General features: G+C 60.6%; 55 protein-coding genes, 1 tRNA gene, 8 pseudogenes and 1 other annotated feature (1 of these 65 cut by a window edge). Of the genes and pseudogenes, 30 read left to right on the forward strand and 34 right to left on the reverse strand.

Annotated elements, in window-relative coordinates:
- Positions 1-151, reverse strand: a pseudogene (locus tag ACXJKO_RS06860) (IS6 family transposase); the annotation flags it as partial.
- Between the two features lie 291 nt (positions 152-442).
- On the opposite strand from ACXJKO_RS06860, the gene ACXJKO_RS06865 reads away from it, so the two are divergent.
- The 3 genes from ACXJKO_RS06865 to ACXJKO_RS06875 all read left to right on the forward strand — a co-directional run bounded on the left by ACXJKO_RS06865 (position 443) and on the right by ACXJKO_RS06875 (position 4,480).
- Positions 443-1,456 (forward strand): ABC transporter substrate-binding protein, encoded by a 1,014-nt coding sequence (locus ACXJKO_RS06865; protein ID WP_457090346.1) that lies wholly within the window; start codon positions 443-445, stop codon positions 1,454-1,456.
- Positions 1,457-1,568: 112 nt separating this feature from the next.
- Positions 1,569-3,332, forward strand: a complete 1,764-nt coding sequence (locus ACXJKO_RS06870; protein WP_457090347.1) for a HAMP domain-containing protein — start codon at positions 1,569-1,571, stop codon at positions 3,330-3,332.
- A gap of 170 nt (positions 3,333-3,502) precedes the next feature.
- Positions 3,503-4,480 carry an ABC transporter substrate-binding protein gene (locus ACXJKO_RS06875; protein WP_457090348.1) on the forward strand — a complete coding sequence of 326 codons (978 nt, stop codon included), beginning with the start codon at positions 3,503-3,505 and terminating at the stop codon, positions 4,478-4,480.
- Positions 4,481-4,777: 297 nt separating this feature from the next.
- On the opposite strand, the gene ACXJKO_RS06880 is transcribed toward ACXJKO_RS06875, so the two are convergent.
- Positions 4,778-5,374 carry an IS5 family transposase gene (locus ACXJKO_RS06880; RefSeq protein ID WP_457090349.1) on the reverse strand — a complete coding sequence of 199 codons (597 nt, stop codon included), beginning with the start codon at positions 5,372-5,374 and terminating at the stop codon, positions 4,778-4,780.
- Here ACXJKO_RS06880 and ACXJKO_RS06885 point away from each other — a divergent pair.
- Positions 5,357-6,048, forward strand: a pseudogene (locus ACXJKO_RS06885) (IS6 family transposase). The gene ACXJKO_RS06880 and the pseudogene ACXJKO_RS06885 sit on opposite strands and share 18 nt — an antisense overlap.
- 91 nt (positions 6,049-6,139) lie before the next feature.
- Here ACXJKO_RS06885 and ACXJKO_RS06890 read toward each other — a convergent pair.
- From ACXJKO_RS06890 to ACXJKO_RS06940, 11 genes are all read right to left on the reverse strand, one after another.
- Positions 6,140-7,429: an MFS transporter gene (locus tag ACXJKO_RS06890; protein WP_457090350.1), complete on the reverse strand. Its 1,290-nt coding sequence runs from the start codon at positions 7,427-7,429 to the stop codon at positions 6,140-6,142.
- Positions 7,341-8,285, reverse strand: a complete 945-nt coding sequence (lhpI, locus tag ACXJKO_RS06895; RefSeq protein WP_457090351.1) for a bifunctional Delta(1)-pyrroline-2-carboxylate/Delta(1)-piperideine-2-carboxylate reductase — start codon at positions 8,283-8,285, stop codon at positions 7,341-7,343. The genes ACXJKO_RS06890 and lhpI overlap by 89 nt, the downstream gene beginning before the upstream one ends.
- A gap of 30 nt (positions 8,286-8,315) precedes the next feature.
- Positions 8,316-8,729: a Zn-ribbon domain-containing OB-fold protein gene (locus ACXJKO_RS06900; RefSeq protein ID WP_457090352.1), complete on the reverse strand. Its 414-nt coding sequence runs from the start codon at positions 8,727-8,729 to the stop codon at positions 8,316-8,318.
- On the reverse strand, positions 8,726-9,877 hold the full coding sequence (locus ACXJKO_RS06905) for a thiolase family protein (protein ID WP_457090353.1): 1,152 nt from the start codon (positions 9,875-9,877) through the stop codon (positions 8,726-8,728). The genes ACXJKO_RS06900 and ACXJKO_RS06905 overlap by 4 nt, the downstream gene beginning before the upstream one ends.
- Positions 9,878-9,884: 7 nt before the next feature.
- The gene (locus ACXJKO_RS06910) at positions 9,885-11,105 is read right to left on the reverse strand and encodes a CaiB/BaiF CoA transferase family protein (protein ID WP_457090354.1); all 1,221 of its coding nucleotides are present in this window, start codon (positions 11,103-11,105) and stop codon (positions 9,885-9,887) included.
- A gap of 58 nt (positions 11,106-11,163) precedes the next feature.
- Positions 11,164-11,973, reverse strand: coding sequence for an ABC transporter permease (locus ACXJKO_RS06915; RefSeq protein WP_457090355.1), 810 nt, complete (start codon positions 11,971-11,973; stop codon positions 11,164-11,166).
- Positions 11,970-12,824, reverse strand: coding sequence for an ABC transporter permease (locus ACXJKO_RS06920; RefSeq protein ID WP_457090356.1), 855 nt, complete (start codon positions 12,822-12,824; stop codon positions 11,970-11,972). The genes ACXJKO_RS06915 and ACXJKO_RS06920 overlap by 4 nt, the downstream gene beginning before the upstream one ends.
- A gap of 91 nt (positions 12,825-12,915) precedes the next feature.
- Positions 12,916-13,989: an ABC transporter ATP-binding protein gene (locus tag ACXJKO_RS06925; protein WP_457090357.1), complete on the reverse strand. Its 1,074-nt coding sequence runs from the start codon at positions 13,987-13,989 to the stop codon at positions 12,916-12,918.
- 32 nt (positions 13,990-14,021) lie between these two features.
- Positions 14,022-14,345, reverse strand: a complete 324-nt coding sequence (locus tag ACXJKO_RS06930; protein ID WP_457090358.1) for a DUF4387 domain-containing protein — start codon at positions 14,343-14,345, stop codon at positions 14,022-14,024.
- 1 nt (position 14,346) lies between these two features.
- Entirely contained in the window at positions 14,347-15,690 is a 1,344-nt protein-coding gene (locus ACXJKO_RS06935; protein ID WP_457090359.1) for an acyclic terpene utilization AtuA family protein, read from the reverse strand.
- Positions 15,691-15,854: 164 nt separating this feature from the next.
- A complete protein-coding gene (locus tag ACXJKO_RS06940; RefSeq protein WP_457090360.1) occupies positions 15,855-16,808 on the reverse strand; it encodes a LysR substrate-binding domain-containing protein in 954 nt (317 codons plus the stop codon).
- 107 nt (positions 16,809-16,915) lie between these two features.
- On the opposite strand from ACXJKO_RS06940, the gene ACXJKO_RS06945 reads away from it, so the two are divergent.
- Positions 16,916-17,962, forward strand: a complete 1,047-nt coding sequence (locus tag ACXJKO_RS06945) for an ABC transporter substrate-binding protein (RefSeq protein WP_457090361.1) — start codon at positions 16,916-16,918, stop codon at positions 17,960-17,962.
- Between the two features lie 185 nt (positions 17,963-18,147).
- Positions 18,148-18,303, forward strand: coding sequence for a DUF3616 domain-containing protein (locus ACXJKO_RS06950; protein WP_457090403.1), 156 nt, complete (start codon positions 18,148-18,150; stop codon positions 18,301-18,303).
- A 507-nt stretch (positions 18,304-18,810) separates the two neighbouring features.
- Here ACXJKO_RS06950 and ACXJKO_RS06955 read toward each other — a convergent pair.
- From ACXJKO_RS06955 to ACXJKO_RS06970, 4 genes are all read right to left on the reverse strand, one after another.
- Positions 18,811-18,883 (reverse strand) — tRNA-Lys (locus ACXJKO_RS06955).
- Between the two features lie 46 nt (positions 18,884-18,929).
- On the reverse strand, positions 18,930-19,139 hold the full coding sequence (locus tag ACXJKO_RS06960) for a hypothetical protein (RefSeq protein ID WP_457090362.1): 210 nt from the start codon (positions 19,137-19,139) through the stop codon (positions 18,930-18,932).
- A gap of 225 nt (positions 19,140-19,364) precedes the next feature.
- Entirely contained in the window at positions 19,365-20,630 is a 1,266-nt protein-coding gene (locus tag ACXJKO_RS06965) for an amidase (protein ID WP_457090363.1), read from the reverse strand.
- The gene (locus ACXJKO_RS06970; RefSeq protein ID WP_457090364.1) at positions 20,627-21,748 is read right to left on the reverse strand and encodes a M20 family metallopeptidase; all 1,122 of its coding nucleotides are present in this window, start codon (positions 21,746-21,748) and stop codon (positions 20,627-20,629) included. Before ACXJKO_RS06970 ends, ACXJKO_RS06965 begins: the two co-directional genes overlap by 4 nt.
- A 111-nt stretch (positions 21,749-21,859) precedes the next feature.
- Between ACXJKO_RS06970 and ACXJKO_RS06975 the strand changes: the two genes are divergently transcribed.
- Positions 21,860-22,084, forward strand: a complete 225-nt coding sequence (locus tag ACXJKO_RS06975; protein ID WP_457090365.1) for a hypothetical protein — start codon at positions 21,860-21,862, stop codon at positions 22,082-22,084.
- Positions 22,085-22,873: 789 nt separating this feature from the next.
- Here ACXJKO_RS06975 and repB read toward each other — a convergent pair.
- Positions 22,874-24,013, reverse strand: a complete 1,140-nt coding sequence (gene repB / locus ACXJKO_RS06980) for a plasmid partitioning protein RepB (RefSeq protein WP_457090366.1) — start codon at positions 24,011-24,013, stop codon at positions 22,874-22,876.
- Positions 24,013-25,251 (reverse strand): plasmid partitioning protein RepA, encoded by a 1,239-nt coding sequence (gene repA, locus ACXJKO_RS06985; protein WP_457090367.1) that lies wholly within the window; start codon positions 25,249-25,251, stop codon positions 24,013-24,015. The genes repB and repA overlap by 1 nt, the downstream gene beginning before the upstream one ends.
- Before the next feature lie 930 nt (positions 25,252-26,181).
- On the opposite strand from repA, the gene ACXJKO_RS06990 reads away from it, so the two are divergent.
- Both ACXJKO_RS06990 and ACXJKO_RS06995 read left to right on the forward strand, forming a co-directional pair.
- Positions 26,182-26,439 (forward strand): WGR domain-containing protein, encoded by a 258-nt coding sequence (locus tag ACXJKO_RS06990; protein WP_457090368.1) that lies wholly within the window; start codon positions 26,182-26,184, stop codon positions 26,437-26,439.
- Positions 26,440-26,566: 127 nt separating this feature from the next.
- A pseudogene (locus tag ACXJKO_RS06995) lies at positions 26,567-27,660 on the forward strand (P1 family peptidase).
- 86 nt (positions 27,661-27,746) lie between these two features.
- Here ACXJKO_RS06995 and ACXJKO_RS07000 read toward each other — a convergent pair.
- The 3 genes and pseudogenes from ACXJKO_RS07000 to ACXJKO_RS07010 all read right to left on the reverse strand — a co-directional run bounded on the left by ACXJKO_RS07000 (position 27,747) and on the right by ACXJKO_RS07010 (position 29,231).
- A pseudogene (locus tag ACXJKO_RS07000) lies at positions 27,747-28,624 on the reverse strand (recombinase family protein).
- A 44-nt stretch (positions 28,625-28,668) separates the two neighbouring features.
- Positions 28,669-29,037 (reverse strand): type II toxin-antitoxin system VapC family toxin, encoded by a 369-nt coding sequence (locus ACXJKO_RS07005; RefSeq protein WP_457090369.1) that lies wholly within the window; start codon positions 29,035-29,037, stop codon positions 28,669-28,671.
- Positions 29,034-29,231 (reverse strand): type II toxin-antitoxin system VapB family antitoxin, encoded by a 198-nt coding sequence (locus tag ACXJKO_RS07010; protein ID WP_457090370.1) that lies wholly within the window; start codon positions 29,229-29,231, stop codon positions 29,034-29,036. Before ACXJKO_RS07010 ends, ACXJKO_RS07005 begins: the two co-directional genes overlap by 4 nt.
- 516 nt (positions 29,232-29,747) lie before the next feature.
- Here ACXJKO_RS07010 and ACXJKO_RS07015 point away from each other — a divergent pair.
- The 3 genes from ACXJKO_RS07015 to ACXJKO_RS07025 all read left to right on the forward strand — a co-directional run bounded on the left by ACXJKO_RS07015 (position 29,748) and on the right by ACXJKO_RS07025 (position 33,913).
- Entirely contained in the window at positions 29,748-30,908 is a 1,161-nt protein-coding gene (locus ACXJKO_RS07015; RefSeq protein WP_457090371.1) for an RHE_PE00001 family protein, read from the forward strand.
- Between the two features lie 64 nt (positions 30,909-30,972).
- Positions 30,973-32,349 (forward strand): MFS transporter, encoded by a 1,377-nt coding sequence (locus ACXJKO_RS07020; protein WP_457090372.1) that lies wholly within the window; start codon positions 30,973-30,975, stop codon positions 32,347-32,349.
- A gap of 703 nt (positions 32,350-33,052) precedes the next feature.
- Positions 33,053-33,913, forward strand: coding sequence for a class I SAM-dependent methyltransferase (locus tag ACXJKO_RS07025; RefSeq protein ID WP_457090373.1), 861 nt, complete (start codon positions 33,053-33,055; stop codon positions 33,911-33,913).
- An 88-nt stretch (positions 33,914-34,001) separates the two neighbouring features.
- Here ACXJKO_RS07025 and ACXJKO_RS07030 read toward each other — a convergent pair whose 3' ends face one another.
- The 4 genes from ACXJKO_RS07030 to ACXJKO_RS07045 form a co-directional block, all read right to left on the reverse strand.
- A complete protein-coding gene (locus tag ACXJKO_RS07030; protein ID WP_457090374.1) occupies positions 34,002-35,822 on the reverse strand; it encodes a PHA/PHB synthase family protein in 1,821 nt (606 codons plus the stop codon).
- Positions 35,823-36,476: 654 nt separating this feature from the next.
- Positions 36,477-36,767 carry a hypothetical protein gene (locus tag ACXJKO_RS07035; protein WP_457090375.1) on the reverse strand — a complete coding sequence of 97 codons (291 nt, stop codon included), beginning with the start codon at positions 36,765-36,767 and terminating at the stop codon, positions 36,477-36,479.
- 304 nt (positions 36,768-37,071) lie between these two features.
- On the reverse strand, positions 37,072-37,725 hold the full coding sequence (locus tag ACXJKO_RS07040) for an OsmC family protein (RefSeq protein WP_457090376.1): 654 nt from the start codon (positions 37,723-37,725) through the stop codon (positions 37,072-37,074).
- A gap of 391 nt (positions 37,726-38,116) precedes the next feature.
- Positions 38,117-39,034 carry a complex I NDUFA9 subunit family protein gene (locus tag ACXJKO_RS07045; RefSeq protein ID WP_457090377.1) on the reverse strand — a complete coding sequence of 306 codons (918 nt, stop codon included), beginning with the start codon at positions 39,032-39,034 and terminating at the stop codon, positions 38,117-38,119.
- Between the two features lie 218 nt (positions 39,035-39,252).
- Here ACXJKO_RS07045 and ACXJKO_RS07050 point away from each other — a divergent pair, with 218 nt between their 5' ends.
- The 4 genes from ACXJKO_RS07050 to ACXJKO_RS07065 all read left to right on the forward strand — a co-directional run bounded on the left by ACXJKO_RS07050 (position 39,253) and on the right by ACXJKO_RS07065 (position 41,020).
- Positions 39,253-39,444, forward strand: coding sequence for a hypothetical protein (locus tag ACXJKO_RS07050; RefSeq protein ID WP_457090378.1), 192 nt, complete (start codon positions 39,253-39,255; stop codon positions 39,442-39,444).
- A 78-nt stretch (positions 39,445-39,522) separates the two neighbouring features.
- Positions 39,523-40,110 (forward strand): PRC-barrel domain-containing protein, encoded by a 588-nt coding sequence (locus tag ACXJKO_RS07055; RefSeq protein WP_457090379.1) that lies wholly within the window; start codon positions 39,523-39,525, stop codon positions 40,108-40,110.
- Positions 40,111-40,145: 35 nt separating this feature from the next.
- Positions 40,146-40,592, forward strand: a complete 447-nt coding sequence (locus ACXJKO_RS07060; protein WP_457090380.1) for a CBS domain-containing protein — start codon at positions 40,146-40,148, stop codon at positions 40,590-40,592.
- Between the two features lie 134 nt (positions 40,593-40,726).
- Entirely contained in the window at positions 40,727-41,020 is a 294-nt protein-coding gene (locus ACXJKO_RS07065) for a hypothetical protein (RefSeq protein ID WP_457090381.1), read from the forward strand.
- A 121-nt stretch (positions 41,021-41,141) separates the two neighbouring features.
- Here the strand turns inward: ACXJKO_RS07065 and ACXJKO_RS07070 are convergent, their stop codons facing one another.
- Positions 41,142-41,804 (reverse strand): NAD(P)/FAD-dependent oxidoreductase, encoded by a 663-nt coding sequence (locus ACXJKO_RS07070; protein WP_457090382.1) that lies wholly within the window; start codon positions 41,802-41,804, stop codon positions 41,142-41,144.
- Between the two features lie 28 nt (positions 41,805-41,832).
- Positions 41,833-42,174, reverse strand: coding sequence for a cupin domain-containing protein (locus ACXJKO_RS07075; protein WP_457090383.1), 342 nt, complete (start codon positions 42,172-42,174; stop codon positions 41,833-41,835).
- A gap of 420 nt (positions 42,175-42,594) precedes the next feature.
- Between ACXJKO_RS07075 and ACXJKO_RS07080 the strand changes: the two genes are divergently transcribed.
- The 10 genes and pseudogenes from ACXJKO_RS07080 to ACXJKO_RS07125 all read left to right on the forward strand — a co-directional run.
- Positions 42,595-43,092: a DUF2267 domain-containing protein gene (locus ACXJKO_RS07080; protein ID WP_457090384.1), complete on the forward strand. Its 498-nt coding sequence runs from the start codon at positions 42,595-42,597 to the stop codon at positions 43,090-43,092.
- Between the two features lie 90 nt (positions 43,093-43,182).
- Entirely contained in the window at positions 43,183-43,857 is a 675-nt protein-coding gene (locus ACXJKO_RS07085) for a dienelactone hydrolase family protein (RefSeq protein ID WP_457090385.1), read from the forward strand.
- Positions 43,858-43,859: 2 nt separating this feature from the next.
- Positions 43,860-44,537, forward strand: coding sequence for a phosphoribosyltransferase (locus ACXJKO_RS07090; protein WP_457090386.1), 678 nt, complete (start codon positions 43,860-43,862; stop codon positions 44,535-44,537).
- Positions 44,534-44,740 carry a DUF892 family protein gene (locus tag ACXJKO_RS07095; protein WP_457090387.1) on the forward strand — a complete coding sequence of 69 codons (207 nt, stop codon included), beginning with the start codon at positions 44,534-44,536 and terminating at the stop codon, positions 44,738-44,740. Before ACXJKO_RS07090 ends, ACXJKO_RS07095 begins: the two co-directional genes overlap by 4 nt.
- Positions 44,658-44,978, forward strand: a complete 321-nt coding sequence (locus ACXJKO_RS07100) for a YciE/YciF ferroxidase family protein (protein WP_457090388.1) — start codon at positions 44,658-44,660, stop codon at positions 44,976-44,978. The genes ACXJKO_RS07095 and ACXJKO_RS07100 overlap by 83 nt, the downstream gene beginning before the upstream one ends.
- Before the next feature lie 36 nt (positions 44,979-45,014).
- Positions 45,015-45,477: pseudogene (locus ACXJKO_RS07105) on the forward strand (YbhB/YbcL family Raf kinase inhibitor-like protein).
- 103 nt (positions 45,478-45,580) lie between these two features.
- A complete protein-coding gene (locus ACXJKO_RS07110) occupies positions 45,581-46,321 on the forward strand; it encodes a sigma-70 family RNA polymerase sigma factor (protein ID WP_457090389.1) in 741 nt (246 codons plus the stop codon).
- A 20-nt stretch (positions 46,322-46,341) separates the two neighbouring features.
- The gene (locus tag ACXJKO_RS07115; RefSeq protein WP_457090390.1) at positions 46,342-46,476 is read left to right on the forward strand and encodes a hypothetical protein; all 135 of its coding nucleotides are present in this window, start codon (positions 46,342-46,344) and stop codon (positions 46,474-46,476) included.
- A 15-nt stretch (positions 46,477-46,491) separates the two neighbouring features.
- Positions 46,492-46,638: an I78 family peptidase inhibitor gene (locus ACXJKO_RS07120; protein WP_457090404.1), complete on the forward strand. Its 147-nt coding sequence runs from the start codon at positions 46,492-46,494 to the stop codon at positions 46,636-46,638.
- 380 nt (positions 46,639-47,018) lie between these two features.
- Positions 47,019-47,288 (forward strand): annotated as a pseudogene (locus tag ACXJKO_RS07125) (DDE-type integrase/transposase/recombinase); the annotation flags it as partial.
- A 63-nt stretch (positions 47,289-47,351) separates the two neighbouring features.
- Here the strand turns inward: ACXJKO_RS07125 and ACXJKO_RS07130 are convergent.
- A complete protein-coding gene (locus tag ACXJKO_RS07130) occupies positions 47,352-47,660 on the reverse strand; it encodes a hypothetical protein (protein WP_457090391.1) in 309 nt (102 codons plus the stop codon).
- Between the two features lie 806 nt (positions 47,661-48,466).
- On the opposite strand from ACXJKO_RS07130, the gene ACXJKO_RS07135 reads away from it, so the two are divergent.
- Both ACXJKO_RS07135 and ACXJKO_RS07140 read left to right on the forward strand, forming a co-directional pair.
- Positions 48,467-49,045 (forward strand): DUF6894 family protein, encoded by a 579-nt coding sequence (locus ACXJKO_RS07135; protein WP_457090392.1) that lies wholly within the window; start codon positions 48,467-48,469, stop codon positions 49,043-49,045.
- A gap of 100 nt (positions 49,046-49,145) precedes the next feature.
- A complete protein-coding gene (locus ACXJKO_RS07140; RefSeq protein ID WP_457090393.1) occupies positions 49,146-49,316 on the forward strand; it encodes a hypothetical protein in 171 nt (56 codons plus the stop codon).
- A 118-nt stretch (positions 49,317-49,434) separates the two neighbouring features.
- On the opposite strand, the pseudogene ACXJKO_RS07145 reads toward ACXJKO_RS07140, so the two are convergent.
- Positions 49,435-49,620: pseudogene (locus tag ACXJKO_RS07145) on the reverse strand (IS6 family transposase); the annotation flags it as partial.
- A 136-nt stretch (positions 49,621-49,756) separates the two neighbouring features.
- Here ACXJKO_RS07145 and ACXJKO_RS07150 point away from each other — a divergent pair.
- Positions 49,757-52,489 (forward strand): UPF0182 family membrane protein, encoded by a 2,733-nt coding sequence (locus ACXJKO_RS07150; RefSeq protein WP_457090394.1) that lies wholly within the window; start codon positions 49,757-49,759, stop codon positions 52,487-52,489.
- A gap of 40 nt (positions 52,490-52,529) precedes the next feature.
- On the opposite strand, the gene ACXJKO_RS07155 is transcribed toward ACXJKO_RS07150, so the two are convergent.
- From ACXJKO_RS07155 to ACXJKO_RS07170, 4 genes and pseudogenes are all read right to left on the reverse strand, one after another.
- Complete coding sequence (locus tag ACXJKO_RS07155) at positions 52,530-52,910, reverse strand: hypothetical protein (RefSeq protein WP_457090395.1); 381 nt, start codon at positions 52,908-52,910, stop codon at positions 52,530-52,532.
- Between the two features lie 325 nt (positions 52,911-53,235).
- Positions 53,236-53,649, reverse strand: a complete 414-nt coding sequence (locus ACXJKO_RS07160) for a hypothetical protein (RefSeq protein ID WP_457090396.1) — start codon at positions 53,647-53,649, stop codon at positions 53,236-53,238.
- 42 nt (positions 53,650-53,691) lie between these two features.
- On the reverse strand, positions 53,692-53,964 hold the full coding sequence (locus ACXJKO_RS07165; RefSeq protein WP_457090397.1) for a hypothetical protein: 273 nt from the start codon (positions 53,962-53,964) through the stop codon (positions 53,692-53,694).
- 165 nt (positions 53,965-54,129) lie between these two features.
- Positions 54,130-55,301 (reverse strand): annotated as a pseudogene (locus ACXJKO_RS07170) (IS3 family transposase).
- Positions 54,957-55,074: a sequence feature (AL1L pseudoknot), on the reverse strand. It overlaps the preceding pseudogene by 118 nt.
- 38 nt (positions 55,302-55,339) lie before the next feature.
- On the opposite strand from ACXJKO_RS07170, the gene ACXJKO_RS07175 reads away from it, so the two are divergent.
- Positions 55,340-55,489: the 5' portion of an IS6 family transposase gene (locus ACXJKO_RS07175; protein ID WP_457090398.1), read on the forward strand. 438 nt of this gene lie beyond the right edge of the window; only the first 150 of its 588 coding nucleotides appear in the window; the start codon lies at positions 55,340-55,342; the stop codon falls past the right edge of the window.

The raw sequence follows: 55,489 nt of genomic DNA on the forward strand, positions 1-55,489 counted from the left end.
TCTCATGACTGAACAGGATGCCGCGGGCTGCGAGCATTTCCTCGACCATGCGCAGGCTCAGTGGAAACCGGAAGTACAGCCAGACGGCGTAGCTGATCACTTCAGGCGGGAAGCGGTGGTGAGCATAGCGGGAACGGCGGAGCGGTGTCATCCCTCACGTATGCCCCGATCCCGTCACCTTCGGGTTAATTTGACGGTGCCGATCGAACTGCTCGGCGAGTGAGAGCTTCGGAACACGGGAGGAAGCCGATGTGCCTCAACAATTTTACTTGCCTATGCTGCTCCTTGCGCGAATGCCCGATCATGCGTTTTCAACGACTGAGGAAGGCGACGCCCGGGGCCAAACCGGCCTTCAATTGCGTGATGTGACAACGCCTTCTTGGCTGTATACTCGGGCTTCATGCTCAACGCTCGTTGGGCTCCGGAACACGGGAGGAAGCCGATGTGCCTCAACCTGGTTCTCTGGTGCCGTCGCCGCGGTGATGGCACGCAGCGTAGCATCAGCATGAGGGTCCTGACTTGCCTGATTGCGCTCAGCTTCCCGGCATTGGCTGTTGCACAATCCCCTGTACCCCGCCCCCGCATTGGACTGCTCGCATGGAATGCCTGCGAGATGCCCGACCTGATCGCCGGTTTGACCGATCTGGGCCGCATCCCGGGTGAGAACATCACCATTGAATGCCGTTCAGCAGGGAAGCGGTATGAGGGATTCGCGACAGCTACGGCCGAACTGGTGCGGCTTCCGGTTGAGGTTATCGTCTCGGAATCCCAGCCGGCCGGCCACATGGCGAGATCGGTGACCACGACCGTTCCGATTGTCACGATCCTGAGCGGGGACCCGGTTGGTTCCGGATTGGTCCAGAGCCTGTCAAAGCCAGGCGGCAATCTGACCGGCTTGACCTATTATGCCACCGAGCTGACCGGCAAGCGCCTCGAGCTGCTGCAGGAGGCGGTTCCGGGGATCTCATCGGTTGGCGTGTTGGCGAACCCGGACGTCTCCTATCTTTCCTTCGAGGAGGACACGAAGCGAGCCGCGAAAGCCCTCGGCCTTGCATTGATTATTCGTCAGGTTCGCGAACCAGTCGAGTTGGCGGAAGCCATTCATCAGATGAAAGTGGATGGTGCCCAAGCGGTCTTCGTGCTGCCCGATCTGATGTTTGCGTCCGAGGCGAAACAGATCGCCGACTTGTCGCTGGCCGAGAAACTGCCTGTAATGGCCTGGGGCGGCTGGTTTACCGAACTGGGTGGACTCATGGCGTATTCTGCAGATTACAAGGCCCTTGTGCGCCGCCTCGCCATCTACGTGGACAAAATCCTGAAAGGTGGCCAGCCTGGCGATCTCCCGATCGAACAGCCGGCTCACTTTGAGGTGTCCCTCAATCTGCGTACCGCTCGCACCCTCGGCCTGAGGATCTCACCGGAGCTGCTCGCTCGTGCCGACAAGGTAATCGAGTGATGGTGATGCCGGTTGTCCAAGCATCACCTCTAAACCAGTGGCTCTCGGGGACCGAATTCCGGCGGACGGGCTACTGCCCGCCACCAGCGGGATAGATTGAGGTGCAAAGGCCATGATTAGGCGGCGCCTCCGGTTTCGTGGCCTCTTCCAGAAGTACTTCCTCGTGCTGTTCCTGGCTGTGGTTGTTCCACTTGCCGCCAATGGCATCAGCGAAGCTTGGTTTGGCTACCGGGATCAGCGGGCAAGACTCGACCAATTGCTTGGCGTTGAGGCGCGGTCGGCCACCTCAAAGATCCAGGGCTTCCTCGATGAGATCACCAACCAACTCGGTTGGCTCGTCCAGCTCCCCTGGACCGAGGAGCCGGACGAACGGCGACGGATCGATGCCCTGCGCCTGCTGCGGCAGGTACCGGCAATCGTCAGCCTGACCCTCGTCGATGGATCCGGGCGCGAGCGACTATACGTCTCGCGAATTGGCCTCAACCGGGCCGAGAGCCGCGCTGACCATTCCACTGAGCCGGCCGTGATCGGAGCGCGCTCGGCCCGTATTTTCTACGGCGAGGTCAGCTACTACCGCGGCTCGGAGCCCTACCTGACGGTCGCCCTTGCCGGCAACCGCCCGTCGGTCGGCGTGGTTGTGGCCGAGGTGAACCTCAAGCTGATCTGGGACGTGATCTCGGCCATCAAGGTTGGGGAGACCGGCTTCGCCTTTGTGCTGGACCGCCCAGGCCGGCTCGTGGCCCATCCGGACATCAGCCTTGTCCTGCGCGGAGCCGATGACGCCACGATGGCCCCATTCCGGGCAATCCGGGACGAGATTGTGCAAGCCGGCGCGGGGGTCGCAACCAGTTGGGATGCCCAGGGTAGTGCCGTTGCGGCCGCCGCACCGGTTGCTGGCCCGGATTGGACGGTCGTGGTCGAGCAGCCGCTCTCAGAGGCGTACAGGCCCATCTACGCTGCCCTGTGGCGGACCGGAGGTCTTCTTCTCATTGGCGCCGCCTTCGCAGGTCTGCTCGCCTACGCATTAGCCCGCCGGATGACAGCGCCGATCCGCCTGCTCAAGGACGGCACCGAGCGCATCGGTGCCGGACAATTCGACCACCGCATCGAAATCAAGACGGGTGACGAACTTCAGCGGCTGGCCGACAGCTTCAACGCCATGGCGGCCGGGCTGACCCTCTCGCAGGAGCGCCAGGAGCGCATTGCCAAGCTCAAGCGGTTCCTCGCACCACAGGTGGCCGAACTCGTCGACCGGATCGGCGACGACAGCGTGCTCGAAGGCCGCCGCACCGAGGTGGTGGCGGTGTTCTGCGACCTGCGGGGCTTCACCGCCTTCTCGGCAAGAGCCGCGCCCGAGGAGGTGATGGGTGTGCTCTCGGAGTACTACGAGGCGCTCGGCCAGATCATCACCAAATATGCGGCCACACTCACGAGCTTCTCAGGCGACGGCCTGATGGTGCTCGTCAATGCACCCGTGCCGGTCACGGAGCCGGCCCTGCGGGCCGTGGATCTGGCAGTAGAGATGCAGCAAAGCGTACAGGAGTTGATTGTTGGCTGGCGACACCGCAGTTACCGGATCGGGTTCGGCGTCGGTCTTGCCATGGGGGCGGCGACGGTCGGGCGGATCGGCTACGAGAGCAGATTCGACTACACGGCTATCGGCCGCGTCGTGAACCTCGCCGCCCGGCTGTGTGCCTCGGCAGAGGATCGGGAGATCCTGACGGATACGGCCGTCGCTGAGGCCGTGATGGGTCAACGCGCCGTGATCCCGTTCGGATCACGGCTCCTCAAAGGCTACGACGAGGAGCTCCCCGTCTTCGGCATCGTCTTCGAAGAGAGGCCTCACGCCGCCTCGTCCGGCGATCAACATGCGTGAGCGATCGCGGCCGGGTTCGGTCAAATTGGTTTCGTGATGGAGCCATTGCGGCTATGATGCCGCCAGGTGACCGAGGCCACAAAAGAATTCCAAGGTGACCCGATGATGGCGGTTGGAACCAGAGTCGATCTTTTGTTTCAAGCCCGCTTCCGCTCCAGGATGCTGGTCAGATGAGACGGCGTGATGTCCTGGGGTTGCTCGGTGCGGCGGTATGGCCCTACCAAGCACATGGGCAATCAGCGGCAACGCCGGTCATCGGGTATCTTGGCCCGGAGTCACCTGAGCCCTTTGCCAGTCGCCTCAAGGCTTTTCACGATGGTCTCGCCGAAAGCGGGTACGTCGAGGGTCGCAACGTGGCCATTGAGTATCGATGGGCGGAAGGCCAGTACAATCGATTGCCTGCGCTCGCGGCCGATCTGGCCAGTCGCAAGGTCGCCGTGATAGCCGCACCCGGCGGCGCCCCCGTAGCACTCGCGGCGAAGTTGGCGACGGCAACGATCACGATTGTCTTTGAGATGGGGGGCGACCCTGTCGCCCTCGGAGTAGTGGACAGTTTATCCCGGCCCGGGGGCAATCTCACAGGCGTGTCGAGCTTGAGCGTCGAGGTCTCGCGCAAGCGGCTGGAGTTCATGCACGAGTTGCTCCCAACCGCTTCTGCGTTTGCCGTTGCCATCAACCCAACCAGCCCGACAGCCAGTTCACAACTCAAAAACCTGAATGTGGCGGCTGACACCCTTGGGGTGCGGCTGCATCTCCTAAATGCCAGCACCGAACATGAGTTCGATGCTATGTTCTCAGCAGTCTCTCAGCTGCGGGCTGACGGCCTCGTGTTCAGCTCTGATCCCTATTTTGCATTCCGCAGTCAGCAGCTTGCTGGGCGGGCTGTTCGCTATGCCATTCCTGCGATTACCCAATCCCGCGACTTTCCCATTGCGGGCGGGCTGATGAGCTATGGAGGCGATTTTACGCAGTCGCACCGTCGCGCTGGTCTCTATGTCGGGCGAATTCTCAATGGCGAAAAGCCTTCTGATCTTCCGGTCCAGCTGGTCACCAAGGTCGAACTGTTCGTCAACCTGAACGCGGCCCATACCTTGGGCATCACCTTCCCGCCCTCACTGATCAGCGGCGCCGACATGGTGATCGAATGAAATTCGACGTATGGAAGAAGGATACGCCCATTGCCGATTCTGGCTCAGTTCAGGCAAAGAAACGCAGCCGTGCGGCAAACGATCTTTCCCCATTTGGCGGGACGCCGAGAGACCATGCGGCCCGGGAATCCCATTGGGATCTAGGATGCGCCTATCGTACACCTGAGGATGGGAGCGGGGGGTGAGCTTCACTTCTCAGCAGGCGAGGTCTGGCCTGTCACGTGCGTTTTCGCACGAGGGAGGCTGTGTTGCACGGATCGTGCTGGTAACCGCACTGAGCCCGGGCCAAGCCTTTACTTAAGCGATGCGGACGGTCTTCGGGCGTCCGAATTCAAGCATCCGGTTCAAGGTCTGAACTGCGATGGCGATCTCAGTGCCACGACGTCGGTTGGTCCGCGAGCGCAGTGCATCGCCGATCACTCGTTTAAGCCGGCTGATGGCAGTCTCTACCACAGCCCGACGCGTGTATCCGGACTGCTTCTGCCAGCCCATACGTCCATGCTCGGCGATGCTTTGGAGATGCCGGTCGCGCTGGGTTGGAGCGGTCGCCCCATCCTCGCTCAGCACTGCCGTTGATCGGGGTGGACCGATGACGTCAGCCTCAGGATGGCGCATGGCGACAGTATCGTAGACGTTGGCCTGATCGTAGGCTCCATCACCGATGAAAGATGCAAGCGGGATTGGGATCTGATCGAGCAGGGGCTCGACTTGCGAGCTATCGTCGACGTCATGGGTTGTCAGCTCTGATGCGAGGATTTGCCCGGTTCCAGCATCAACCCCGATGTGCAGCTTTCGCCAGTTCCGGCGCCGGAACTGGCGCAAACCCTTCAGTAACCGACTTCGGCCTACGCCTCCGGTCAGCTCCTGAGGTGCATGATGTTCAAAGGCCGTCATTTCGATCGTTCTGTGATCCTGCTCTGCGTCCGGTGGTATCTCGCCTACAGCCTAAGCCTGCGCGATCTTGAGGAGATGATGGCCGAGCGGGGTATCTTCGTCGACCACGCGACCGTCCACCGCTGGACCGTCCACTATGCCCCGCTTCTGTTGGAGCTGTTCAATCGGCGCAAGCGGCCGGTCACCGGCAAGTGGACGAGACGTATATCAAGGTGCGTGGTCAATGGCGGTATCTCTACCGCGCCGCCGACAGCAATGGAGACACGGTCGAGTTCTGGTTCAGTGAGCGGCGCAACCTCACTGCTGCCAAACGGTTCATTCGCAGAGCTTTCAAGCGGCATGGCCGGCCGGAGCGGGTCGTGATTGACGGCAGCCAGACCAACCGGGAGGCGATCCTATCCTGCGATACGACAGACCGGCTCCAGGATAGCTCAAAGCGCAAACTGAAGCCGATCCAAATCCGGCAAAGTGCTTACTTGAACAATCGCATCGAGCAGGATCATCGCGCCATCAAACGCCGTGTCCGGCCGATGCTTGGATTCAAGGCGATGGCATCCGCCCGGGGGATCCTGAGCGGTATCGAGATGGTTCACATGATGCGCAAACAGCAGGCGAGGTACGCCTGTAATCCGCAGCCGTCGGGCGCGCAGCAGTTTGACCGGCTCGCCGCATAAGCGTTTCAAAGAGTCTTAGCCTACCTTTTGGCCTCTTCAGAGTTTCCGACGCAACCGCCTATTCGAGGGCTACTTTACTCTGACCATCGCGTCAGAGGCGGCGTGGAAGGTAATGACAAAGGCTGGAGGCAAGCACCGTCAGCGCTCCCGCTGTAACGAAGACGGAAGACAGCGGAAGGACCATTAGCAGGATTGCAATAATGCCCGCTGGAGCGACCTGCGCCACGTCACGGTAGGTGTTGTAGATGGGTGTCAGCGCCATTCGCTGGTGTGGTCGGACGGCTCGTAGAAACGGCACGTTCCCCATTGCATCGATAGCGCTCATGGCAAACGCAGCGAATAATAACATCGCGACGCTTGCCTCAACCGAAGCTCCGGAGAGGAGGCCCGTTGCAATCGTTCCAATGCCGCTTGCTGCGTAGGCTCCGAGCAGCAGCCTCCGTATCCCAGTCCGTTGAGCAACCCACCTCCAGAACGGCGCCAGCACCAGCAATGCCGAACCGATCGAGATTATAAGTCCGCCCATTGACCCTCCCAGGCCGTGGCTGACAGCGAAAATCGGAGTGTAGACGATATATATGCACCACCACGACGCGCGTATCGCGGCGAGAAGCCAAGCCAAACGTAGCCGAGGTTGTGACAGAAACAGCCTGACCTCGGAATGCAACGCGCTCTTCAATGGCGCTGGCATTCGGGATTCGGAAACTGGCTTGAGCAGAATGATCGACACCGGCACTACGATGGCGCATGCGGCACTCAATGTCAGTGGGCTCCAGGCGCCGACATTCTCCGTTAGCCAGATACCCAGCCATGGTCCTAGACCATAAGCAATACCGGTGAGCAGGACACGGCGTGGCTCGAAAGCGGAAAGGCTCCGGCGCGGAACATATTGCAGGACATAAAGGCTCAGCACGGTCTCGAAGACGAGGACCATGAGAACATGGAGAGCCAGTCCCGCTGCAAGTCCAGGCAGTGTCTCGGTGGCGAGTGCCGCGGCAGAACCTATCCCGCCGATCGCGGCGGAAATGAAAACGGGCCAGCGGCCCAGTCGTAACAGAAGTTTCGGCAGGAATAGACTGACTGCGATCCCTATCAAGCTCGCAGCGAAGTAGAGCTCACTGACATGCTGCGCCGTTCCGAGGGTGTGGTAGGCCATGATCGGGATGAGCGCGATCACGGTGGTACGCGCCAAAACGGATAAGGCGGAAACGCAAACTAGTCCCCATTCGGGCGAAGCCGTAACAGACTTCTGGCGTCCAGACATTATTGCCCTGCGCTTTCCAGAGTGATTGTCAGTGCCCGGCACTGCGGACAAAGCACAACTCAGCTGCGACAAGATCCTCGAGTGAGCATCCGACAGACTTGAAAAGTGTGATTTCATCCAGCACTGAGCGCCCTGGGATATCACCCCGCGCCAGGTCGAAAAGATCACCCTGGATATCGTCCCTTTGCAGGGCTCCGCTGGCCATGGCCTGAACGATCTCTCCTGCTTCGGTCATAGCCCCTGCCCGAGTGTCCAGGAAGACACGTGCCCGACGGAGTGCTTCATCGTCGGCCTCCCGCATCGTCGGCGTGAACGCCCCGACAAGATCGAGGTGTGTGCCCGGCTGTAGCCAGGCACCGCGCACGAGCGGTTCGGTTGAAAGGGTGCCACATGAAACGATATGCGCCCTCCGCACTTCCTGCTCGAGATCGTTCGCGACGATCGCTTTGATCCCCTGCTCGGCCAATTGGCCAATCACGGCCTCGGCCTTGGTTCGATCGCGGCCCCAGATGGCAATTTCCTTGATCGGCCTCACCGCGGAGTGAGCCGCAGCGAGGTTCGGACTGAGCTTGCCCGTGCCGACAATGAGGAGCCGAGACGAATCCGGCCTCGAGAGGTAACTGGAGGCCAGAGCAGAGGCGGCAGCGGTGCGGCGGGCCGTCAGTTCGCTTCCGTCAAAAGTTGCGAGCAGCCGCCCATCCTTGGCGCTCATAAGCATGTAGAAGGATGTGACGGCCGGAAGCCCGAGGAGTACGTTGTCCGGGAAAACTGTTGCGGTCTTGAGGCCTATATTGCGGCCTTCACTCCATGCGGGCATCAGCAGCAGGGTCGCATCGCGGGCGTCCGGTACTGAGACCGTGTAGTGAGGCCGCGGAGGACTGTGGGCTCCGCGGCGGAATCCCTCCCGGAGAGCGTCAACCAGCGGCTGCCAGTCAAGATTTGCGATGATCTCGCTATTGGTGAAATGGCGCATGGTTTGGCTCTCGCAGGAACAGAAGGATGCTTAGGCTGCCAACCGGAATGTCGGCAATGGATATCGTGCAGCCTCGGGCATCGGCATGAGCTCGACGGCGCCGCCGCTCTCTACCGAGTTTGCGTCACTCGTGATGACGCGAGCCAGCATGTTGGCGCCTTCTTCGAGCGCAATCTCGGCCAGGATGATGGGCACCTCTTCATTGAAGGAAGGATGGTTGGGGCGCATGACGATGGAGAACGATACGATACGGCCGCGTCCCGATGCTTCCTTCCAAACGAGGTCGGTCGAGCCGGTATAGGGGCAGATCGGCCGAGGATAGAAGAACACAGGGCCGCCGGATTTGCTCTGCTGGAGCATCAGCCTGCCCTGGCGCCAAGCCTCGAGGAGCGGACGGTTGTCCTCGTCCTCAACGGGACGCGGATAATCTAGGGTTTCACTCATTGCACTGCCTCAAGGATGATGCTGCTTGCAGAAAGACCATGGCCGTAGCCTACCATTCCGTAGCCTGCGACGACGCCGCGCCGTGCATTCGCGACCTGCCTGTCGCCGCCTTCGCCACGCAACTGGCGCACAGCCTCGGTAACGCTCAGAAGCCCGCCGGCGATGCCGGCCTGACCGCACGAGAGCTGTCCGCCACCCGTGTTGAGCGGCAGCGTTCCGTCCCATGAGAAGGTGTTACTGGCCAGGAACTCGCTCACCTCGCCCTTCTTGCAGAACCCGAGATCCTCAAGCTGAATGGCGACCATGATCGGGTAATCGTCATAGGCCTGGACGAAACCCATGTCTTCCGGTCCATACCCGGCCTTCGCAAAGAGCTTATCGGCGAATGTCTCCCAGCCGCCCCGAAGCGGAGCGACCTCCATTGGAGGATGGTTGTGCCTCTCGAAACCCGAAAGGATGCGCACACCCTTGCCCGGCTGAGCACGGTCCAGGGTTGTCACCACGACAGCTTCCGCTCCAGCGCATGGCAGCACGCAGTCATAGAGACGGATCGGATCCGCGATGATGCGGGCGTTCAGGTAGTCCTCGATCGTCAACGGTCCGCGCAGGAGCGCATGCTCGTTGCGCTGTGCGCTTCGCCGCTGGTCGACCGAGATGCGTCCAAGATCTTCCCGGCGGGTGCCGTAGGTTTCCATGTGCTTGCGCTGGATGATCCCAAACAGGCCGTTCGCGCCGCCGAATCCCAGAGGCGTGCCATAGTTCCGCAGCCCACGACTGAAGTTGTCCATGAGCTTGAAGTGGCCGCCGACGTCATAATTGTCACCCGCGATGCACAATACGGTTGTCGCTTGGCCCGACTCGATAGCGTGCACAGCATTGATAATGCTTGCCACCGGACCGGCGCTCCCCGCAGTACCGAGATAGGCCCAGGACACGGAAAGTCCGAGCTGCTCGGCCGCAGTTACCGCGTTGTCGGGGTGCAACTCAAAAGAGYAGATGGCAAGGCCATCGACATCCTTGAAGGAAAGCCCGGCGGAGTCGAGCGCATTCTTCCCGGCCTCCGACAGAAACGAGAACAGCGTCCGTGTCGTCCGCTTTTCGTAGGCCGTCTGGCCATACCCCGCAATTCCGATACTACTGGTCGTCATATCAGCCTCAAATGATGTTAGCGCGCCGAAGCACTTCGATGTCGTCACGGGACAGGCCAAGCCAATTCCCGAACACCTCTTCGTTCGCCGCACCTGGGTCGCGGCCCGCCCAGCGAATGGACCCGGGCGTGTCGCTCAGCTTCGGCACAGGGGACGGCATGCGGATCGGGCCGAGATGCTCGTCGACGACGGTGCGGATAGACTCGCGCGCCGCGATATGTGCGTCCCCCAGAACATCCTCGATGTCGTTGATGCGTCCGGCGACGACCTTATGAGCCAGAAGTTTTTCCAACGCCTCATTTGTGTTCTGCGTGGCAAGCCACGCAGCAACCTCGGAATCGATCGCACTGCGATGCTCGACCCGATCCGCCATGGTTCCAAAGCGTGGATCGGTTTTGAGATCGGGACGGCACATGGCATCGACGAGGCCTTCGTATATGCGTTGCGACCCGCAACTGATTGCAATGCTTCCGCCATCGGCAGTCGGATACACGTTCCGCGGAACGTCTTCCTCCATCTGATTGCCGAGCAGTGGCTTCTTCTGGCCTGTCTGGTCATACCGCACGACGACCGACTCGATGATCCTCAGGAGCGGCTCGTAGAGCGCAACGTCAACGATCTGTCCGACACCCGTATGTTCGCGGCGATGAATGGCCGCAAGAGCGCCAAAGGCGCCAAAGACGCCGGCCATGTAGTCTCCCATCGGGAATGCCGACACCATCGGCCCCTTGTCCGGATGGCCCGTAAATGAGGCGAGACCGGAGAAGGCTTCGGCGACCGTCGCGTAGCCACCTTGACTCTTGTTCGGCCCCGTTTGTCCCCAGCCGCTCACCCGCACCCACACGATGCGAGGGAAGCGCTCACGCAGTTCGTCCGGTGACAGGCCCCAACGCTCAAGCGTTCCCGGACGGAAATTCTCGATGACGATGTCGCTCTCGCCGATCAGCTTCAAGGCCAAGTCACGTGCTTCAGAACGCGAGATGTCGAGCGTTATGACATGCTTGTTGCGTGCCATCGTCTTCCACCAGAGCGCGACGCCGTCCTTGTGGGGAGGCCACTCGCGCAAAGCATCGGGCTTGCCGGGTTTCTCGACCTTTACGACACGGGCGCCAAAGTCGGCCAGCATGGAACCGACGAAAGGACCCGCTAGCATCGAGCCAAGCTCGAGGACTTTCAGATCAGATAGCGCCCCTTCGGGCACAGATTCCGGGACTGTGTTCACTGTCATGATTGGCCTGCTGGATGCGGTGCGGGCACAATCCCGCACCAGGACGGAGACAAGTTCGCTATTTCTGATTGGCCGTCACCCGGTCGATCCCGACAAAGATGTCGAGGACGATAACAGCCACGATTGCGACGTATATGGTTGCGGCGGAAATAGCGGCCATCATCGGATCGACGGCATATTGGACGTAATTGAACAACTTAACCGGAAGGGGCATGAGGCTCGCGGTCGAGTTGAAGATGCTGAGCTCCACGTTGATCCAGGAGATGATCAGAGCAAAGAGTGCGCCAGCGACGATTCCAGGCTTGATGATCGGGAGCGTCACAAGGAAGAAGGTAGAGACGCCATTCCCGCCGAGATCCTGACTCGCCTCCTCCAGTGACTGGTCGAACCGCTCTAAGGACGCGAGAACGGTTCTCAGGATGTAGGGTACGATGATCACCACGTGCCCGACGAGCAATGCGAGATAGCTCCGCGCAAATCCAAGGGCGCTGGCATATTGCAGGAGAGCCGCCCCGACGACGATGGTCGGCAATATCAGAGGAGAAAGGAAGATCGTGCTGACGAGCTTCCGCCCTGGCAGGGTGCTCCGCGCGATGACCAGGGCGGCCGGGATACCAATGAGGGTCGCTATGGCGGTCGAGACAACGGCTATGGAGGCGCTCAGGCCGATCGATTCCAGATAGGATGTGTCGGCGAGGAACTGTTCGTACCAGCGCAGAGTAAACCCCACAGGCGGAAAGCTCAGATACTCGGTCTCGGTGAACGAGACCGCCACGATGATGATGAGCGGGAGCGTCAGAAAGATGAATCCAGCCCAGACAACTGCGATGAGAAGCAAGCGCCCGATGCGCTCAGAAAGGGTTGTCATGACTTAACCGCCTTTCTGGCTACGGGCTGCCGTTCGATGAAAAACAGGTAGAGTGCGATGAGAACGAGCGTGACGACGAGAAGTCCGACTGCAAGGGCCGCGCCGAAATTGAAGTCGAAGAGAGCGCCGTACTGCTCGAAGATCGACATTGCCATGACCACCGTCCGGCCGCCGCTCATGATGCTCGGCACCACGTACGCGCTGACCGCGAGAGTGAACACAATGAGCGATCCCGCGACAACGCCGGGGAGGCTGAGAGGGAATGTCACTCTCAGGAACGTTCCGAGTCGGCTTGTCCCCAGGTCCAAGGCCGCCTCGACCAGTGACTTGTCGATGGTTTGCAGAACACTTGCTACGGTCAGGACCATGAATGGGACGAGAATGTAAGTCAGACCGATGACGATGCTCAACTCGGTGAAGTGAAGGGGAATTGGGCGGTCCGCGAGGCCGAGGGTCACGAGAGTTGAGTTCACGAGGCCCTGTCGCCCCAACAGAATGATCCAGCCGAACGAGCGTACGATGTTGCTCGTGAAGAGGGGCATGATCACGAGAATGTAGCAGACGCGGCGACCCATACGGCTGCGCACGACGTTCACGATATAATAGGCGATCGGATAGCCGATGAGGAACGATGCAAAGGTCGACAGCAGCGAGAGTTTGAATGTTGTGTAGAGTACGCTCGGATAATAACTGTCGGCGAAGATCCGCCCATAATTCGAGAGGGTCCAGGCTCCCTCCTTGTCTTGGAAGCTAGCGACGACGACGACCAGAAACGGCACGATGAAGAAGGCCGCCATGAAGGCAAGAGGCACGCCAAGCAGGATAGCCGCCCAGAAGTTCTTGATCCTCATTGCCGCTCATCCGCTATTCGTGGGTTCCGCAGGATCGGGAGCCCTGAGGAGGTCTTCGGCTTCGGCTGCTTGCTCATCATGGCCATGGCCCTCATCGGGTCAGAACCTGGCCGCTGTCACGGTGCCAAGATAGGGTAATCGTTTCTCCCCGACCGTACTCAGGCCCTCCGACAAGCGCCGGGTGCTGGGTTACGAAGACCTGACCGCCTTCAGCCTCGGCGTAGATCCGTGTCGCATTGCCCACGAAGACCACATCGCTGACCTTGGCGCGAACGCTGATCAATCCATCTGTGGTTGGGGTTGATCCGGAAGCCAAGGCGATGGCCTCAGGCCTCAGCAGGTAGGTGGCGTTGGAACCGATAGGAGCCGAGTGGGATACGTTGAACTCCAGCGCACCGTTGTCGCTGACGAGGGTCCGCGTGCTAGAGACCTTACAGGCGATCAGGTTGGCATCGCCGATGAAGTCCGCCACGTAGCGCTCGGTCGGAGCATGATAAATATCACGACCTCGACCGATCTGGGCGATGCGCCCGGAATTCATGACGGCAATTCGATCTGCCATGACCAAGGCCTCTTCTTGGTCGTGGGTCACGAATATGAATGTTATCCCGAGCTTCTGCTGGAGCGCCTTCAACTCGATCTGCATCTGTTTACGCAGCTTCAGATCGAGGGCGCCAAGCGGCTCGTCCAGCAGAAGGACCTTGGGCTTGTTGGCGATTGCCCGTGCCAGTGCGACACGCTGCTGTTGCCCTCCCGAAAGCTGAGATGGGAAGCGATCGGCATAACCGGCCATACCAACCGTCGCGAGAGCCTCGTCTACGATCTCCGCAACCACTTTGCGGTCGACGCCGGATCGGCGCGGACCGAAGGCGACATTCTGGGCAACCGTCAGATGGGGGAACAATGCATAGTTCTGAAAGACCGTGTTCACGGGACGTCGATTCGGCGGGAGCCCCTTCATAGAACGTCCGTCGATGGAGACATCCCCCTCCTCGATGTCAATGAACCCGGCAATGGAACGAAGAAGGGTTGTCTTCCCGCACCCACTTGGGCCGAGCAAGGCAACAAACTCGCCCTTGGCGATCTCGATCGAGACATTGTCGAGCACGATCAAATCACCATATCGCTTGGTGAGTCGCTCCACCCTGATGAAGCCTTCTGACATCCGGTCGTTCCTCTGCATTGGTCCTCTAGGATCTACGAGACAGGGATCTGGAGGTTCATCAACGGAACATGGTGCTGACAGCCGTACATGTCTCCGTCACCCGCCGTTCCCTGGGCTCGCGGGCGGATGATAGTGATCTTCATCGCGTTAGCCATGTCGATCTCGAAGAAGGATGAGATCTGAGAGACATTGATCCCGTAAGCGGCGGCAACGCTCTGCGGATTGAGCGCTCCCGTTGAGCGCACGGCCTCATACCGATCCTTGTCCCGAAACAGGACATCGAACGTGATGCGGTATGGTCCAGCGTTCTTGCTGCGCACGATATCCGCGAGGTCCTTTAGGGGCCTAGAAGGCATATCAAAGATCCTCAAAATGCACTGGGAAAAGCTCAGTGGGCGATTCGACCTTCATCAGATGATAAGCGCTGAACTCATAGACGGGACCGATATCCAGATCCGACGGCGAGTACGGGAAGGCAAGATTGCCGGAGGTGTTCTTCACACTGGGGTAATGATAGTGCAGCATCGCGCCGCTGATCTGGTGGCATACCGCATGAGCCAAGGCTTGGTCCTTGGCTAGGACATCGATCACGAGACCGACCTCACGAGCCGGATTGGACTCTTGCTCCAGCTCCTTCATCACACCATCGCGGCCATAGACATGGAAGGTAATCGTCACATCTTCCTGAGCGAAATAGGCATGCGCCTTGGCCTTCACATCCTCCAGAATGCTGTCGAGCGCACCGACGGTCGTCGGGCAGCGGATTCCAGCAATGCAGATCGAACGATATCCAGCGAGCCTCGCGCCTTCGAGCTTTACGTAGTAATCCTCTGTATCGGTGATCTTCGCGCCGCGCACGCGGACCTGCCGGTCGCCGAGCTGTTCGAAGGAGCATTCCTTGAGTGAGATTTCGTGGCCAGGACCGCCCTGGGTGAATGGATTTTCGCGCTCGTAGAGAGAGTGCGCTGCAACCGATTTCACTGACGCACGCCTCTTCAGGCTACCGGGCTCTAGCACAAAGTGATCGTCGTGGATCGTACCGAGCATAACATCCATTGCGAACGGCTCTGCGGAGAAAGCCCCGCATTCGAGAATCTTCCCCATGTGGATGGCCAATGCGGGATCAGTGCCGCGCCAGATCGGATATGAGGCGATGACCGAGTCATCGCAGGCTCGCCCGGCAATGATCACGTCCGCGCCACCATCAAGGGCTTCACAGATCGGCTCATGTCCCATTTGGGCAACGAGACTGACCGTCTCATCAAGCATCTGCGCGGTTAGCGGCGTACCAGCCTCGAAATCCTGGACTTCACCTGCCTTGACCGCCTTCTTCGCCCGCTCAATGGGAATGTCAGAATAGATCCAAGCCAGCTTGAAGTTCAGCCCGAGGTCCTTTGCGATGCTGCGCACGATTGAGACCGTTCGGTCGACCTGCACGCCTGATCCTGCACCGCCGGCACTACCAACGATGACAGGAATATTGGCCTCGCGACCGGCCTGGATGAGCGCTGTCAACTCGCGCTTGATGCTTACATCTGATACCAGGGGCTTACCGGAGCCGAGATAGTGCGGACCAGGATCCGTCGATCCGGCATCGACCGCAATCACTGCGGGTCCGAGCGACATCCCGCGTGCCAGCGCATCGTCACCGAAACCATAGCCCAACGTTCCCGTTGGGGTGAGAACCGTAATGGTACCCATAATTCACCTCAAGGCAGACTGCCGATCAACTGAATGTCTCCCATCAAATACTTTGCTTATGCATTGGCTTGGTGTGGGAGATCTCGTCTGCATTGAGATCTGATAGAGGCGCTCCGTCAAATTCCTTGTTTGATCTCAGCCATAACCGGAGGATATGACCAAGCTCAAACGGTGATGATTGGCCTCAAAATCTTGTTGGCTCCAGGATTGCGAATTGACAGAGCCATCTCAGCCAGCCTCTCCGTCAGTCGTTTCTTGACGTGGGCAATAAGTGCTTTCGCTCCGAGAGATGTCTCCCGGAAGGATGGGGTGATGACCCAGATATCTTGAGTGATCGTGGGCGAGAAGGGTTTCACGATAAGCTCATCGGGCATGAACCCAACTGTACTGAGCGGGTCCACGACAGCGACACCTGCTCCAGCCGAAACAAAGGAACAGCAGGCCTCGGTGAGCTGCGCCTTCAAAACGATGTTACRATCAATACCGCGATCTGCGCACGCTTGATCAATCTTGACCTGGGCGCGATCTTCCTCGACGAGCGACACAAATCGTTCGCCCTCTAAATCACCTGCATCGACAATCGCCTGTTCCGCCAATCGATGGCCTGGCGGGAGCACGCAAACGGCCTCCATGGAACACAATTTCTCGAATTGTACCCCCGGGCGATCAGAGATGGTCATTCCAAAGCCAAGATCGACACCTTGGGAAGCAACTCTATCCACGAGAAGCCAGGAATTGCGGCTCGCTATCGTGACGCGAAGCGAAGGCTTAGTCTCGATAAATTCGGCAAGAATTGGCGGAAGGACGCGGGTGCCGAGAGATGGGAACGTAACAAGTTTGATCTCGCCATAGTCGAACTGCCGTATGGCTCGGGCACGCGCAGAAACGGATTCAACCCCGAGGAATACGCGCTCTACCTCGGAATAGAGCATCTGGCCTTCGGCAGTAGGAATGACGCCGTTTTTCTGTCGATGAAAGAGAGTGAAACCGCAACTTCGTTCTAGAAGATAGATCAGTTTGCTGACTGCGGGCTGGGAAAGATGCAGCTTTTCCGCCGCTCGTGTGAAGCTCCCCAGCTCCATGATCGCCTTAAAAGCTTCAAGTTGACGGACATTCATAGCTTCAGGTTATCTCAGCGRTTCGAATTTCGATTTGCCCTATATCAAAAGACATTTCCTCATAGCTCTTCCAGAGGCGACATGCAAAAAAGAAGGAGCATCACAGGATGATCACAAATACACGTAACGTATTGGCCGCAACGGTCCTGCTGACCAGCACTGCGCTGCCAGCCGTCGCGCAGGAATCCATCACAGTCGCGACCTACGGCGGCGAATGGGGCACGGCCATGCAGGCCTGTATCATCGATCCATTCACCCGCGACACTGGAATCCGGGTCGTCCCCGAACCGGGTGTTTCCGGCGTGACCTTAAGCAAGCTCCGTCAGCAGAAGGACAGCCCGACGCTGGATGCAGTTTGGCTTGATGGCGGCGTCTCCGAAATTGCCGCGACTGACAAGCTCCTTAAGGCGATAGATCCCGCCAAGGTCACTGCGGTCACCGGCCTCATCCCAGAGGGGACTTATAAAGACGAGTCGGGAGCGGTCTTCGCGGTCAGCACCGGCTTCTATTCGGTTGGTTTGGCTTACAGCACCAAGGACATCAAAGAGGCGCCCGCCTCGTGGCTCGATTTGTGGAAGCCTGAGTATGCGGGTGCAGTCACCTTCCCGAGTCCTTCAAACGCCATGGGCGTACCGTTCATCGTCCACCTGGCCGGCCTGGCTGGCGGCAGCGCCGAAAACGTCACGCCAGCCTTCGACAAGTTGAAGCAGCTGAAGGTCACCGCTTATTTTGACAGCGCGGGCGCGGGAACGAACTTGTTCCAGAGTGGAGAAGTCATCGTAGGAGCCCATTATGCCAATTCGGCATATGCTATGAGGGATCAAAAGCTTCCAATTGAATTCGTCGTACCCAAGGAAGGCGCCATCGGCGGTGACATCCGTCTTCATCTCGTGGCGAACAGCAAGAAACAGGAAGCGGCTGAGAAGTTCGTCAACTATGCGATCGGCAAGGATCCTGCAAAGTGCATGGCAGAGAGGATCTATGTCGGTCCGGCAACTTCGGGCGTAGAGTTAAGCGACAACGCCAAGCAACGCATGCCGTGGGGACCTGAGGGTTCGATCAAGAGTTTGGCATTGCCCGACTGGAACAAGATCAATGCAAACCGCGCAGCTATCATTGAGACATTCAATCGGAATGTAGCTCTGAAGAAGTGACTCCTGAGTCTAGGGAAAGGTGGCGCCGCCATCGGCTCTCATAGTGCCTTAGCTAGAAGGCAGGTCGGATTACATCCGGCCTGCCTGCGGACAAGGGTATTATATGTGTCACCTAGCGCACAGTCATCGTTGTCATTCATCAAACCGGCCTTCCGACCTATGCTCGGAAAGGACATCGATCCTCTATTACTCGCCATAACAGGCCTTTCCTGAGCATCCCATCTAAGGAGAATGGGTTCGACGTTGAAGGATTGGCAGTGCGTGAGGGCCGGATTTCGCCGGGTCTCCGCGGTCCCGTGCTGCGCGGCCATGCCGTGGTGCTCGATCCGAAGCTCCACTAGAAAGCGCCAGACCAGCTGAAGGCCCGTCGGGTTGACGGAGAGCAACGCTATCGCGAGCACCTGTTAGACACCCGCGGTCTGGGGGATCCGCGACATGCGGTGTGAGGGGGGATGATCTTCTCCTGCTAGTGGGACCGACAATGGCGCTGGGGGGATCCGCGTTCGTCTAACGGTGGCGGGATGCCGCTCACGATGAAGCCTCAGGCGTGATTGCTCCAGAGTGCACCGAGACTGTGGCCGAACTGCCCTATCAGCGGCATGCCGACAGCCCGGAGGGGATTGAACTCCGAACTCTGGCCTGAGGCTGGTGAGGTTGCCCTCTCGATCATCTACGGCGCCCCTGCCCCAGATTAGATGGGCCCTGATACGTTCACGGTAAGGACGGACGTGATTTGCCCGAGTCGAGCAGGACAAGGTCCGCGCTGAACGGAGCGCTTGGCTACCTATTGGCTACCTGGATGGAAACGGATCAGAGGGCAAATGTCAGTAACCCTTTGATCATGTTAGTGAGATCGCTGGGACTCGAACCCAAGACGCTCTGATTAAAAGTCAGAGCGTCTCTCGGTGGCCGAAAGATCCCACGAATGCGCTGCCTTTAATGCGCTGCCTTCATCAGGTTCTAGGAGCTAGCGGGGATTGCTGAAGAAGGTGTCCTCGGCCGCCAGATCGGCAATCAGCTGCGCCAGGGCTTGCGCGGCAGAGAGCAAGTCCTGCCGCTCGTCGTCCGTCAGCTGGCCAATCGGAGCACTCCAGCGTCGATCAGACATCGGGTTCTCGACCTCAGCCGTCTGCAGCAGAGGCCCGTTCTCATCCCAGCTCACGGTCAGCTTTGGCATAGGACAGCTCCTGGAGTCGTTGGCCTCCCAGCCAGTTGCCAACATTACCTGATCCGGCAGCGGGTGCGAACTGCTCCGTGCCACCTCTACCCGCCGGTGCGGCTATGGCGATCTTCGGTGGATTGGCACTTGAGCGTTCAAGTCACTCAAATCGATTGTAGTCATGGTTCGAGCTCCAAAACGGGAACGGCGGACCCGGCGAGGAGTCGTGGTGTGCTGCGGGCATCAAAGGCTCTGGCCGATGGCCGCTGACGCAGCCAGGGCGCGTCGGTCGTCGCCCCAGCGGCCGACCACCTGGATGCCGACAGGCATGCCTGAGGGGCCGGTCAAACCCGGCACGGAGATGCAAGGCACTCCCAAGACCGTCCACATCCGGTTGAAGACTGGATCGCCGGTGGCCCCCAATCCCTCCGGCGCCTCTCCAGGCGCGCTCGGAGTGAGCAGCACATCAAGCCCGTCCAGCACATCGCGGAAGCTGGCGCGCGACTCTGCCACCAGCGCTCTGGCGGCATCATAGTCCTCGGGCGCGGTGCGCGCGCCAGCCTCCAGGAGCTCACGCAGCTTTGCGCTGAGGTGGTCGGACGCAGTCAGCATCTCCGGCGCATGGGACCGCGCCGCCTCGAAGGCCATGATCGTCGTCTGTGCCTCCAGCAGGCCGCGCCACCGTTCGGGAAGGGCAACCTCGCCAACCTCCAGCCCGGCTGTACGCAGCCGTGCCGCGGCCTCGTTGAGCGCCGTAGCCGTGGCAGGTTCGGCCGCTTCCCACGCATGGGTTCGGGTCAGGCCGATCCGCGGGCGCAAACCCTCATCTGCGATGCGCAGATCTGGGCGGCCCGCAATTACGGAAGCAAAAAAGGCCGCGTCCTGGATGGTCGTTGCAAAAACCCCAACCGTGTCGAGACTGTCGGCAAACGGGCGTACGCCGGTACGGTCGATCAGGCCAAAGGTCGGCTTGTAGCCGACGCAGCCACAGAAGCTGGCCGGCCGGATGATGGATCCGGCCGTCTGTGTTCCGAAGGCCAATGGCACCATGCCACTGGCCACCGCCGCCGCCGAGCCCGAGGAGGAGCCGCCGGGGGTCCGGTTCGGGTCATGCGGATTGCGGGTCTTGCCGGGCTGGAAGTAGGCGAACTCGGTGGTCACCGTCTTGCCAAGGATCAGCGCACCCGCGTGCCGCGCCAGGGCCACGCAGGCCGCATCGCGCGGCGGCCGGAACGTCTCATAGAGCGCCGAGCCGTATCCCGTTGGCATATCCGTTGTATCGATGATGTCCTTGACCCCGACAGGAATCCCCTTCAGGGGACCGGAGCCGAACCGGTCCAGGTGCCGAGCCATGTTCAGTGCAGCGTCCATGTCGAGGTGCTGCCATGCCTGGACTCCAGATTCGCACGCGCTGATGCGCTCCAGGCAGGCGCGGACCAGAGCCTCGCTGGTGAGGCTCCCGTCAGCGATGCGTCGCGCGGCTTCAAGGGCGGTGGGAAGTCCGGTCATTTGCACCAATCCTCGATCATCCGGCCATAGGCCTCCACGGCTTGGTCGATGCGCGAGATGCGGCAGTACTCGTCCGTCTGGTGCGCCATGGCCGCCTCTCCAGGACCGAGGATCACCGTTGGCAGGTTGCCCATGGCTGGGGTCAGCGCTGAGGCGTCGGTGAAGTAGGTCGCCCCCTGCGGCACGGGCACTGCTCCAAGGAGTGGGGCCATGATCTCAAAGACCCGCCGGATCCACGGGTCCCCGGGATCAGTCCATACGGCTGGCACGTCGATGAGCGGTGAGATCTCCATCTCATCGCCCAGAAAGCTCCCGACCATCTCGCGCACGGAGGCATGTGCCTGTCCCGGCACAGTGCGGATATCGAGGCTCACTGCGGCATGGTCGGGAACCGAGTTGGTGTTCAATCCGCCATGGAAGGTGCCGATGTTCAACGTCGGCTGGCCCAACACCGCGTGCCGCTGCACATTAAAGTCAAAGTCCGTCAGCCTCACGACCGCATGCGCTGCTTTGATGACAGCGTTGTCTCCCTTCTCCGGCATCGAGCCGTGCGCGGTCACGCCCCGTGCGACGGCTTGCAGCCACAAGGCCCCCTTGTGGCCGATAAGCGGGGTATTGGATGTTGGCTCGGCAACAATCAGGGCACCGGCCGCGTCCAGAAGCCCCTGCTGCCGGCACAGATGGTAGGCTCCCTCCGATCCGGTCTCCTCGCCAGCGGTGATGATCAGCACCGCGCCGGGGCCTTTCTCCAGTGCAGAACGGTGGGCGATGCAGGCCTCGACAAAGGCAGCAACGCCGCCCTTCATGTCGCTGGAGCCGCGGCCATAGACCCGGTCGCCCTCGACATCGCCGCCGAACGGATCGACCGACCATGGCTGCAAACCAAGCGGCACCGTGTCCAGATGGCCGGTAAAGGCAAGCGGCAAGGCATCCCGGCCGCCGATGCGTGCGATCAGATTCGTGCGCCCCTCCCCAAACGGGATTGCCGTGACGGCAAAGCCATTCTCCTCCAGCCGCTTGGCCACGAGGGCTGCGCACTGAGCCTCATTGCCGGGAGGGTTGACGGTGTTCTGGCGGATCAGCGCTTGCGTAAGCGCGACAGCGGGTGAAGTCGTCATGGGCCTCGCTTTCTGAGAAGTTTTGCAAGGACCAGCTCACCGAAGAGCGGCTGGTCCTGACCGGGCACGGGTGGGATGCTAATTCGGTGTCGGCCGCGGCACCAGAGGCGCTTGGCTCGGCGCAGGGCCGTATCCTATGCCTCCAGATCCAACCCGTCGGCGCTCGTCACTGGCTTCCGCATCAGCCATGAGGCAGCCGAGGATGTCATCGAGAGCAACATCGTCGTCTCACCCAACCTGATGATCGTCAGTCACAACCTGAGCGCGGACATGCTTGAGCAGGTCTCGATCGAAGGGGCCAAGAGGGCCCAGGACGGTATGGTCCTGGAACTCTGACCTGGCCCGGGTCGATTGCGACGCTGAGCGGCGCCCTCCTGCCGCTCCGAAGGCTCAAAATGCTAGCCAACAATCGCTCGAGCGTGCATCGGCTGTGAATGATGACAGCGTAAGGGATTCTCACGCCACAAGCTTATTCCGCCCAGCTTCAGGCCCGACGCCATTCCAAAGGCTATGCTTCGGCTCAACTGTTAAGCCACTGAAACACAATCGGTTAACCGAGGCAGTGGAAGCTAAATGCCAGCTGACTACGGTCTGGAATGCGGGCACATGCTGTTTTGGTGGCTGCGTCGTGAGCCACACAGTCTGAGGTTTTTCCACCGGCGCTCATGGGAACCCGTTGAGCGGCAGCCGAGCCGCCAAAGTCCTTGTGTTTAGGCCATTTTCGCTGGTCTGAGAGAAGCCCTCCCCTCGCCAGCTGGTTAACAAAACGCCTTGAAAGACGTTTGCAAACGATCAGTTGAAGAGAATCGCAGTCATGGTACAGGAATTAAAAAAGGTAAGGCTCACTGCCCCCCTCCCCTCTTGGTCTTTTCTCGCAATAACTAGATGCTGGTGCATGGCGAAATCCACCGGCTGTAGACCATTTGAAACGCGGAATTCTCTCCGCGAGGCACTGCTTGAAAAAGGGTTGGCGTAGGAAATCTCGATAAGCGATACGCACTGTCGATACGGATCGGCGTACTCGTGCGCGGTAAGGTTCAGGAGATCTTTGCATCTGCAAAGATCTCCGAAGGTCCAAGATGGTTGCGAAGCGCAGACCCAAACCGCACCCTTAGACCTATAGAGCTACTGGTTCTTCTGAGCCTCAAATTCCCGATATATGTCTGTAAGCTTCGAAGTTAGGAAACTTGCAAACTCTGGTTCAGGCCGTTGATCAATCTGGAGAGTACACCTCGTCTCTGAGAAGACAATGCTTACAAGTCGGCGACCGTGAGGATCTTCCCATGATTGAGGTTTAGGTCGTTCCTTCTTCTGAAGACGATCAACGAGCGTGCGGAAGCGCGCATCAGAATTTAGAACCCGAACGTCGTTTTCAGCCAAGATATGTCGACCACGTTTAATGCGGGTGGCGTCTTGGAGTAAGTCCATAAGGGTCCGCCAGCGGGGCCGGCCGATCCCCGGCGCAGGTCCGATTGCTTCGATGATGTCGGGAGGGATTCGAGAGCCGACTGCGATAAGGGATGAGAGATCCCCCTCATTGACCGAGAGTGCGTCGCGAATGACCTTACGGTTGAACCCGCGGTTCCCAAGGGCGACAACGAAGCGCGCTTTTTCGATGAAGGTTAGGTCGAGGCGAGCATTGTTTTCCTGGCCTTGAGCGATGATCAGCTCTTCATCTGTCATATTTCGGACGGTGGCCCGAACCTTAATACCAAGCCTTTCAGCTGCTTTGACGCGGCGGTGGCCATAAGCGATCTGGTACCGATTAGGAGCGTTCGGATGTGGACGGACCAGAATTGGAACGAGTTGCCCCTTTTCTCTGATCTGTTCTGCGAGCTCCGTAACGGCCTCGTCAGAGCTCTCCATCCGATCCTGGATAAATGAACTATCTAGGGCCTGCGGATCAAGTTCGATGATCGTGTGGCCGGTCTCCAGCTGGTCCCTGACTGCTTTGAGCTCATTCTCGACCGCGAACGCTTCGCTGAGCTTTCCAAGTGCGCTTCCTGAGGCCCGATTGATTCCCCATTCTTTCTTAGCGGGAGCAGCGTGATGCTCGTTTGAGAGAGATGCCGCCAGTGAAGCTATGGAACCAGCTAACTGCTCTGCGTCTGTGTGGGAGGATTCTGCAATATGGATCATTGGTTTCCCACCCTCATGCCGGTCCTCAGTCACGAGATCTGGGCATTGGGACGGTACCTTATGAGCTTCAGTCTCAGACAGAGGTGTGGGCATAAGCCGACTAAGAACAGAATTCTTCTTGCTCATTATGCTCTCCCCCAAGTCTTTCGAATAAGACCTTCAATTTCGGCATTGACGTTGTTCATAGCATCGATCGCTCGGTCGTATGTTGATTTGGTGAACCGCTCGCGGGCCACCTCATAGATAGTCTGCTTATTGATCCCAGCGTCTGCGATCGCGGTGCTTTTAAGCATTGGATTCTCGAGTACTGCCTCCGGGAATAGACCCCGCAGGTATTCCACCATGCCGCTTTGTGGGCCGTCGCCTGGTTCGTAACGAGTGATGAGATACCTCATCCAGTCGTATTCGACAGTGCCGCCAAAGTTTTTGACGACACCCAGAAGGTCTGCAGTCATCGTTAGGAACTGAGACATTGACATTACGTCGAGCATTTGCGGGTGAACCGTCACCATGAGCGATGTGGACGCGCTCAGAGCTGCCAGTGTGAGGAACCCAAGTTGTGGCGGACAATCAATCACTACGACGTCATAGTCATCAGCGACTTCATTCAATGCGATCGTAAGGCGCGAGAAAAATTTGGTTTCGCCCGGTCGGCGGTTAGCGAGTGCCTTTGGAGTCTCGTGCTCGAACTCCATCAGCTCAAGATTACCTGGGATAATGTCGAGCCCAGAGATATAGGTTCGGCGGATCACCTCACTCGGGTGACGAGCTTCCTCGTCGTAGCGGATCGAGCCATAAATTGTTTCGTCTGGCCCGATGTCGAATTCGGGTTGATACCCGTGTAGCGCGGACAGGCTAGCCTGAGGATCRAGATCAATAGCCAGTACCCGATACCCGCTCAGAGCAAGATACTGTGCAAGGTGCGCCGCACTGGTTGTCTTAGCGCTGCCGCCCTTGAAGTTTACGCAGGAGATAACCTGAAGATGCTCTTTGCCAGACCGGTGCTTAATATAGCGCCTTCCACCGCGGGCATTCTCGTCGAGGTAACGGCGGAGCGCATTGATATCATCAAGAGAGTACATGCGTCTCCCGTTAGGGAGCGTCTCAGCTTCGGGGCCTTTGCCGTCTAAAGCGATTTGGCGCAGATATCCGTCATCGACGCCAATGAGCTTTGCGGCCTCTCCCGAGGTAAACTTGCGAAGAGATTTCTGCGCCACGGGAGGATACAGCGCCAGTCGCTGCTGGTGAAGCGACTCGGAGAGCTCTTTCGCGTGTCTTGAGATGTAGCTGTCGTCGACCTTTGGCTGCTGCGGGCCTGCATGTGTCTCGACCTGGGCATCCAGTTGTAGTTGAGGGACAGTCACGTCAACTCTCCTAGTTACGGAAATTCGCCGTTGGAGCGGCGTATTCCGTGAGCAAAGCCTGCGAAGTATAAACGAATGGTTAACGCAACGATGAGTTTGTCAAAAAGAATGTGAATTCCTTGCCTCTCCGATTGCCTTTGCAGGCGGGAAGGCAACTTTGCAGCTGCAAAGTTTGCTTTTTGAGACGTCTACCATACAAGACGATTCGTGAACGTAAGATGGTAAAGTTCCGATAGATTGAACGGGTCCTTGCAAGTGCAGCAAGAAGCTTAATCGGGCATCGTTCGCGCTGGCTGTCCAATCTTCACAGGCCCACCCTCCTGCTCGAAGGCATTAGGAATGGGAAGTGGCTGATGTGCGGCGTGCCGGACACCTGCAAGCGAAATAATATGTCATCTGCTCGGGTCTATTGCTCGGCTAGCTGCCATCGATCTTCGGCAACACATGAGATTTTTCACGGTGGGCTGTGAAATATGAAATGCCTGGGTAGAGCTAGGCAAGAACTTTGCAGCTGCAAAGATGCAAATTAGCTGCTCTGGCCATCATAATAGCCGGCCCCATCTTTCGAGCATTAGCAAGGCCTGAGTTTCCAGAGCAAGAACTTTGCAGCTGCAAAGAGGCGAGCGAGCAGAATGAAGCGGCTTAATTCATTGAGTGCTGTAGCCGCCGATTGCGCTCACTTACGGAAGGCTCTGCGCGATTCACTGCCCTGGCGCCGGTGCCTCGGATCACAGCGAGGAAATCAGCAGTCGTAAGTGCGCAGAGCCCCTGCCCTTTACAGCAAAACCGGAACTTCGCGGGCTGAGTTCGTCTAGGTTCGGAAGCACTGCTGATATTCCGTCGAGATCTATCACCGCCGTGAATCCAAATAGCGAAATCGATTCAGTCTTTGAATTGGACGGTTTCGAGACATGAGTGCGACATTGGAGTATGCCTCACGACAAGATCCAATATCTGGTTCTCGACCGCCGCGACCCTGGAGCCAATATGGCCCGGTTCTATGTTCTATCTATTGAAACGAGCCTATTCGGGGACACAGCTCTGATCCGCGAATGGGGCCGGATCGGAACCGCTGGGCAGCGAAAGATTGAGTTGCACGAGAGCGAAGGCAGCGCCATGGAAGCCCTTGAGGTATGGCTACGACGCAAGCAGAAGCGAGGCTACGTGCCCCGGCAGGTTGGAAGATAAGACTTTACCCGAATCCACTCCTACGATCCAATCAGCCGCCTTGGCGTGTCGATCTTCCCGTGAGTTCTTGCGCCCAAGGAAAGGGTTCAAGTCATGGCGGCACTCAAACCCAGATTGTGAGGCCGTGATGAAACGTAGAACCTTCACCCAATCCATGCTGGCCCTCTCTGCAGCCCCTCTCCTCGCCTACCCGGTGAGAACATCAGCTGCTTCGGATCCATCCTGTCCGCTGCTCATGGGGGGCGCGATTACGGATGTGCCCCGATCAAGATCGGCCAACACACCCTCACCCGTAGGCCCACCGGTTGTACGGTCATCCTTTGCGAAGACGGGGCCGTGGGTGGTGTGGATGTACGCGGCTCTGCTCCGGGCACTCGTGAAACCGACTTGCTTGACCCGACCAACGCTGTGCAACAGGTTCAAGCCGTCCTGCTCTCAGGCGGCAGTGCTTATGGACTGGAGGCCGCCACGGGCGTGATGCGCTATCTTGAAGAGCGGAAACTCGGGTTCAAGTTGCGTGCTGGCGTCGTTCCGATTGTGCCGGCCGCCATTCTCATGGATCTTGGGGTGGGTGATTTTACCATTCGGCCGGACGCTGAGGCCGGGTATCAAGCGTGCCTCGCCGCAGCAGGAGGCCCTGTGCAGGAAGGCAATGTAGGGGCAGGCGCCGGAGCAACAGTGGGCAAGATGTTCGGGTCGGCCTTCGCCATGAAGAGTGGGCTTGGAACAGCCAGTCATCGGGTCCCTGGCACGGACGTTGTTGTTGGCGCGATCGCAGCCGTGAACGCCGTCGGCGACATCTACCATCCCGATACCCGTCGGATCCTTGCTGGCGCCAGGCGGGAGAAGGGCCAAGGCTTCCGGGATACCATGGCGGCGATAATGAACGGGTACCGTGTCGTCACATCGACTGGTAGCAACACGACGATCGGCGCGGTGGCCACGAATGTTCCGTTCAGCAAGGCCGAGATGAACAAGATCGCTCAGATGGCACATGACGGCTTTGCCCGCAGCATCAATCCCGTGCACACGATGTCAGATGGTGACACAATCTTTGCTCGTCGACAGGGCAAAGATCGTGTCACCATTCGAGCCGACGTCTCAGCCATTGGGGCGATTGCTGCGACCGTGATGGCGCATGCTGTAGCTCGGGCCGTGGTTCAAGCCGAGAGTTTGATCGAGGATCAGCTTGCGGCACACAAAGACTACGTGAAGTGGTGAGCCCGACCCACTGGCTCGTTGGAACGGGGAGGGCCCACTCCCTGCCCCTTGAGCTCTACTTTTAAGAGAGACGCTTGGACAATATCCTAGATGGCCTTATGCAGTGCTAGCCCGGCTTTTCGTGCCTGGTCGAGTTGCTTCTTCACCGACGAGGCTGACCAAGTGAGGCCCCCGCGCGGTGTCCGCTCCCTTATGCGCTCGAGCTGCGCACCGATATCCCGCAGCGACAGGCTCGGATCGGTCATGGCAATGCCCGCAATCAGGGTCATGAGACGGTCCCCAGGGTTCGTGCGCGGGACAGGGCGGAAGAGGGTAGGGTCGGCCATGTGCTGGGAGACGAGCTTACCGACCGCGCGGCGCAACTGGGCCACGGTCCATGCTTGCCCGCTGTCGGCGAGCACACGCACTACGTCATCCCAAGGGTGCTGGGGGCGCATGCGCCGAACCGTTGGCATCCATCGATCCGCGCCGGCGATCACCTCATCCAGATAGACCTTTTCCCGGGCGAGGGCGATCTTCCGGATTGCGTCCGGCCGACGCTCACGCATCCCCGGGTTGCCCGGTGTTCTGCCGCGCGCTTTGGCTGCCTTGATCCCGGCCTTGGTCCGCTCCGAGATGAGGGAGCGCTCCAGCTGAGCGACCGCACCTAGCACCTGTGGGGGAGAACATGCCTTGCGGTGTCGAGGTATCAATCGGATCTTGAAGTGAACGGAAATGGGCCTTCTTGGCTTCCAGCGTCTCGATCACCTCAAGGAGATGGCTCACAGAGCGGGCGAGACGGTCGAGCCGCACCACCACCAACACCTCCCCAGGCCTGATCTCACGCATCAACCGCGCCAGGCCTGGCCGCGCGGCTCGCTCCGGAACCATGCTCCTGGTGGATTTCGGCACAACCAGCCGCTTTCAACTCGTAAATTTGGGCATCGTGCGCCTGATCCTCAGTGGACACGCGGGCGTAGCCGATTAGGCGTTTCCTGGAAGGGGAGGGGGACCATCATGTTGCGCTGGTTAGCTGAGGCCTGCGGAAAGCCAAAGTTGTGTCGCCGCTTGCCGCAGGCGCCGATCCCGAGTCCAGAGTAGGGCGGCGGGGGTAAGTCTCAATCCTGCTAAAAGGTGAGCATCGACAAATCCAATCCCAAGTCCGTAGAGTTTTTCCCGTTCGATCAGCATCATGATCTCATCGTCGCTGGCGACAGTTGCCTGGGGCAGGTCGCGCAAGGACTCCAGGATGGTCTGGCGCTGGCGAAGGCTGCCGAGGGCAAGTTCACCTGTGACAAAGGGGTGTGCCAGTACGCGCCCAGCTCCAAGAAGATCGGCTAATACGCTGTCGCCGTTCTTCAGATGGTCAATCCATGCCGAGGTATCAACGACAATCACTGAGCATCCGCCTGGCGGCGTGGGATCGACTTAAGGTCAGGCTCAGTGCCGCCGAAAAGGGCCAGCTGTCGGGCGCTCTCCCGTTCGATCAAAGCCTTCAATGCTTCGCGAACCAGAGCTGACTTCTCCTGCAGGCCAGTGAAGGCCTGCGCCTTTGCGACGAGTTCATCATCAAGAGCGATTGTTGTTCTCATGTAAGTTACTCCGCTCCAAGGCATCTCAAATAGCATCAAATGATGCTCTTATAAATGTCAACATAACGTTTTAACGGATCGAACGGCCAAGCGCCGAACTGGAACTCGTTATTGCTATGATATCATTGCGGTCCTGGCAGAAAGTGCTCTTGGACAATAACGCTAGTAGGAATTTAAGTCATTCAGTCGAGTCCTTTGTTCACTATTGGTTGTCGTCAGCAAACGATCGTTTGCAAACGTTTCTCAAGCGACTTTGTTAACGAGTCCAGTAGGGGAGGCTTCCCCACAGCTGCTAAAATGGCTTACAAGACAAAGGCTTCCGCCGCCCTTGAGCGCCTTCAATGCTCGGGATGGCAGGTCCAATCTGCTCGCGCGCAGCAGCGTTCCCGACCATACGCGGGCGCTGCTTGGCAGATCGCTGGATTGCTTTGCCCGACACCATAGTAAACCCTTGCTTCACTTCTCCGTGCCACGCTATGTCTGTTTCGATCAAGACCTTAGCGGTTGGGGGCAGGCGTGACGTTCGAGAGCAGGGCAGGGGAGTTCGATGATGCGGAGCGGCTGGCCTCGCGCTCCTACGACCTGCCGGAGCTGCCGTGGCAAGCCATCGCTGGGCGGCTCGAGGCGATCACCATCAAGGTCCTGAAGTTCGATGCCCGCCTGGAAGCCTCAGGCCTTTCCACCGGCTGGCAGTCCCGCTGCGACATGACCGAAGCCGTGCGGGCCCTGATCCTCGACGGGCACATGCTCGATGTCGGCGACCTCGTGCTCCACGATGCCGGCATGGATGTGCGCCATCCCACCCACGAGCTCACCCGGGCCGCCGCAGCCTTGCGGGCCCGGCGCACCGCGCTGGCGCGGAAGGCTCCCTGGCCCCTCTCGATCGACGGGCTCGCGGCCCTGCGCGGCATCGGGGGTCTGTCAGGCGAAGCGCCACGCCCATCCCAGGGGAAGCGCCCGAATCCGGAGGATGACGAGGCTTACCCGCCCTATGCCAATGACGCCGATCCGTGGAAGGCGCACTTGGCCGAGATCGATGCTCTCCTGGACCGCACCAACCAGGTGCTCGCTGGCGAAACTCCGCTGCCCAAGAGCCGCTCGCATCTGGTCTACGATCCGGATCAGGACGAAGCCGAGGCCGAGGACCTGTGGCTCGACGTGGTCAAGCGCACCAGCTCCTGGCCGGCGGTCGCCGCAGCCGCCGTGGCTTGGCAGGCGTGGCTTGATCTCAACCTCTACACCCGCCTGCCCTGGCTCGGGCTGATCATGGCCGCTGCCATCCTGCGGGCGAGGGGCCTGACGAGCCACCTGCTGCCGCTCGCGGCCGGGTTCAAGCAGTCGAAGTTCCGGCCGCAGGGCAGGGAAGGAGCGACCGAGAAGCTGGAGGGCTTCTGCCAGGTGCTTGAGGAGGCGCTGGCCATCGCCCACAAGGATCTCGACCGGCTCATCCTCGCCCGCGCGCTGATGCGCCGGGTGACAAAGACCTGCCGCTCCAACTCGAAGCTGCCGGAGCTGGTCGAGCTGTTTCTCTCCCGCCCGCTGGTGACGGTGCCGCTCGGCGCGAAGCTGCTCAAGGTCACACCGAAAGCTGTCGACCTCATGCTGGCGCAGCTCGGCGGTGCCCTGCCGCGCGAGCTTACCGGACGCACCCGCTACCGCGCCTGGGGCATCGTGTAAGTTCGCATCAATCTACCAGATGCACGAACACCTGCTTAGAACTGTCGATCTCCAGCACCCCATCATGCACACGACTTCCCCACGGACTTTGCCTGCCACAGGCTTCGCAGACGGCCTGCCCAATCCCGAGCGGCTCTGGGCCTTCCTGGCCATCGCCGTCGCGCTCACCATAGCGGTTCTGGACGGTGCGATCGTCAACCTGGCCCTTCCGGTATTAGCCCGTGAGCTTCAGGTGGATCCCGCCACCGCCGTCTGGGCGGTCAATGCCTACCAGCTGGTCATCACCGTCTCACTCCTGCCACTGGCCTCCCTTGGTGATGCTGTGGGCTATCGGCGAATCTACTGGGCCGGGCTCCTGGTGTTCACCCTGGCTTCGCTTGGCTGTGCCCTTGCCGGATCATTCCCAATGCTGATCCTCGCCCGTGTCCTCCAGGGATCGGGAGCGGCCGGGATCATGAGCGTCAACATTGCCCTCGTCCGCTTCATCTATCCCGCCAAGCTCTTGGGCCGAGGCCTCGGGAACACCGCTCTGGTGGTGGCGGTCTCATCAGCGGCCGGTCCCACCCTGGCCGCAGCTATCCTGTCGGTTGCGTCCTGGCCCTGGCTCTTTCTGATCAATGTGCCGCTTGGCATGTTCGCGCTCATCGTGGCCGCTCGGACGCTGCCGGAGACGCCACGATCCGCCAGACGGCTCGACGGGTGGAGCGTTCTTCTCAACGCCTTGACCTTCGGGCTGCTGATCACCGGGATCGACGGCCTCAGCACTGGCGGCCTCACCTATCCGCTGCTCGCCTTAGGCGGAGCGATCGTGGCGGGGCTTGTGTTCGTCCGCTACCAGCTCGCGCTGTCGATGCCACTACTGCCCTTGGATCTGCTGCGGCGGCCGGTGTTTGCCCTGTCGATGATGACGTCGGTCTGCTCATTCGCGACCCAGTCCCTCGCCTATCTGGCATTGCCCTTCTACTTCCACGATGAGTTGGAGCGCAGCGTCATCGAGACCGGCATGCTCATGACCCCGTGGCCGCTGGCGATTGCCGTGGCGGCTCCCCTTGCCGGCCGGCTGGCCGACCGCTTCTCACCCGGCCTGCTGGGTGGCATCGGTCTTGCCGCCCTGGCCACCGGCCTGGCCCTTCTGGCTGTGCTGCCGGACGATCCATCGAATGCGGATATCGTCTGGCGGTTGACGATCTGTGGACTGGGCTTTGGCCTGTTCCAGTCGCCGAACAACAAGGCCATCATCACCAGTGCGCCGCGGGAGCGCAGTGGCGGTGCGAGCGGCATGCAGTCCTCGGCTCGGCTGCTGGGCCAATCCCTGGGCGCAGCCCTGGCAGCAGTCCTGTTCGGCCTGGCTCTTGGTAATCCGACAGCTCTTATCCTGTGGCTGGGGGCGGGCCTGTCGGTGATCGGGGCCATCACAAGCAGCTTGCGGATCCTCAGGTGACGCAAGACAATTGGATGGTGAGGTTAGTTGTGGCAGGCGCTGGGTTGCTACTTCTCACGAGCAGAAGCGACAGTCCGGCGTCTGTCGGCTCGTTGAAGCCGATCGAAGACGGATATGATATGGATCAGCTCAATCGGCAAGTCCTTGGCGCGTCCTCGTCGTCCAGCTTCCACTTGGTCAGAACCACCGTCTTCTTTCCACTACATCAGGGGATTGGACCATCGGCTTAAAAGCCATACGTCATGGAGGATCACTCTCCAGGGGGCAGTCATCGGCAGATTGTAGGGGCAGGGCGATAGGCGTACCATGGCCCATGAGAATGCGGCCGTGCATCCGCGTCGGCGCGATATATTCCGATCGGCGCTTGCCGGTCCTGAACAGGGACAAGCGCCCCGTTGGCATCATCTCGCTGGGTGACGTCGCGGTGATACAGGGGCCATTATACCGAGACTGCTCTGAGAGGCATCTCAGAACCGGGCGGGCCGCACTCTCAGGCTGGTGGCCCTCGTCCCTGATGGCCCAGGAACTCACCTCCAAGGGGACAGGACGATACGCGTGCCCGCCTCGCCTCCGCAGAGGCTAAAGCTATGCCAGTGCAGGACCTAAATATCCGGGATCGCGCGAATGCCCGGCGGCAGCTCGCCAGGGCAGCAAGGTTCTCTCCGAGGCGGCCCTTGCCGCCATCGAGAGAGCGGGCACGGCGTTGACCATCCGCCCGAAAACCGGACGCTCTATTGCGGGTCTGGACTGCGTCGAGCAGACCTTGCTCATTCCCCTTGCCGCACGCGCGCTCGCCCGCCGACTCTTTCCCGACCAAGGCTTTGCTGATCCCGCCGCCGAAGCAATCGCCGCGCGCCTCACTTGTGACCTTACTCCGTTCGAAGCCGATCGGGACATGCTGTGGGGCTTGATCGAGCGCAGTCTGATCTTGGACCAGCTCTTACGCGACTTCCTCAACCATCACCCCGACGCTCAAGTGCTCAGCCTCGGGTCCGGCCTGTCGACCCAGTTCGAGCGGCTTGATAACGGCCGCCTTCATTGGGTGGATGTCGATCTCCCCGAGGTGATGGAGTTGCGACGCATCCTTTTCCCGCCCCACGCGCGTAGGCAGCTTGTGAGCGCCTCAGTCACCGAGGCTGGCTGGACCTCGAGACTTAGCGATCTACGTGGCCCGACGTTCGTGGTGGCCGAAGGTCTCCTGATGTATCTCGAGCCCGCGCAGGTTCTTGAACTGGCGCGCGACCTCGCAGACGTGCAAAGGGGTGCCCCGGCCGAGTTCGCCTACGACTACTACTGTGCCCAGATGGTCGGAAAGGCGTGGCTGAACGCATCCCTGCGCCGGCTCGGAGCCGAGTTCAAATGGGGTCTGGCGGGCCCGGAGGAGCTGTCGCTCGGCGAGCCGCGCTGGGGTGTGATTGGAACCTACCCGGTGATGGAGCGGCTGGGCTGGCCATACGATATTCTCTGGTCCTCGTTTCACTTTATCACGGGTGTTCGGCCTTACGGCATCGCCCATTTGCGGCTGTTGGACGACGCCTCAGGGACATGTGAGTCGAACGCTTGAAGGAAGCTCGATGCCAGTCGAGTTGGGCCGACGGCAGTCTGCCCTACGAAGTTGATCACATGAGTGGTGACGGGCCGTGATTCTGTGCTCAGCTTTTTACCCGAACATAGCTGCCCGGCGCATCCTCGATAGCAGTGAGCTTGCCCCCGCCGATCGCGCGGGCCGGAACCCGCCTCCTGTCCTGCGCCTCGCTCCAGGCCTGCCAGTCGGGCCACCACGAGCCCGGGTGCTCCTCTGCGGCTTCGAGCCAGGGTTCGAGTTCTCCCACAGGCGGCCCGTTGGTCCAGTACTGATACCGGTTCCGTGCTGGCGGGTTCACAACCCCGGCGATATGGCCCGAGCCGGCAACGACAAACCGCACAGCACCGCCAAGGAGCTGCGCCCCTAATACCACTGACCGCGCCGGTGCGATATGGTCCTCCCGAGCCGCCAAGTGATAGATCGGGATCTTCACCTTCGAGAGGTCGAGGGTGACACCGTCAATCCTCATGCGTCCCTGTGAGAGATCATTGTTGATGTAGCAGCGCCGCAGATAGAAGCTGTGGTTGGCGGCTGGAATGCGCGTCGAATCCGAGTTCCAGTACAGCAGGTCCAACGGCAGCGGGGTCTTACCCTTCATGTAAACGTCGACAATGTACGGCCAGATCAGATCATTGGAGCGCAGCAGATTGAAGGCCGCAGCCATCTTGTGACCGTCGAGATACCCGTGCCGGGCCATGTCCCTCTCGATGGCGGCAACCTGTTCTTCGTCCATGAAGACTTTCAAATCACCGGCCTGGCTGAAGTCCACCTGGGTCGTGAGGAAGCTGGCACTCTTGACGCGGCTGTCCCCTGTCGCGGCCAGATAGGCCAGCGTGGCGGCAAGCAGGGTTCCGCCGACGCAGTAGCCCAGCGCATGGATCGCCCGCTCACCCGTGGCACGCTCGACCGCGGCCAGCGCCTCCAGGATGCCCTCGCGCATGTAGTCCTCAAAGGACTTGCTGGCGAGCTCCCTGGTGGGGTTGACCCAGGAGATCATGAACACTGTCTGGCCCTGGTCCACCGCCCATTTGACAAACGACTTCTCCGGGCTGAGGTCGAGGATGTAGTACTTGTTGATCCACGGTGGCACGATCAGGAGCGGGCGCTTCAGGACCTGCTCTGTTGTGGGCTCGTACTGGATCAGCTGCATCACAGCATTCTGGTAGATCACCCTGCCGGGGGTGATCGCCAGGTTCTGGCCGATCTCGAACTTGGTCGCGTCGGTCTGCCGAATCTTGAGGTGACCGCTGCCGCGCTCGATGTCTTCGGCGAGGAGCTGCATGCCCCGCACCAAGTTCTCACCATCGGACGCGAACGTCTCGTGCAGCAGCTCCGGGTTCGTGAACACCCAGTTCGAGGGCGCAATCGCATTGATGATCTGCGTCAGGTAGAAGCGAGCCTTGTTCCGGGTGTGGGGATCGAGCTCTTCGGCCGAATTGACCAGGGATTCGGCCCAGTGCGAGGTGATCAGGTAGGATTGCCGCAGCAGATCGAAATAGGGGTTTTCGGACCAGGCCGGATGCGTGAACCGGGGATCTTCGGGCAGCGAGACGGCAAGGGGCCTTGCGTCGCCGTTCTCCAGTCCCATGAACCGGCGCATCGAGGAATGCCACAACTCCAAACAGTTATTCCAAAGTACAATTTGGGCTTCCAACACCTTGTGGGGCTGTTGCAGCCAGGCTTGTTGGAGTTGAGACAGTGCCTTGAGAGCTGGAGCGAGATCATCGTGCAGGGTGAAATGCGTCAGATTGATCGCATGGGGCTGCAGAAAGACTGCGGCTGCCTTGCCCGCTTCCTCACTCAGCCGTGTCATGTTGCGTGCAAAACGCTGCGGGTTTCTGACTTCGAAGCCGAGGGTTCGTGCCGCCTCAAATTGTTCCTGGCCCATTCTGAAGCCTCAAGGTACAGGCTGTCACTGCCTTACCGCAGGACGAGATCCAAGTTAATAATACCACAATTCCTGCTGTAAAATATCAAACTTGAATAAACAGACAGTGTCCGAGCGTGTTCATCCCAGCCCCATGACCAATCGCTATAGGCTCGGCCATGCCGGCAGGCCTGCGCCTCTGGCGCACCGCTCCCTGGCTCCCTGGCTATGAGGCTTGAGTGCCTCTGTCGACCTCTGCCAGCCGCTGACCTTCCGTGCTCTGGTGAGGATCGAAATGTAGTGCAGTTCAGGTGGCGGCCTCGAACCGCTTCCTGAGAGCTCCGTACCCGCCGTGCTGGTACGTGCCACTTGGATAGAGGGATCGTCTTGGATGTCGAGGCACTTGGACGTTCCATCCGCCGCGAGCAGCCCTCTCTGACGCCCATAGAAAGCCTCAAACCGCAGACTGACCACAGGTGCGTAACTCATCACAGTCGGAGGGCGGCTCTAAGCCGTTGCGCGGATGGGACGCCACACGGATGCTTGCAGAACGGGCAATGAGGCCGCAAAACGTGCAGCTATGCCGCAAGCCCGAGATTGAAGACCACGCATAATCAGGTAGAACTATGTGGTCCTTCGTTGGTGGCGGAGGCGCCTATGATCTCCTTTGAAGACTTAATCGGCTTCTGCGATCTCACGCCTGAGGAGGTCCAAGTTGTGGCCGAGCACAAGCATGTCTCCCAGGCCGCTGCTGCCGTGCTTGGCAATTACCTGCTCCAGAGCCAGAGCGGCTGCGAACAGATCCGGGACATGCTGGTAGATGAGCTTCGGATGGCCGTTCGGCAACACGATGTTCCTCATGCGCGGCAGCTTGTCTCGACGCTGCGACACTTCCTGCACGAGCACCCGAATGCGGCGTTCCGCGATGCTGCGTGACTCACCGTAAAGGGGTGTGGAATGGACCATGGCGTTGCCCCAACCGCGGGCGGATAGCCGCTGCTGTCGACTCCGACCAACTCACCTCGGTAGCCCAGATGCTTTGCGATGGCGGCCCCGATCTCGGCGACACTCAGGGCGGTCGGATCGGCCACGTTCAGAATCCGAGTGCCCGGATTGTTCAGCGTTGTGCGGACAAGCACTGCGATGTTGGCAACGGATGAGGTGTGAAAGCGGCTTGTCCCGCCATAAGCCAACGGGATCATTGAACACTAATTAATGCGGCTCATGTAAGCACTTGTCCTGATGCATCCGCAGATCAGGCCCCGGCAGGTTAACGCGCTCGAAGCTCTGACGGTGCCAGAGTGTTATCTGCGTGCTCGACTAAATGGGTGAGCGCGTTGATGTGGAGGGGACTTCCTGCTCCAGTCATCCGGATCCAGCCGGGAGGGTCGCTTGCCGGGAAGCTCTGGTCAGAGTCGCGGTCGACCGGATCATAGCTCTCATCGGGGGCGTGTGCGGCCAAGGTCGTGACGATGTCGATCCCCGAGGTGAGCATGCCAACCAGCGGGCACATGTCTGCAACTTTGAGGAGGAGGTCACGTTGGGTATCCGAAAGTGGCCCGACAAGATCAACGCTTCGCTCGATGCGGTCGGAGATCTTTCCCGACGGTTGCCCGTCCGCACCTCTCGGGTGAGTTTGAGAATGGGTGAGGCGCACAACGACTTGTTCGAGAGGCCACGCCTTACGCCGCGCGAAGGCTCCCACGCTCATTGACGTACACGCCCCGAGCGCCGCCAGAAGGTACTGATAGGGATCAGGGCCGGCGGCTTGTCCGCCAGCGCCCAAGGGCTGATCGGCGTGCAGGGTATGGTCACCGGCGAAGATCACTTGTCCGAATGCAGTATGCTCCAAGTTCGTGACGATGGCCGTATTGCTGCTGCCTTCTGCCTCGCGCTCGAGAGGGCCAAGTGGAGTGATCTGCATCTGCGATCTCCCTCAATGCGAACGCATCACTTCGATACTTCTAACTGTGAGCGGTCTCGACAACATGCCTGATTAAAGCACTATACCACTTCTCGCAGTCGCGCGCCCATGTTTGGGCAGCCGCTGCAAGAGATCGCTGGCAGGCGCTGGTCTCGGCCAAGAAGCGCACCAGTCTCAGGACGTGATCGAGACGTTGGGGCGGGACCGGCCGGCGCATAGAGCGCGGCCCTCTGTGCATGAGCTTGCACCAATCCACCTGCCTCGCAATGCCCGCACCTACGCGAGTTTCAGTCATCAGCTCCGGCCGGGGCGCCAGATCGACAGGATGGTCCAGAGGCTTCAGTAAGCCTGTGCACGGATATGAGGGTCTGCCTTGTTTAGGCCTGAGACGTCAGCCCCGTCCTACCTGTCGATACGCCGCGAGATACTCAGGGACGATCGTCTCGAGCGCTTGGGGCTTGACACCAAGGTCACCAAGCGTCGGCTCGGAGCCGCTGACCACCTTGTGCGTTCTCAGCAGCCGGACCTGATCGCGGGTGAACGGCGCATCGGGAAACACTTGCAGCAGCCCGCCCAACACTTCGGCGGCCCAGAACGGTATGGGCACCAGCAGTGGTCGGGCGCTGATCGTGGCACAGATAAACGCGAGCAGCTCTTCGAAGGTATAGACCCGGGGGCCGCCGAATTCGTAGGTCTGGCCGCGGCTGGCGGGGTTCGCAAGAATGGCACCAACTCCCGCCACCACATCCTCGACATAGACGGGCTGAAACTTCGTTTGGCCGCCGCCAATCAGCGGCAGCGCCGGCCGCCGTCGCGCCAGCGTGGCGAAGCCGTTGAAAAAGTGATCGTCCGGTCCAAAGACCAAGCTGGGCCGGATAATCGTCACCTCGGGAAAAGCGGCGCGCACCGCCTCTTCGCCGGCCGCCTTGGAGCGGTCCGCCAGCGCGGGTGCGGTGCGGCTGGCCCCGAGCGCCGAGATGTGAACGAGCTGCGTGACGCCCAAGTGCTTGGCAGTGGCGGCCACACGGCGAGCCCCGTCCTCATGGATGGCCGTGAAGGTTTGCGGTCCCGCCTGCGAAAGAATGCCGACCAGATTGATGACCGTGTCGGCTCCTTGGATCGCAGCCTGCACAGCCGCATCATCGAGAATGTCGGCCTCAACCAGTTGGGCCTGGGCCAGCCTTGGCGGCTCTGCTTTGGTGAGCGGATGGCGCGCTGCGATCCGCACGGACACTCCCGCCCTGGCGAGATGCTCGACCAGATGCCGACCGATAAAACCCGACCCGCCGAAGACCGTGACGTGCTGCATCGCTGCCGCTGTGCCCTACCCGGATCAATGCGAACCTATCGGCCTCAGTTCTGAGTAACCTGGCCCTTTGCTCGCGGATAGCAGAGTCTCTCTGCGCGTTTGATCGAATATTCTATCGATGTGAAGGTCGGTAAATGGGCGGAGGCTGGTTGAGGCGCGTAAGGCTTTTTTGATCGGACTGGGCAGAAGCGTCTTGAGCAACCGGATCAACGTCGCCGGTGAAGAGAGCCCATCGGGCTGGTGCCGGCTTAGAGACGGCTCTTGCACTGGCCCAGGAAGCCGAGTTCGACGTCGCCGTTCTCGATCTGAACGGAATGCTCAGCTATCCCGTCGCCGAGGTGATCTGCGGCCGCAGAATCCCATCATCTTCGCAACCGGGTACGGTGGGGCTGGACTGCGACCGGACCTGAAGGACCAGCCCCTGCGTTATCATTTCGATCATGAGGCAAGGCCCAGAGGCGATCCATCCCAGTGAAAGGGAGGTGCTCATGAGACGAGCAACGTATTACGTGTTCCACTCGGCAAGTGCCCCTGACCTGGGTGGCATCACCGACGATCCGGCCGGGACGACGCTCCCCGCCTCGGACGGGCCTTGGACCCTTGAGCAGCAGATCGCTCCGGACGAGCCTTGGTCCCTCGACGTAAACCAATCCGTCGTGGAGTTCGGGATCGTGGAGAATGGCTTCTATCTCTGGGGCCCGATCCCCCAGCACGCGTCATCCAAACCCGTCATCGAAAGCGACCGGGTCGAGGGCACGGCGGTATTCGACCTTCAGGGGCACCGGATCGGCACCATCAAGCGGCTGCTGATCGAGAAGGTGAGCGGCCGGATGGTCTACGTCGATGTGACCTTCGGCGGTTTCCTGGGACTTGGGGTCCATCATCACACCATCCCCTGGGGGAAGCTCTCCTATGACACAGGGCTTCACGGCTATCGCACCGACATCACCGAAGAGCAGATCCGCGGCGCTCCTGCCTTCTACAGCGATGACCAAGTCTGGCCCGACAAGAAACGCGAGCAGGAGATGTGGGACTACTGGCGCGACGTGCCCAGAGGCCTGTCTGAACCGCCGTAACCAAGCCTGACAGAGGCACTCAAGAGGAGGAGCTCATGAAAGTCAGTGAAGTCATGACACGGGACGTTCAGCTGATCGAGCCGACCCAGACCATCCGGGATGCGGCGAAGCTGATGGCCGAGATGGATGCCGGCATCATGCCAATCCGTGAGGGTGATCGGCTGGTCGGCATGATCACCGACCGGGATATCGTGGTTCGTGCCGTGGCCGAAGGCAAGGGACCCGACACCTCCATCCGCGAGGTGATGACCGAGGAAGTGAAGTATTGCTACGAGGACGACGACACCGAGGATGTGGCCCGCAACATGGCCGACATTCAGGTCCGCCGCCTGCCGGTACTCACCCGGGAAAAGCGCTTGGTGGGCATCATCTCGTTGGGTGATATGGCCATGTCGAATAGCTCCAGCCGGGTCGGCGAGGCTGTGGCGGGCATCTCGCAGCCGGGCGGTGAGCATAGCCAGACCAGCGGATCCCGGACCTGAGTTGGTAGGCGGAGAGGAGCCGTCATAGGGCCTCTCCCCGGTGATCTGATGACGTCCGAGGGACAGGCTGGCTTTGGGATAATGCCGTGCGGCGTCTCGTCTTCGACGCGACGGTGCGGCCTAGGAGATGCTTCATGATCTGGTCCCGCAGGACCATCGTCCCGGGCGAGTGGAACGAGGTCCAGGATCAGTTCGAGAGCCTGTTCGTGAAGCTCGGTTGTCCGGGTCAGATGATGCTGGTGGCCACTACCGGCCCCGATCCACCCATTCTCTTTGCCAGCCTGCCCAACCCAGGCCTTCTGAACGCATTGGCAGGCTTCGAGCGGATCGATGACGGCGAGCTCCCGGCCGAAGCCTCGCTTCTCGTCGGCCATAACCACGCGTTTGAGAAGCACTTCACATATCCGAAGTGTAAGCCAGCCGGCTAAGACGGACGCGGGTCGAGCCGGAGGTTCGCCGTCCAGTAGCTGAGGTTAGTGCTTGGTGTCCGTCCGCGCCTCGACGATCTCGCTCACCGCCCATCTCGTGGACTGGGCCGTCACACCCCCTTTAGGCTTCTCTTTCTTCGGCTTCTTGGCTTCCCGATTCCCATGCTGTTCGCGGTGTGCCATGACCTTCTCCTTTGACGGCCCAGGATTGTCTCAGGGGCTCAGCGGTTCGCGCCACTCGAGGATACCACACCGGCCTGGTGCAATCTCGCCCCGGAGGGGCCGCCCCTGGTTGGGGCAGGGGTGCTTGGTCGAGAACCTCAGCATCAAAGCCTAGGATCCGGGCCGCCTCGGCTTCCTGCCGGATCTCGTCCGCCCGTTGTGGATCGCAGGTGTAGGTGTAGGCGGCCTTGCGCTCATAGTGGCACTCGATGCCGAGCGTCTCGATCCAGGTGCAGATCCGTTCGACGGCGGCGCGATTGGCTTCGGCGTAGAGCATCGCTATGTCCTGACCGACGGTATCGATCAGGTGCCGGTAGACCAGGCTGTGCTGCGTCGTGATCTTGGCTGTCGAGCGCCCAGTCACCTGAGCGCCGACACGGCGCGCCTCCAGAACGACAACCGATTTGCCGGCCTCGTAAAGGGACAGGGCTGTCGTCAGCCCGACAATCCCGGCGCCGACGATCACCACATCACAGTCCTGCGAGCCGGTCAGGCTGGAGAAGCTTGCCTTCGGGGCTGTTGCAACCCAGCAGGAGTCATTGCGTCCGGGGAGTGCGGCCATCAAGTTCTCCAGCTTGCCGATTGTTGTATCAGGATTGCTCGCGGCTATGCACCTGAGCCGGCGGAGCCGTGGCCTCAACCGCCGTGAAGGTCTTTAGGATGCGGTAGGTGTGCTCGGCTCCGGCTGGGACGACCCACGAGTCGCCCGGCTCCAGCCGCACCGTCTGCCCCTCGATCTCCAGCTCGGCCCGTCCCGCGATCACGTAGCCGACCACCTCATAGTCGTGCTTGTGCGAGGGCTTGTTCTGGGTCGGCTCCTCATCGCGCCAGAGTCGCATCGAGACCCGCTTGCCCGAGGCGAGGTAGACTTGGCCTTGCTCACCAGCGGGAGAGTGGGTGCTGCTCACCTTCTTGACGGTCGTGTCAGTCATCCGCTCCTCCTGTCCCTTGCTGGGAAACGGTCCAGCACCTGCCGCGTTCCCCGTAGGCCGCTTGCGTCGACAGTCGTGAGGCCAAGTGACGGGCGGAGGAGTGCGCCGAGAGCGTGTCTGCCGTGTGGCACGTCCAGAACAACCTGCGCATCCGTCAAGGCACGACCCCGGGCTACCACCACCGGAACCACAGGCAGCATTGGCGTCGGCAGCACCATCGGCGCGGCCGGCATGGGCCTGAGTGGCGAGCGGGGTGGCACGACCAACACAAGCCGCCGCAAGGTTGGAGCGCCGACCTGAGATCATTCACAGGTGGCGCAGCTGAGCTGCGCCACCTCCCTCTTAGGTTGAGTGACCCCGGAACTCCCGGAATCGCCATGAGTTCCTTTCGCGAGCATTCGCAGTCTCGGGAGGTTTCCCATGAGCGCGACAGGTCTCGATGTCTTCGACAAGACGCTGCAAACCACCCACATCTGGCTCGACGAACTGATGCAGGACGAGTCGATTGGCCCTGACCGGCAGGTCGCCTGGCACGTGCTCGGGGTGGTCCTGCGTGCCATCCGCGACCGCATTCCGCTGGAACCGGCCGTGCATCTCGGCTCGCAGCTGCCGCTGCTGGTGCGGGGCATCTACTATGATCAGTGGCACGCGCCCGGCCGGATAGCCGAGAAGCCCCGCTCGCTCGACGCGTTCCTCGCACCCATCGGCGAACGGCTGAACCAGATCCGCCCCATGGATGCACGCGTGGCGACCGGGGCCGTGTTCACGGTTCTGGCGCGTCATGTGGACCCGGGGCAGGCCGAGAAGGTCAGGCAAGCCCTTCCGGGCGAGGTGCAGACCCTCTGGCCCGCGGCCCACACCTGGGTGGAGGTGGAACGCGACCGTGCAGAAGGCGGCGACGTGGCAGCCAGCGGTTAAGGCCGCTTCCGCTGGCCGCATGCCTGACCGGACGAACTCGCACCGGGTTTTGCGACGACCGGGTTCAAGCCCGGAACTGGAGAAGATGTCATGGCGGGCAGGCGAGACCAGCCACTGGGCCATCGACACCATCGGCCGGAGGTCGAGGTCTCGATTGCGCCGCTCGGCCTGCCGGGAACGCTGGTCCATCCGGCTGGCGGGCAGGGTATCGTGCTGTTCGCCCACGGCAGCGGCAGCAGCCGCCTGAGTCCGCGCAACCGCCTGGTGGCCGAACGGCTTCAACGGAGCGGGCTCGGCACGCTGCTGTTCGACCTGCTGCAACCAGAGGAGGCAGACAACCGCACTAACGTGTTCGACATCAGCTTGCTCTCCGAGCGGCTGGCGTTGGCCACGGATTGGGTGTGCTCCCAGGAACTGCGGGACGTGCCCATCGGCTACTTCGGCGCCAGCACGGGCGCGGCCGCGGCTCTGGTGGCGGAGACCCTGACCCGGCATCGGATCGCTGCCGTCGTGTCCCGCGGCGGCCGCCCGGATCTGGCGGGTGTCGCGCTCCCGCGCGTCCGGGCGCCAACGCTCCTGATCGTTGGCGGAGTCGATCACGGGGTGATCGAGCTGAACGAGGAGGCGCTGACCCATCTCACCTGCGAGAAGCACCTGGCGGTTGTGCCCGGGACCGGGCACCTGTTCGAGGAGCCCGGCACGCTCGATCAGGTGGTGACCTTGGCGCGTGATTGGTTCGTCCCGCGCCTGGGCCAGGGAGGTTGAACATGCAGCCGGATGATCTGAGCTTTCGGAACCGAGCCGAGGCCGGACGCCAACTCGTTCCGCGTCTGATGGCCTATGCGGATCAGAACCCGGTAATCTTGGCCTTGCCGCGTGGCGGCGTACCAGTGGCATTCGAGGTCGCCCAGGCTCTGCGGGCACCGCTCGACCTCATCTTCGTACGCAAGATCGGGGCTCCCGGCCATGCCGAATTCGGCCTGGGTGCGGTGGTCGATGGCGCCCATCCCCAGGTCGTGCTCAATGAAGAGGCTCTTGGCCACGTCAAAGTACCGCCGGGTTACATCGAAGACGAAACCCAACGGCAGCTGAAGGAGATCGAGCGGCGGCGCGAGCACTATCTGGCGGGTAAGTCACCAATTAATGTGGCGGGCCGGGTTGCCATTGTGGTCGATGACGGCATCGCCACGGGCAGCACCGTGCGGGCAGCCTTGAAAGGCCTGTCCCGCGCCCGGCCGGCCCGGCTCATCCTGGCCGTGCCGGTCGCGCCACAGGACACCCTCGCGCGCCTCGCGAGCGAAGCCGACGAGGTGGTGTGCCTGATGACGCCGGAGCCGTTCTATGCCGTCAGCGAACACTACGATGACTTCTCTCAAACCTCGGACCGGGAGGTCATGAGGCTTCTGGACGAGGCCCAACGCTGGAACAGGGAGGATGTCCCATGAACATCACCAGTCTTCGGGACCTGTACATTGCCGAGCTCCAGGAAATCCGCAGCGTCGAGGAGCAGCTCGTTGAAGCCCTGCCAAAGATGGCCGATGTGGCAGGCCATACAGCAAGCCCGCGTGGAGGAGATCCTGCGCCGGCACAGTACCGAGCCGCGCGAGCACGTCGACCAGGCCATGCAGGCGATGCTGCAGGAAGCTGAGAAGTGGGCCAACATGGTGCAGGACCGTGATCTGCGCGATGCCGGCATCATCGCCTCAGCGCAGCGGGTCGAGCACTACGAGATTGCGGTGTACGGCTCGCTCGCCACCTGGGCCAAGCAGCTCGGGCTGGAGGATGATCTGCAGGCGCTGCTCGCCATTCTGGAGGAGAAGCGTACGGACGAGAGATTGAGCAGGCCCGCCAAGCGCGTGGTCAATCCGGATGCCGCCGCAACTTAGAGCGCAAGGTCTCAGCATGAGCGGAGGAGGAAAGCCATGCCGCTTACCATCACCAGTCCGGCCTTCAAGCACGGCGAGGTCATCCCGACCCGGCACACCCGTGACGGCGACAACCTCTCGCCTCCGCTGGAGTGGCGGGATGCGCCTCCCGAAACCAAGAGCTTCGTGTTGATCGTCGAGGATCCCGACGCGCCGTCGGGCACGTTCCGGCATTGGGTGTTGTATAACATCCCAGCTGGCGAAACCGGCCTGCTGGAAGGAGCGTCCGCTCAGGGACTCCGCGGGGCAGGGGAGGGTGTGAACGGGTTCCCGGAACACCCGCTATGATGGACCCCAGCCGCCGAAGGGCCATGGGCCGCACCACTATCATTTCCGGCTCGCCGCTCTCGATGCGGAGCGGCTCGACATGCCGGCGTCGGCGAAGGCCGAGGACATCTGGGCGAAGGCGCTGCCCCACATCATTGCCGAGGCGGAGGTGGTTGGCACGTACGAGCGGTAAGGCTGATGACGAGCCAAGTTGTTGTAGGTCCTGCGAGAGACTGCGTGAGCTTGTCACAGCCTGGTAGGTTGATGCCACAGAGATCAAGCAACATCTCCTTCTTATGGCTGGCTCCAAGTTCAGGCCACCCAACCCCATTGTTCTTGGCGACGTGGTCCGGGAGCATCTGGGACAACAGTTGCGTGGCGTCTATTCCGACCTCATTGTCTCCGATCTGCCTTCGGATCTCGTCAGGCTGATCGGACGCCTGGAGAGCTCCATTCGGATCCCCCACGATCCGCATGATCCGGACTTTGTCGACGAACTTCTGAACTCCATCCCTTCTCTGCGCGCCTTTGCCATTTCGCTCACCCATGACGTGGATCGCGCGGAAGACCTGGTGCAGAGCACGCTCCTGAAGGCGTGTGACCGGCGCAACCGGTTCGAGCCGGGCACCTGCCTCCAAGCTTGGCTGTTTACGATCCTGAAGAACAACTCCTATACGGAGCACCGCAAGCGCAAAAGGGAGGTGGAGGACATCGAAGGCGCCTGCGCCGCACGCCTGATCGTGCTGCCGGATCAGCTGTCTGGGCTGGAGTTGCAAGATCTCTCGCAGGCGCTATCGAAGCTACCGGCGTGGCAGCGCGAGGTCCTCCTGCTGGTTGGCGCGGAGGGCCTGAGCTACGAGGAAATCGGCGCCCGTCAGCACGTCACCGTGGGCACGATCAAGAGCCGGGTCAACCGGGCCCGCCACCATCTCGCGGAGATCCTCGGTCTGGGACCGGACGATGCCGTCGGCACTCGGTTCTCGCACCCTGAGCGGGCGGAACGCCGAGGCGCAGAGAGCTTGCATCACCTCGGGTGATCTGAGAGCGGAGGCATTGCATGAGCGTGCGTGTAATCCGGTTCTTGGCGGTCCTCCTGACCGCACTCGCCCTGATCCCGACCGGAGGGCTCGCCCAACCGGCTCCGGACCGGCAGGCCTGTGCGACGGGCGAGGCGCAGGCCGTCATCGGGTAACCCTACTCGCCCGAGCTGGCCGAGCGGGCCCGCCGGACAGCCGGGGCTCGCGAGGTCCAAAAGATCGAGCCGGGGGGCGCCTACACGACCGACCTGAATGCCGATCGGCTGAACATCGAGGTGGACCGCGCCGGCATCATGACAGGCCTCCGCTGCGGATGACGTTCCATCGGCATCGGGTTCGCCGCAGTGGTCCGGGCCACCGGAATGCCCATTCTCGCTGGCCTGGGGAGACCGGAGGAGCATCGGCGGGCCCAAGCAAACCCAATAGTGCATCCAGGTGACTTGAGCCTTGGTCACGCCCTGAGAGGCATCCGCCATCCTCTCGATCCCCAGATTGGTCCCATCGGCCTGTCATTCGGCTTTGAACCCAGACCCTGTCGCTTGCCAACCGTAAGCCTCTCGGTGGCTTGAGGTCTTTCTCAGAGTGAGAGGGTCACGAGCGGCGCCGACTGTGACCCCTCGTCATAGCTGTTTGTTTCGCATGTTCAGCCGGTTGCACCTGTTCTGAAAGGGGTCAACGTTTCGGTGCCGATTTACACGCCAGACGCCAAGTCATGCCAAGAGTGGAGCACCGCTCCCACAAAGGCTTGAATAATAGAGCAGAGAACTCCCATCTCCCGTTGAGAAAGTGGGAGCGGATGATGCAGGGTTTTCGGTCTGTGGGCGGCCTGCAGCGGTTTGCCCCCGTCTTTGCTGCTGCCAGAAATCTGTTCGTTCCACCTCGCTCATACTGATCTGCCCTTGCTACCCACCTCCACCGCCTGCAAGCCATGGCAGCATGGAAGGCTGCAGCGGGCGTTCTTGCTTAAAATCAACGAGGCTGGGCTGATTACAATCTCCTCAGGTTTATGTGACATCTCCCCAGAAAGTGCTCAGTGGCGCCAGCTTTCCGGTGTGATTGGCAACTCTCCCGTGACGTCCACGTGAGCAAGGTCGCTCGCTGAATGCAGTGCCGTCCCTGAAAACGTAAGATTGAGAAGGCGGCCCTCGTCCGTGAGAAGTTGGATGTCCCTGCGGCCGAATATGTCCTTGAGAATGGCGGCGGATAGCTGGATCTCGCCACAACAGGTAACTCCCACCGGGTCCTTGAAGAAGCCTTCGAAATCGTAGGCCGCACGCGCGATGTGCTCGCCGTTACACTGCAGGGCGCCATATCCTGAGATCGTGCCGAGATAATGCATAACCAGCTCCGGTGGGTTATGAATTCTGAGGCTGTGTCCGTCCATCCGCCTCCAGAGCGGCTGTGAGCTCTGCCGGGTTGACATGGAAAACCTGAGTAGGGCCGCCAGAGACTGAGATCGCCGGGACGTGCAGCATCGTGGCCGTACGCTGGAATGCGAGGAATGAAAGGCCGAGGATCTCTTCCTCATCTGTCACAAGACGGTAGGTTCCTGCTGGCTGAGGACGGTCGAGAGAGGCTAACGTGAACGGACGCCTGAAAGTGACAGTTGTCTCAGTGGTTCGGGTCGCCATGATCCGCACCTCTTCTCGCGAAAGCCGTAATGCAACAAGTCCATCTTAGTTCTATATGGGGATGATGGGCCTGTTTACAGCCGCATCCATAAATAAAAATCAGCAAAACGCCTTTGTGTTATCTAAGAATTACATGCAGGTGTATAGTGTATTTTATCAGATGATAGGATTGGTAAGATTGATCACTTATCTTGCTTACCGGATTTTTGGGCCAGAAGCAGAAAAATATTAAGTCAAGCGGCTATCCCGGTCCTGCTCATCGTCGGATGCCTCCTCGTGGACGACGTGGGCCTTCGAGAGCGATCGGTCGAACGCCCAATCCCCGGCAGTAATGGACGATAAAATGTTCAATAAATTTCACCTGCCCTGGAGCAACGATCCACTGAACCTGACGCTCATCGCCGTTGTGATGGCGGCCTCCATTGCTATGTCCTTCATCGTCGTGCGCAGCTGGTCCTGGTGACACGTGAGGGGGGACAGGTGACATCGCCCGAGTACCGGAAAGGATCCTGTCATGAGAACGCATCGGTACGCCGCCGGCCAGCGCGTCAGCTACGCTGAAGACTATTCGCCCAACAGTATGTGGCTGAGTGGTTACGAGATTGTTTCCCTGCGGCCCTCCGGCAACCGGGAGCCTCAGCATCAGGTCCGGAGCGCTGGTCAGACCTATGATCTGGTTGCCTGGGAGTCTCAGCTGCAGGAGTTCGCAAGAAGGACGGTGCACTTGAGTCATCATGCTTTGCGAACCACGATGGCCCTGACATCACCAGAGCGTCGCGCTCGCCAAAACCGCGATGATCCGAAAGGACCAAGCCAGCATCAGGACCTCACAAGGTGGGAGGATGAGGGCGGTGCGCCCCGATCAGGTCACCACTTCAGTGAACCATCTCCAGCGCAATCCGAGGCGGGAACAACTCTCTACTATCTCAATATCCGGAACGAGAGCAGCCTCACGGAGGATCCCGAGGGAAACAGGTACCCTGACCTTCAGGCCGCGCGGGATGTCACCTTCACGATAGCCAACGCCATGATTGCGGAAGGTGAGCAGCAGGGCGAGGAGCGGCGGGGCTGGTACATTGAGATTACGAACTGAGCCAATCAACTGGTGCTAACGGTCGCGTTCGCGGAAGTTCTCGGCCCCAAGGCAGCGCGCTATTTACTGCCACAGTACGGCCTCGGCAAGGGAGCCAACCATGAGCAAGAGCCCTCTCAATATCATCCAAAGGCTTGTGCACTCGATCCGCAAGGCCGTGAGGATGCTGGAGGATTATCCAGAACCGCCTCCGAAGGTCAAGCTGGATGGCCGGCGCGGGTATGGTGACGGCGCCATTCCATCGCCGGACCGATCTCATGACAGCGAATAACCCACCAAGCCTACGTTAATATGAAACGCGATGGGCACCGTTAAGTTGTTGGAGAAGGATACAACGATCCCAGCCCGAGGGTGGATCAGGCGACGTTCGCGGTGCGGGTTATCTCAGTCTAGGCTTGGAAGGCCCGAGCACGGGCAAAGCGATGATAAGCAGCGCGGGTCGATGCAGGACGGCGGAAGAGCTTTGCGATCTTATCAGGAACCGAGAGGAAGCGCTGGGCCTGGCCAGCGGATTGGCATAATCTCTCGCTGGCGGCACCGGAGCTCGCAAGTTTGTCGGTGATGATCACGCGCGGCGCGGTGACCTTCTCCCTGGGAATTGGACTGGCCAAAGTGGGAATTTTCCCGTAAAGGGCCTATACTGGAAGCGACGAACTTCGGATGCGCCTTGCGCGGACGGGGCGCGCGGGAGCCACCACACGGAGGTGGATCATGCCCTGGAGACGCACGGCGCTCGCCGCAGCCGTCATTGTGACCTGCCTGGCCGGTTTAGATATCATCCTTGACCGGGTGGTCGACTGGACATGGTTTTTAGCCATCGGCTACTTGGATGTGTTCTGGACGATCCTCAGCACCAGGGTCTTGTTGTTCCTGACTGTCTTCGCAGCAACCGCCATCACCATCGGGTGGAATGGTTGGCTCGCATCCCGACTTGCCACGTCGGGGACCGGGCGCTTTCTTGAACTCGCACGAGCCACTCAGCACCCACCGATCTCGGCTAGCGAGCCAGACATCGTGCGTCGACGCCTCCCTCTTATGGTCGTGGGGGCGGCCGTCATCCTCGGAGCGCTGCTGGCCGCTGCGGAGACGACCAACTGGGATGTTCTCCTTGGACTCATCTATCAGGTGCCCTACGGTCAGCGCGATCCGGTCTTTGGCAACGATATCGGCTTCTATCTCTTCTCACTCCGAGCCTATATCGCCCTCAAAGATTGGATGCTGCTGACGGTTAGCCTAAGTGCTCTCGGCGCCGGAGCCGTGTATTGGCTGCATGGCCATGTCGAACTCGACAGCCACCGCCGAGTCATGTCCCGGACTGCCATCGCCCACGGCTCCGCGTTGCTCGGTGTCTTCTTCGCCGTAAAAGCGTGGTCGTATGCGCTCGACCGCTATCTCCTGCTGTACGGTGACAATGGTGTCGTGGTGGGGGCAAGCTACACGGACCTGCATGTGGAACTGCTGGTCCTCTGGCTGCTGGTTGGGCTTGCAGCCCTGGCAGCTATTGTGTCGTGGACCAATCTGTGGATCCGCACTTATAGGCTCCCTTTAGCAGCTGCGGCGCTGGTCTTCGGGAGTGCCTTCGTCCTGGCTGAGGTATTTCCTGTCCTGTTCGAGCGCCTGTTCGTGAACCCCAACGAACTGGAGTTGGAGAGGCCTTACATCCAGCAGAACATCACGCTGACCCGACAGGCCTATAACCTCCATCGAATTACGACCAGGGCCTTCCCGGTCGAGCAGAGCCTCACGTCCGCTTCGCTCCAAGCCAATCAGGCGACCATCGACAATATCCGGGTGTGGGATGAGCAACCGCTGATGGCCACTTACCGTCAACTGCAGGAAATCCGGACCTACTACAAGTTTGGCGACGTCGATGTCGATCGTTACTGGCTCGACGGGGCATACCGGCAGGTGATGCTGTCAGCCCGGGAGCTCGCGTCCAACCTCCTGCCCCCCAACGCTCAGACTTGGGTCAACCGCCATGTGCTGTTCACGCATGGGAACGGTGTGATCATGAGCCCGGTCACCCGCAAAAGTGCCGAAGGGCTGCCGGTCTTCTATCTCGGCGATATTCCGCCCGTTGCGTCCGGAGGGCCTCCCGTCCGCGAACCCCGTATCTATTACGGCGAACTGACCGACACCTACGTCCTCGTCAAAGGGAGCACGCCGGAGTTCGATTACCCCAAGGGCAAAGACAACGTCTACGCGCCATATGGGGGCGTTGGCGGAGTCCCAGTGGGCAGTGCGGCCCGAAGGGCGCTCTTCGCCTGGTACTTCAATGATCCCAACATCCTGATCAGCAGCTATCTCACCGCCGAGAGCCGGATCATGTTCCGACGGACCATCAAAGAGCGCGTGGAGACGATTGCTCCATTCCTCCACCTCGACCACAATCCCTATCTCGTGGTCAGCGAGGGCCGTCTTTTCTGGGTGCAGGATGCCTACACAACGAGTGATTACTTCCCATACGCAGTCCCTTATCACGGAGGCGGAGGGCTCAATTACATCCGCAACTCCGTCAAGGTCGTGGTCGATGCCTACAACGGGTCGGTCGACCTATACCTGGCGGATCCCTCCGACCCGATTGCCATAACCTATCAGCGCATCTTTCCAGGCTTGTTCAAGGCCATTGCGGCCATGCCACAGGACTTGCAGAGGCATCTTCGCTATCCGGAGGATCTCTTCCTGATTCAGGCGCACACATACGGGGCGTACCACATGGAAGCTCCGGAGGTATTTTATAATCGGGAGGATCTCTGGCAGTTTCCCCGCCAACCGGCAGACGGCGGCACTGCTCCAATGGCTCCTTATTACATGATCATGCGCCTGCCGGACGAGCCTGAGGCCGAGAACATCCTGATGCTCCCAATGGTACCCAGCCAGCGCGAGAACATGATTGCCTGGCTGGCAGCCCGGTGCGATCCGCCCCATTACGGCGAGTTGATCGTCTTCGAGTTTTCTAAAGACAAGCTTGTGTACGGCCCGTTCCAGATCGAAGCGCGCATTAATCAGAACCCTGCGATATCGCAGCAACTTTCCCTCTGGAACCAGCTGGGCTCGCGCGTCATCCGCGGGAACCTCCATGTGATCCCAATCAACAATTCCATTCTATACGTGTCACCCTTGTATCTGCGGGCATCAACGGGACAGATCCCGGAGCTCAAGCGCGTGATCGCTGCCTATGGCGACAAAGTCGTCATGGAGGAAACACTCGCTCAGGCCCTGGCGGCTCTGTTCACGGAATCCATGCAAGCCTCGCAGCAAGCAAGGGCACCATCCGGAGGTTTGACGGCGGCCCCGGAAACCGATCGCGCCAGAGAGGCTCTCGGTCACTACCGCCAAGCGATGGAGCGGCTGAAGGCGGGAGACTGGCAGGGTTTTGGAGCGGAATTGGATAAGCTCGGAAGGGTTCTTGAGCGATCCACTGAGTCAATCGGCGAGCCGTAGATCGGTCAGGGGACGAGGCTGTGTTGCATTCACTTGAGCATCAGCCATGGCGGCCCAATAGTACTTCCTTGGCCAGGTTCACCCTGGCTGCAAGATACGTGGAGCCTCCCTGATCGGGGTGCAATTTCTTCATAAGTGTCCGGTGGGCCTGCCGGACTTCGTCCGGGCCTGCTCCGGGCTGAAGTCCCAAGATCTGGCGGGCCTCCTCCTGTGTCATCGCACCCGATGAGGGCCGAGTTCCCGGATGTGTCTGCTCATCATCTCGGCCCGCTGCGCGCCAGTCGGGATAGCGCCGGTCGAGATAGGCTTCCAGGAGGCGCACGCCATCCGGGTCACTTGCATGGCACTCCGTCAGGAGCCGGAGTAGGTCAGTCTGATCGAGAGCGTTGAGCCGCCGCCCAGCGAATGTCCCAACCAGCACGGAACCATCCATCTCACCTGTGTCATGGTCAAGTTCCATCTCGAGGAGTGCAGAGCGAACCCGGGAGGTGCGGCCGGGACTCCGCGGCCCAGTCCGCCTGGGCCAGGAAACCTGAGGCCATCCCATCCGAGAAGCCAAGCTCCAAGGCTGCCGAGCACGAGGACTATATCGACTCGCCCGCGCAAGCCAAGCAATACGGCAGCACCAAGCGCCAGGATACCACCCGTTCGCCTGATAACCTTTTCCACTGCAGCCGGGTTGCTCTGGGTAAAGCTGCTCAGGAGCCACCATAGGATAGCGACGGCAGCGATCCCGAGGAACAGCGTCACAGCTTTTGCCCGCTCATCCCGGTCAGGAGAGCCCGCGCTTGTTCGCTGCTGGGAGCAAGCCGGGTGAGGCCCTCAACACCACTTGCCGCATAGGCCGCCGCTGCCCGCAGGAGTTCCGCCAGAGCCTGCGGCGCCGAGGTGTCAAAGCGGGCATAGGCCCCGCCAGTCAGGCGGGCGATCTCCTGAAAGGCCCGCTCCGCAGCTGGATCGTGCCCTTCATGGAACATGAAAGCTTTGACGCCCACAAGCCCAAGCTCACCTGCAATCGCGCAGAGATCGTCAATCGGCTCCTCCATCGCGTCACCGACATAGACAAGAACCTTGAGCGGGGATTGGTCTGCTTCGTTGCGGACGTGGCGGAGTACGCGCCCGATCTGGGTCTGACCACCCCGGCAGGCGATCTTCGTCATGAGATCCATCAAGGTGCGCGGATCGGCGACCCAACGCGAGGCTCAGCATTCGTCGAAGCCCCTGAAATAGACGAGCTGAACTAGGAGCCCGCCGGCTTGGCTGGCGGCTGCGAACATCTCCCCCTGTACACGGCAGGCAAGATCCCAGGTGGGCTGCCGGCTCATGGTTGCATCGAGGGCAAAGGCAAGCCTTGCACGAGAGGCACCACTCTTTGATGGACCCAGCTGCTTCGCCTTCTCCAGAAAAGAATCGATCATCGAGCCTGGACTGCGGATGACTGAGGATGGCGGGGTGAGATGCTTTTTCTCGTTCATTGTGTGCCTCTCTCGGCCTAGATGTAGGTCCAAAAAGGGCTTGTAAATCCAGCATGGTGTCCGATAGCCCGGTCTGCGTGGCGCTCAGCCGACCCTTAGCCAAGCGGCCGGAAGCGACAGAGACTGAACCGCGCCGAGTTTTCCGGAGGCTTGTTGGCTTGGATTTTACGCGGCCATCGGCATGACCTCAAGCTTCGCATAGTAGGCAGCCTCCGCCTCGGCTGGCGGGACGTTGCCGATCGGCTCGAGCAGACGCCGATGGTTGAACCAATCGACCCATTCGAGTGTGGCGAACTCAACCGCCTCGAAAGAGCGCCACGGACCCCGCCGATGGATCACCTCGGTCTTGAACAGCCCGATGACGGTTTCCGCCAGAGCATTGTCGTACGAGTCCCAACACTGCCGACGGATGGCTCAATCCCCGCCTCGGCGAGGCGCTCGGTGTACTTGATCGACACGTATTGAACCCCTCTATCACTATGGTGGATGAGGTTGGCTCGCCAGGGCTGCCGGTCATGCAGAGCCTGCTCCAGGGCATCGAGTACGAACTCGGCCCGGGCCGAGCGTGACACGCGCCAACCGACGATCCGGCGGGCGAAGGCATCGATCACGAAGGCGACATAGACGAAGCCCGACCAGGTCGCCACATAGGTGAAATCGCTCACCCACAGGGCGTTCGGCCGCGGCGCCGTGAACTGCCGGTTCACCCGGTCGCGCGGGCATGGGGCTGCGGCGTCACTGACAGTCGTCCTGATGCTCTTGCCGCGCACCACCCCTTGGAGACCCATCTGCCGCATCAGCCGGGCGACCGCGCAGCGCGCGACCGCAATCCCTTCGCGCTGCATCTGGCGCCAGACCTTGCGCACGCCATAGACCCCGAAGTTGGCCGCAAAGACCCGGCGGATCTCCCGACACAGTTCGGCATCCCGGCGCTCGCGGGCCGGTCTGCGGTCCGGATCGGACTTGCGGGCGGCGTGCTCGTAGTAGGTTGACGGGGCGATCGGCAGCACACGGCAGATCGGCTCGACCCCCGTAGACATCCCGATGCTCGTCGAGGAACGCCGTCATGGCTTGAAGCGGCGGTCGAGCTCCGCCTGGGCAAAATAGGCGCTGGCCTTGCGCAGGATCGCGTTGGCCTGGCGCAGTTCGCGCACCTCCCGCTCGAGGGCCTTGATCTTCTCCTGCTCCTGGCTCGTCGGCCCGGCCCGAAGGCCTTGGTCGCGCTCGGCCTGGCGCACCCAGTGGCGCAGCGTCTCGCGCGAGCAGCCGATCTTGGCCGCAATCGACAAAATCGCCTCATACTGTGAGGAGTACTCGTCCCGGTGATCGAAAACCATACGGACCGCCCGCTCGCGGACCTCTGGTGAATAAGGGGGTGTTCACTTCGTCATGGCTCCATCCTGTCAGGTGTTGGAGCCTCCGGGAATCCCGGCGCGGTTCAGAGCTGCGGCGCCGACGCGGCCAGGTGGGGCGCAGCTGGTATGTGGACGAGACATACCTGAAGGTGCACGGGCGCTGGTGCTAC

The sequence above is a fragment of the Microvirga sp. P5_D2 genome (assembly GCF_054049475.1).

Excerpts from the sequence above, each read along its gene's own strand:
- ACXJKO_RS06865 (WP_457090346.1), top strand. The coding sequence starts at position 443 with ATGTGCCTCAACCTGGTTCTCTGGTGCCGTCGCCGCGGTGATGGCACG.
- ACXJKO_RS06870 (WP_457090347.1), top strand. The coding sequence starts at position 1,569 with ATGATTAGGCGGCGCCTCCGGTTTCGTGGCCTCTTCCAGAAGTACTTC.
- ACXJKO_RS06875 (WP_457090348.1), top strand. The coding sequence starts at position 3,503 with ATGAGACGGCGTGATGTCCTGGGGTTGCTCGGTGCGGCGGTATGGCCC.
- ACXJKO_RS06880 (WP_457090349.1), bottom strand. The coding sequence starts at position 5,374 with ATGACGGCCTTTGAACATCATGCACCTCAGGAGCTGACCGGAGGCGTA.
- ACXJKO_RS06890 (WP_457090350.1), bottom strand. The coding sequence starts at position 7,429 with ATGAAATCACACTTTTCAAGTCTGTCGGATGCTCACTCGAGGATCTTG.
- lhpI (WP_457090351.1), bottom strand. The coding sequence starts at position 8,285 with ATGCGCCATTTCACCAATAGCGAGATCATCGCAAATCTTGACTGGCAG.
- ACXJKO_RS06900 (WP_457090352.1), bottom strand. The coding sequence starts at position 8,729 with ATGAGTGAAACCCTAGATTATCCGCGTCCCGTTGAGGACGAGGACAAC.
- ACXJKO_RS06910 (WP_457090354.1), bottom strand. The coding sequence starts at position 11,105 with ATGACAGTGAACACAGTCCCGGAATCTGTGCCCGAAGGGGCGCTATCT.
- ACXJKO_RS06915 (WP_457090355.1), bottom strand. The coding sequence starts at position 11,973 with ATGACAACCCTTTCTGAGCGCATCGGGCGCTTGCTTCTCATCGCAGTT.
- ACXJKO_RS06920 (WP_457090356.1), bottom strand. The coding sequence starts at position 12,824 with ATGAGGATCAAGAACTTCTGGGCGGCTATCCTGCTTGGCGTGCCTCTT.
- ACXJKO_RS06925 (WP_457090357.1), bottom strand. The coding sequence starts at position 13,989 with ATGTCAGAAGGCTTCATCAGGGTGGAGCGACTCACCAAGCGATATGGT.
- ACXJKO_RS06930 (WP_457090358.1), bottom strand. The coding sequence starts at position 14,345 with ATGCCTTCTAGGCCCCTAAAGGACCTCGCGGATATCGTGCGCAGCAAG.
- ACXJKO_RS06935 (WP_457090359.1), bottom strand. The coding sequence starts at position 15,690 with ATGGGTACCATTACGGTTCTCACCCCAACGGGAACGTTGGGCTATGGT.
- ACXJKO_RS06945 (WP_457090361.1), top strand. The coding sequence starts at position 16,916 with ATGATCACAAATACACGTAACGTATTGGCCGCAACGGTCCTGCTGACC.
- ACXJKO_RS06960 (WP_457090362.1), bottom strand. The coding sequence starts at position 19,139 with ATGCCAAAGCTGACCGTGAGCTGGGATGAGAACGGGCCTCTGCTGCAG.
- ACXJKO_RS06965 (WP_457090363.1), bottom strand. The coding sequence starts at position 20,630 with ATGACCGGACTTCCCACCGCCCTTGAAGCCGCGCGACGCATCGCTGAC.
- ACXJKO_RS06970 (WP_457090364.1), bottom strand. The coding sequence starts at position 21,748 with ATGACGACTTCACCCGCTGTCGCGCTTACGCAAGCGCTGATCCGCCAG.
- repB (WP_457090366.1), bottom strand. The coding sequence starts at position 24,013 with ATGAGCAAGAAGAATTCTGTTCTTAGTCGGCTTATGCCCACACCTCTG.
- ACXJKO_RS06990 (WP_457090368.1), top strand. The coding sequence starts at position 26,182 with ATGCCTCACGACAAGATCCAATATCTGGTTCTCGACCGCCGCGACCCT.
- ACXJKO_RS07010 (WP_457090370.1), bottom strand. The coding sequence starts at position 29,231 with ATGAGAACAACAATCGCTCTTGATGATGAACTCGTCGCAAAGGCGCAG.
- ACXJKO_RS07020 (WP_457090372.1), top strand. The coding sequence starts at position 30,973 with ATGCACACGACTTCCCCACGGACTTTGCCTGCCACAGGCTTCGCAGAC.
- ACXJKO_RS07030 (WP_457090374.1), bottom strand. The coding sequence starts at position 35,822 with ATGGGCCAGGAACAATTTGAGGCGGCACGAACCCTCGGCTTCGAAGTC.
- ACXJKO_RS07035 (WP_457090375.1), bottom strand. The coding sequence starts at position 36,767 with ATGGTCCATTCCACACCCCTTTACGGTGAGTCACGCAGCATCGCGGAA.
- ACXJKO_RS07040 (WP_457090376.1), bottom strand. The coding sequence starts at position 37,725 with ATGCAGATCACTCCACTTGGCCCTCTCGAGCGCGAGGCAGAAGGCAGC.
- ACXJKO_RS07045 (WP_457090377.1), bottom strand. The coding sequence starts at position 39,034 with ATGCAGCACGTCACGGTCTTCGGCGGGTCGGGTTTTATCGGTCGGCAT.
- ACXJKO_RS07055 (WP_457090379.1), top strand. The coding sequence starts at position 39,523 with ATGAGACGAGCAACGTATTACGTGTTCCACTCGGCAAGTGCCCCTGAC.
- ACXJKO_RS07060 (WP_457090380.1), top strand. The coding sequence starts at position 40,146 with ATGAAAGTCAGTGAAGTCATGACACGGGACGTTCAGCTGATCGAGCCG.
- ACXJKO_RS07065 (WP_457090381.1), top strand. The coding sequence starts at position 40,727 with ATGATCTGGTCCCGCAGGACCATCGTCCCGGGCGAGTGGAACGAGGTC.
- ACXJKO_RS07070 (WP_457090382.1), bottom strand. The coding sequence starts at position 41,804 with ATGGCCGCACTCCCCGGACGCAATGACTCCTGCTGGGTTGCAACAGCC.
- ACXJKO_RS07075 (WP_457090383.1), bottom strand. The coding sequence starts at position 42,174 with ATGACTGACACGACCGTCAAGAAGGTGAGCAGCACCCACTCTCCCGCT.
- ACXJKO_RS07080 (WP_457090384.1), top strand. The coding sequence starts at position 42,595 with ATGAGCGCGACAGGTCTCGATGTCTTCGACAAGACGCTGCAAACCACC.
- ACXJKO_RS07085 (WP_457090385.1), top strand. The coding sequence starts at position 43,183 with ATGGCGGGCAGGCGAGACCAGCCACTGGGCCATCGACACCATCGGCCG.
- ACXJKO_RS07090 (WP_457090386.1), top strand. The coding sequence starts at position 43,860 with ATGCAGCCGGATGATCTGAGCTTTCGGAACCGAGCCGAGGCCGGACGC.
- ACXJKO_RS07095 (WP_457090387.1), top strand. The coding sequence starts at position 44,534 with ATGAACATCACCAGTCTTCGGGACCTGTACATTGCCGAGCTCCAGGAA.
- ACXJKO_RS07110 (WP_457090389.1), top strand. The coding sequence starts at position 45,581 with ATGGCTGGCTCCAAGTTCAGGCCACCCAACCCCATTGTTCTTGGCGAC.
- ACXJKO_RS07115 (WP_457090390.1), top strand. The coding sequence starts at position 46,342 with ATGAGCGTGCGTGTAATCCGGTTCTTGGCGGTCCTCCTGACCGCACTC.
- ACXJKO_RS07130 (WP_457090391.1), bottom strand. The coding sequence starts at position 47,660 with ATGCATTATCTCGGCACGATCTCAGGATATGGCGCCCTGCAGTGTAAC.
- ACXJKO_RS07135 (WP_457090392.1), top strand. The coding sequence starts at position 48,467 with ATGAGAACGCATCGGTACGCCGCCGGCCAGCGCGTCAGCTACGCTGAA.
- ACXJKO_RS07140 (WP_457090393.1), top strand. The coding sequence starts at position 49,146 with ATGAGCAAGAGCCCTCTCAATATCATCCAAAGGCTTGTGCACTCGATC.
- ACXJKO_RS07150 (WP_457090394.1), top strand. The coding sequence starts at position 49,757 with ATGCCCTGGAGACGCACGGCGCTCGCCGCAGCCGTCATTGTGACCTGC.
- ACXJKO_RS07160 (WP_457090396.1), bottom strand. The coding sequence starts at position 53,649 with ATGACGAAGATCGCCTGCCGGGGTGGTCAGACCCAGATCGGGCGCGTA.
- ACXJKO_RS07165 (WP_457090397.1), bottom strand. The coding sequence starts at position 53,964 with ATGAACGAGAAAAAGCATCTCACCCCGCCATCCTCAGTCATCCGCAGT.